The organism is Nocardia sp. NPDC050435 (assembly GCF_040655395.1).
In the GTDB taxonomy this organism is placed as follows: Bacteria; Actinomycetota; Actinomycetes; order Mycobacteriales; family Mycobacteriaceae; genus Nocardia.
On the sequence record NZ_JBFAJW010000019.1, the window covers coordinates 56,186 to 104,196 of the forward strand.

Here is a 48,011-nt window from a genome sequence, read left to right on the forward strand (position 1 = left end):
ACCGACCACATCGATGGTCACCGCGACTCCCAGCATGCCGGATCCTCACCGCGCCGCCGATCCCGACCGCGTGGGACATGCCGGTCGGTGCCAGACACAACTGTTTCTGGGATATTCGGTGATCCAGTGAAAACCACTCTGCCGCAACGTGAAACGGTCTTCTTCATAGCGGATCAGTTCCACCGTCACCGAATGTCCATCCAGTTCACCGTCGAACCGCAGCCGATTCGGGGCGGGACGCTCGACAACGAAGCTCGCCCACGGTGCGGCAGAGCCGGAAACGTTCCAAGAGTGCAGCATGAGCTGCGGCGCGGCAGCGTTGATTTCCGCCAGCGCGGGCTGGAACCGATCATCCATCGTCTGAATGTCCATCGTGTCGCGCCGATCGAATACCACTCGACGCCAACGTGTTTCATCGCCCAGCAGAGCCGGCACCGATTTCCCGTCCCGAATGAAAGAAGTGACCTCCCATATCCCGTACAACTCCGATCGAGGCGCACGCTGCTGCCATGCCGTGACACCGTTGACCACACCCGCCACCAGCAACCACACCAGTAGTGCCACTTGAATTCTTCCGAGGACCCGTTGTTTATCCGGGTTCCGGAAGGGGTTCGGTGCGGTCGACGGTCCCGTGGCCTTGCCCAGCAGCACCGCTGCAATGCGGCCCGTCTCCGGGGCAACCAGTACCAGCGCCATGAGCAACACATGGAAGGAAAGAATCTTCACCGGCACGTCGTAGGTCATATTCAGAACCCAGACCTGTGCCGCGCTCACCACGGTCAGCAGCGCCCCGGCCACTGCGGTGCGGGGCACCAGAAGTAGTACGCCACAGAGTATTTCCGCGAACCCGAGCAGGCTCTCATACACCGGCGACACCCCGACCTGGCTCCACAGCACGCCCATCCGCGGGAGATCGCCGAACGGCTCCAGCAACCGGGTCAGCGACGGCGACGGCATCTGCAACTGGAAAGCTTTGACGAACCCGTAGCTCAGCATCGTCCCTGCCAGGCATACCCGCAGGAACACCAACAGCCAGCCTGCCGCCGCGCGGTTTTCGGAGCGCCCGCCGTCCAGAACGCTCCACACCGCTGTCACGATTACGGCCGAGACGAGAACGCAGAACACCAACACCCAGTCATAAGCGGTATCGCCGCTGCCCGAGTCCCGGTATACGACGGCGGTATCGAACACCGCGCGCCCCACCCATTCGACCACCGGCTGCGGCCATTTCACGGCGACCGGCCCCCACCACGACCCCAATCCCGGAAATTCCAGGATGACCTGAGACAGCAATGCGAACAGGCCGAAATACACCACCCCGAATCGCACCAAAATCCTGGTGATCGGCCGCCACTCTTCCCCGGTTTCGCGGCCCGGCTCGACAGTTCGAACGCTCATCCCACCCCTGTCGATCCTCCAGGACATTGTTCTGTCCAGGCGAAAGCTTACCGAGCACCACCACTGGAAATGTGGAGACGTTGTGGAGATACTTGGCACGCTGAAATGCCTGTGCACCAGCCGATTCAGGGACTGAGGTATTCCGGCCTAGGCCGATTCGGTCTGTTCACCACACGGTTCAGTCGACTTGCTCCGCCAGCGCCGCCGTCGTCAGCGTGAGGTGCCGAGTCAATATGTCGGCGGCGGCATCGGGATCACGAGCCAACGCCGCCTCCTCCAATCGGCGATGCTCTTCTATTCCGTCACGCTCAGGGTTGCGGTGTGCCGACCAGCGACGGGCCAGCTCGCTCGCGACCCACAGCCGGTCGAAGGTTTCCAGCAAGACCGGGTTGCCGCATCCCTCCAAAAGGGTGCGATGGAATATCCGATGGGCCTCGGCCCATTCCTCGCTGTAGTAGACGCTGTCCGCCGGGGTGAACGGCGGTGTGCGCGCCAGGCGGTGATGAGCAGCGCGCACGTCACCTTCCCACTGGACGTCACCACGTTCGATCGACATCCGCAGCAGGACCGGCTCGACGGTTCGGCGGGCCTCCCCGATCTGTTGCCAGCGGTGAGCGGAAAAGGCCGGGACCGCGAAGCCGCGATTGGTGAGCCGTTCGGCCAGCCCCTCGCCGACCAACCGCACCAGCGCCTCGCGCACCACCGCCAGGCTCACACCGTGCTGCCTGGCCAGATCCTGTGGCTTGAGTGCGTCGCCGGGCGCGTACTCGCCCCGCATGATCGCGGTCCGCAGGTGCGCGTACACCTGCTCGGAAAGCATCTGCTTCGGCGGCTGGTCGGGGATTGTCCGGGTCATGCCCCGATCATAGACGATTTGACAAATCATCGATTATTTTTGCTATCGTCGATCCTGCACGTCCGAGACAACCCGAAAGGCGCGACACGATGAGCGCAAACGATCCCTTCGCCCGCCTCCCCGAGGCAGCCGCATTCACGGTCACCAGCACCACGGTCAGCGCCGGCGCCGCCTGGCCGCCGGCGCAGTGGTCCTCCGGCGCCCCGGGCGGCAAAGACGTTTCCCCGCAGTTGAATTGGAGCGGCGCTCCGGCGGGCACCAAGAGCTACGCCGTCACCGTGTACGACCCCGATGCCCCCACTGGTTCCGGGTTCTGGCACTGGGCCGTCGCCAACATCCCGGCCACGACCACGACCCTTCCCGAGGGCGCCGGAGACGACACGGGCAGCGCCTTGCCGCCCGGCTCCTTCCAATTGCCGAACGACGCGCGCCTGCCTCGATACATCGGCGCGGCACCGCCCGCCGGGCATGGTGCGCACCGCTATTTCGTCACCGTGCACGCCCTGGATGTGGCGGACATCGGCGTCGCCCCCGACTCGACGCCGGCCCTGCTCGGATTCACCATGGCCGGCCACATCCTGGGGCGCGCCACGCTCGTCGCCACAGCCGAGGCGACGCGGTGAATTCGGTTCGAATCGCCGATTCCGCCACCGAGGCCGGTTCCTGGTCGAGACCCGAATCCCTCCCCTGCGCTGTGGAGATCGTTCGTCACTCGCAGCGCGACGGTGACGCCGTCATCCGCTGGGCGGAGGTCATCGTGAACGGCATGCCGATGCCGGCCACCGGCGAACCGCGGGTCGTGCACACGCCTTCCGGCACGCACATCACGCTCGACCTGACCGCGACTTCGGTCAGCATCCGAAACGAGAACGGACTATGAGACTTCGAGGAAAACCATGAGCGAGATCGACCGTATGGACAACAGGACGGTGCTGATCACGGGCGCGACGGACGGGCTCGGCCGCGCACTCGCGATGCGGCTCGGCGCGGCCGGTGCCCGGCTGATCCTGCACGGCCGCAACCCCGATCGGGCCGCGGCGGTCGCCGACGAGGTCACAGCCGCGGGCGGACACGCGCCGCTGATCATCCTGGCCGACCTGTCGCGGCTGGCGGAAGTCGATCGGCTGGCCAACGAGATCATCTCCCGCACTTCGCGATTGGACGTGCTGGTCAACAATGCCGGTACCGGCGGCCGACCGGACGGACAACGCGAGCTCAGCCCCGACGGCAACGAATTACTGTGGGCGGTCAACCATCTGGCCCCCTACCGGCTGACTCGGCGATTGCTTCCGCTGCTACAGGCTTCGGCTCCCACGCGAGTGGTGAACGTAGCCTCTGCCGGGCAGCAGGAGATCGACCTCGACGATCCGACCCCCGAGCACAACTACACCCCCTATGCCGCCTACTGCCGGGCCAAGCTGGCGATGATCATGGCGACCATCGAGTACGCCGAGGAGCTCGACGGCACCGGTGTCACCGTAAACGCCCTGCACCCTGCCACTCTCATGGCGACGACCATGGTGGTCAGCTCCGGCGTTACGCCGATCAGCACCGTCGCCGAGGGAACCGACGCGACCCTCCGACTGATCTGCGACCCTGATCTTTCCCAGACAACAGGCCGGTATTTCAACGGCACCAGGCAGAGCCGTCCGCACCCGCAGGCCGATGATCCGAAGGCGCGCCGCCGCCTGCTCGAAATCAGCGACAGCGCCGCCCATTCCGCATTGGGCTGACAGGCCGCCAGGCTGGTGGCTGCCTTGCCAAGCGTTTCGATGAGAGCGGGCCAGCTCCAGCGTGTCGGTGGTCGAAGCTACCGGGCAGCTGGATCAGATTTTGGCGAGGATCTGCGCGGCTGACTCTCCATCGACTCCGGCACCCAACTATTCGCTGAGCCCCGTCCGATTGATCAGCGCGCGGGCGGGCCGAAGCCTACTTCGATGGCGTCAAGGGCCTGACCGACAACGTCACTCATGCGCTTGTCGACCACGGCCGGGCTCGCCCCCTCGAGAAGCCCTTCCTGGAGAAGATGATGGCGCAGAGCCAGTGCGCCGATCATCAGGGCCGCCCAGGGCATCGATCCAGTGGCACCGGCCAGCGGGACCAGCCACGACTGCAGGATCGAGGAGCGCCGGTTTCTGAGCGTCACCGACTCGGACTCGCACCGGGTCCAATCGCGCATGCCCTGCCACAAATCGGCGTCGACCCGAGCCCACGGGCATGGACCCGCGAGCAGAGGGCCCTCGAGGAGTAGCGGCCGAAGCGCCGCTGTCGCCGAGGCCGGTTCGGATCCCTGGATCGCGGCGGTGAGCGTCGCGAGGACGGCAGGCTCGGCGTCGAAGAACAGGTCTTCCTTCGCACCGAAGTAGTTGGTCACCGTCTTCACCGAAACGTCTGCCGCCGTGGCGATTTGAGCCAAGGTGACGCTCTCGAAACCGTCTCTCTCGAACAGCCGGGTCGCCGTGTCGGAGATGCGTTGCCGTGTCTGTGCCCGTTTGCGCTCCCGATGCGTCACTTCTACCATGATGGCAAATTTACCACGATGGCAAAATTAACGATGGGAGATGCCGCACTATGGAGCTCACCGAGGGTCGGTTCACCTCGACAGCGGTCGGCCGTGAAGTCGAATACCGGGTTCTGCTCCCCGCCGATCTCGAGGTGGGCGAAGATGTGCCACTCGTCCTGCACCTGCACGGCGCGATGTCGTCCTCGGCGTCGCTGGTTCTGGCCAGGCCGCTGTACGAGGAACTCGCCCGGCGCGGCCGGTTTCCTCGCGCTGTTATCGCTTGCCCGAGCACTCCCACCGCAGGAGGCTTCTATCTGAACTGGCCGGGTGGCGAGTCGTGGGAGACGTTGATCAGCAAGGAGTTTCCCGAGCATCTTGCCGCGAGCCATCACGGCCCGTTCACCGCAAATGCTCTCATCGGCGTGTCGATGGGCGGCTACGGCGCCCTGCTGGCGGCCTTCGCCGAGCCCGAACGCTTCGCTGCCGTCGCGGCGATATCGCCTGCGATCTTTCCCGGCGAGACACCACAGACGGTTGCCGAGGTGAACACGCCTTCCGTCCTGGGCGACCTGCACAGGTCGATGTCCTACGGCACCGGCGACGCCGGGACCTACGCCGAGAACTCCGTCTATGCCAGGGCGCGCCGCAACGCCGCCAGGATCCGCGGGGCCGCGCTCCCCGTGCTGGTGGACTGCGGTGCCGAAGACGAGTTCCGATTGCACGAGGGCGCGGGGTACCTGGGCGAGGTGCTCACCGAACTTCGCATCGGCCACGAGTTGCGCCTGGTCCAAGGTGCCGGCCACATCGGGCCCGAAGCCGAAGTCCGGACCCGGAACGCGATCGAGTTCGTCGGAGACGCACTCACACCGCGCGGCGCTGAGTCAGCGGCAAACCGCCGCAGTTGCCCTTGAACTTGCCAACTGGCGAGCGCGCTACGAGGCGGGCAGTATTGCGGCGGAGGGGGAAAGCATTGAGTGTGATCAGTAGGTGGAGTTGGTCGATCGCCGTATTCGTTGGCGCAGCACTGGTAAGCACACAAGCTGCACCGGCAAAGGCATATCCGTGGCCGACTTCGCCATTGGCGAGTCCGGTGTGGTTGTGCAAGCCGGGACTCGGCGACAACCCATGTAACCAGGACGCTGACGGAAACCCACAGGTTGGCGGACCGTTCACCGCACGTCTGCCGCAATCGAACCGTCTGGTGCCATTGGACACCACGGTGGTAGCGGCCGACGGGTCCACATCGGTAACGCCGGCGACCGTGCCGCGGTCACCGGAGGTCGACTGCTTCTACATCTATCCCACCGTGGATCAATTGCCGAATCCGCTGTTACAGACGGGCAATAGCCCACCGATGCCGACCGACGCCCAAACCGCCACCCTGCTGGTTCAGGCGGCACCGCTACTGAGCCGGTGCCGAATGTTCGCGCCCGTCTACCGACAGGTGCCATCGGTCGCGGCGATCGTTACGCCGCCGACCCTGGAGGGCGGCACCGTGGTGGGGCACCAGACCGGGATCGGTGACATCGAGCAAGCATGGGACGACTACTGGACTCACGACAACATCGACCCGGCGACCGGACAGCGGCGCGGTGTGCTGATCCTCGGCCATTCCCAGGGCGCCGGTATCGCAGCGGCGCTGATCCGCGCCCGGGTCGACACCGATCCCGATGTGCGGACCCATCTGATTGCCGCGATGATTCTCGGCGGGCACGTGACCCCGTCCAGCTTTCGCACAATCTCCGGATGCGCTCGAACCTCTGCCTCCGCACCGATACCGACTGGATGCGTGCTGGCATTCCACACCTTCCCAGCCGGTCAGAGCAGCCCCCTCGGTATCGGCGAGATCTGCACCAACCCGGCGGCGCTACTGGCCGGACGGCCCGAGGACACCGAACTCCCGCTGGACACCCAGTTCCAGGCGCGGGGTTTGGTTCGAAACGCCGCCGACTATCCGACCGGGTTCGTCCGCTACCCGACTCAAGTCACCGGCCACTGCGAGCAGGGCAAGCTGGTCGTCACCGGTGCACCGGAGATCCTGGGCACGAGCCAGCCCGAGATCGGCTTGCACGGAAAGGAATTCGGCATCGCGCAGGGCTCACTCATGATGTTCGCCGGTCAGCAAATCGATGCCTGGCTGGCGCACAACGCGTGAACGGTTCCCCCTGCCGGGGCCCCGCTTTCCGATGGTTTCGAGTGAGCGACGCTGCAGGTGGGCGGGTCTCGATCGAAATGTCCGGATTCGCAGCGGTTCACGCGGCATGATCGTGGTGGTCGTGCTCGGCGACGTCGAGGCCGTGGTGTTCGGCGCGGGGCGAGGTCACCGGGGCCGGCGTGTTGGCGTGTTTCCACAGCACGCCGACCCGGCCGCGGCCACCCGCCGCCGGTGATTGCAGACGACGGGTGGCAGTCTCAGGCGATCTTGCCGTCTTCTTGCCCAGCGGACACCCGGCGGTATGAACTGCCGGGTGCGCGGCCTTTCGGATCAGCCGATACCCGGGAAGCCGGGGATATCTGCGCTACCGGTCGACGGCTTGCCGCAGGTGGGGTTTTGGTCGACGTTGACAGTCTGGGTGAAGGTGGCATCACCAGTGGGTGATTCCTGCGCGTAGATCTTGTGCTGCCCCTTCGTGCCTGGCTTCCAGGTGGTGGTCGCCTTCCCGGAGTCGTCGACCGCCGGGGTATTCGGCTGGAAGGTGTCTCGGGTACCGAAGCCCTCGGCATCGGCATCGTAGAACGACACCGCGGTACCCGGCTGCGCGGTCGCGGTGATGGTGTACGAGCAGTCCGCGGCGTTCGGCACGATCTCGAGGTTGGTTACTGCGGCACCCGCCTGCGGCGCGCCGAGCACCACCGCGCAGGTTACGGCGCCGAGCGCCGCCAGCACGAGACCTGGCCGGTTTGTGACAGTCATAGTAAACGCTCTCTTCCGCAATGCTTTTCACGTCAAGGACAAATTGGGGTCGATCCAGGGGCGTCCGGTGCCGACCGGCTCGAACGCTCGCATGCGCGGACCTTGCGGCCAGCGCCTTCGCGTGTGAGATGAACCTCAGCGACAGACGGGGTTCGGGTGCGGCTCGGCGGCGCCCCAAGGGCCGCACATGATCAGCCGGAACAGACCTATTGTCGTGTCGAGGGCCGACGAGCCGGTGTCGCCGGGCTGGGCGACGGGGGCGACCGGAGCGGTCGGGACCTGCGGGGCCGCGATGGCCGGGGCGGCGCCCGCGAACATGATCGCGGCGGCTGCCGATGCGACAGCGAATCTTGTTGCACGACTGGTCATTTGATTTCCTCCAAGGGATAGGTTCCTGGGAAAATCGGCGAACAGAAGCGTTCGTTACTGACATTCGAACAATCTCGTCGATCTATAGCTGATCTTGAGGTTGCCGAAAAGTGTCCAACACAGAACAGGGACCCGAGGTGGTGAGACCGAGGGCCGGCCTCGGTCCAGCCTCGGGAGGTGCTGTATCCGCCCTTCGACCTACTTCGGGTCTAGCGCGGGTGGGTCACTTCCGGCGGCAGGGGCTGGCTCATCGTGAGCTTCGAGCCGTTCCAGGTGTAGGTGATCGTCGCCGGACCGCCCTGCGGTGCCGCGAACGGCTCGTCGCCGACCAGCCATTTGTACTGGACGGTGACCGCGTTTCCGCTGGCACCGACGACGCTGGTGAAGGCATAGGGATCCGACGTTGCGGTGCCCAGCCATTCGCCGTCGCCGAAAAAGAGCACGTGGACCGGGGCGGCCGCCGAGTTGCCGCCTACGGCCCGCACCCACAGCAGCTCGCCGCACTTACCCGGCTGGTCGGTCGAGGCCTGCGAGGCAACCCACCTGTCGCCCAGACGGCCGAGGGCGTTCTGCACACCGGTGGAGGCGGGATCAATGCAGCGTCCCGGTCCGCTGATGTCGTTGGCCGGTTGTGGTTTCGAGGTCACCGGCGGCGTGCCCGGTTCCGAAGGCATTCCGGGTGCCTCGGTGGCTTCAGGCGCTGCCGGGTCCCCACTGTCCGGTTGCTGGCCGCCCGCCGTCTCTTTCGGAGTCGTGGGTGCCGCGCTACTCGCCCGCGTGGTCGATGACGTTGTCGCCGAATCGTTTTCCGTACTGCAGCCCGCCACCGATGCCACGAAGACGGCTATCAGCGCACTCACTCGTACCGCGTCTTTCATGTCTCTCCGATCCGTATGCAACCGCGCTGATTCGCGTCTACTGCTGGGTCAATCGATGCCCGCGGGAAGTTTTGTTAGGCAACGTATGCAAATCGTGACCCTGGCTTGATGGGAGCCCCTCAGCGCTTGCGTCGATGCGGGTGCCGAAAATGACGGATTCCCGACACTGTCGGTGACTGAAGCAACCAGCTGCCGGCCGCCGGCAGTGCACGCTGATGCCCGACTGGGGCCAGCAGGTTCATCACTTGCCGGAGACGACACGATCACCTCGCAGTTGGAGGCTTCATGCCAGAGCACTCAGCCGTCGACAAGCTCACCTCGGGCGGGGAGCAGGACGCCCTGGGGCAGGGCTGTGATTCGCTGGAGACCAACAGCATCCGGCGTTTGATCGAGGTCGATGAAGACACCAAAAGGCTGTCGCCCGATCACCTTGCCCGTTACGGAGCTTCCGACTGGCAGCGGTTCACCATGGTCGACCAGGCACGGCGTGCTCGTTGCCCCCACCCGTCGTACTCAGGCCAGAAGTACTCATCCATCGCCCGATCATGACACTCCCCGAACTGCCGCTGTTGCGGCACGTATGGGAATGTGAGAACCCTCTGAGGCACATCCGCTAATGCCGAGTTGAGTACGTCGTTGTCGGCCTCGAGGTCACTCCTCGGGGCTATCGCAGTTGTCGTACGCGGATCGTAGGGTGTCGGCGTGGTCAACGCTTTCTACAATCTCGAATTTGCTCTGGACCTCACCGAAGTTCCGCCGAAGGCGCTCGACGAACTCCGGTGGCACCTCGGCTTGGAAAAACGCTCTCCCGCTGTCGTAACAGCCGACGTTGCAGGTGTACCAGTCCCTTTCGAGCACGGTCGCGGGTATTACCGCGACAGCGAGTGGTTGTTTGCCGAGATCACTCAGCCCGGAGAGCGAGGTTGGCGTATCGCGGGCAGGCAGGAGATCGACGCCGATGAGCTGGATTCGCTTGCCCGGTTCTTCGCCTGGCTGGCTCCCTGGATCGAGTCCTCTCAGTTCTACCCCGACGGGTCGATTACGGTCGCGCACTTCAAATTCTCTGACGAGCAGGTGTGGAAAGAGCTCGTCCTCGACAACGGCCGGTGGTTGTGGGATCGGCCATCGCGGCCATCGCAACCGAGACGAGCCAAGCCGGAGATCGGGTCGGGAGATCCTGATGCGGATGTGCGAGCCCTGCGGGAATCCTCGCTGAAGAAACAGGTGTGGTCGGCCTTGTCGAGCGAGTTCGAGGCGCTCGGGTTCACAGCCGGGCCTATTCCTGGTGAAGGCGAAGGGGGCTGGTTCACTCGGGACGTCGCCGGAGTGTCGACGCTGTCGGCGCGAGTGTTCGCCGGCATTCATCCCGGCCGATTCGGCGGCCTTTGTGTCTCCGGTGGGGCGGGAGTGATGTCTCCCGAAGCCAACGAGATCTTGCTACGGGTTCCGCTCGAATCTTTGTCACGCAGAGCCACACCCGAGTCGATTCGCAAGCAATCGCTGGATTCGACCGGGTTCAGCGACTTCAAGACGGCGCCGCAGCTGCGCAGTGAGGTAACGATTTTCGAGGCCGCCGATATCCCTGAGGCGGTCCGCTTGTTCCATGATCACGCCGTCGGACCGGTCAGCGAATGGTTTGCCCAGCACGATTCGCTCGACAAGTTGATCACCGTGGCCAAGACCCCGACCAGGTACGGGTTGGACAACATCAATCCGCGGCTGTTTCGAAACGTGGTCGCGCTGTGTGTGGCGAACGACCGCATGTCCGATGCCGCGGCGCTGATGAACTGGTACCGAGGCCGGGACAAGATCAACGCCTTGGACTCGTTCGAGCAGGCCGCTGCCTTCGATGCCGGTTTGGCCACGGCATTCCCCGCGTACTCCGCCGCGCGAGCGGGCGCGGACGCTACTGAACCCGTGGTGTAGCCAGACGCAAGCGACGAGGCTACCTCAATGAGTTCGCCAGGCTGGCTCTAGCAAACTCAAGTGCGCGCTCATGCCGCTTATCGCGCGGGTGGCCCCTCCTACGCCGACGCTCCACAACGCGCTGAGCCCCGTCCGATAGGACAGGGCTCAGAGTCTCAGCAGCGCACCGAAACAGCGCTGGCCAGCTACTTGTTCCTCGACAGCACGCCTACACGTTGAAGCGGAACTCGACGACATCGCCGTCGGTCATGACGTAGTCCTTACCCTCCATCCGCACCTTCCCCGCCGCCTTGGCGGCCGCCATGGAACCGGCGGCGACGAGGTCGTCGAAGGCGACGATTTCGGCTTTGATGAAGCCGCGTTCGAAGTCGGTGTGGATGACGCCGGCGGCTTTGGGGGCGGTGTCGCCCTGGTGGATGGTCCAGGCGCGGGCTTCTTTGGGGCCGGCGGTGAGGTAGGTCTGCAGGCCGAGGGTGTGGAAGCCGGCGCGGGCCAGGGCGTGCAGGCCGGGTTCGGTCTGGCCGATGGATTCCAGGAGTTCCAGGGCGGATTCGTCGTCGAGTTCGAGCAGTTCGGCTTCGACCTTGGCGTCGAGGAAGACGGCGTCGGCGGGGGCGACGGTGGCTTTGAGCTCGGCGACCTTGGCCTCGTCGGTGAGCACGGACTCGTCGGCGTTGAAGACGTAGAGGAACGGCTTGATGGTGAGCAGCGACAGTTCCTTGAGCAGGTCGGTGTCGACCTTGTTGCCGGCCGCGAACAACGTGGTGCCCGCGTTGAGGACCTCCTGGGCCGCCTTGGCGGCGTCGGCGATCGGCTTGCGGTCCTTCTTGATCTTTGCTTCCTTCTCGAAGCGCGGGACCGCCTTCTCCAGCGTCTGCAGGTCGGCGAGGATCAGCTCGGTCTCGATCACCTCGATATCGGAGGCCGGGTCCACCTTGCCGTCGACGTGGATCACGTCGTCGTCGGCGAACACGCGCACCACCTGGCAGATGGCGTCGGCCTCACGAATGTTGGCGAGGAACTTGTTGCCCAGGCCCGCGCCCTCGGAGGCGCCCTTGACGATGCCCGCGATGTCGACGAAGGACACCACGGCCGGGACGATCCGCTCCGAGCTGAAGATCTCGGCCAGCTTGTCCAGGCGCGGGTCCGGCAACGGCACCACCCCGACGTTCGGCTCGATGGTCGCGAACGGGTAGTTCGCGGCCAGCACGTCGTTCTTGGTCAACGCATTGAACAGCGTCGACTTTCCGACGTTGGGCAGGCCGACGATTCCGAGGGTGAGACTCACGAGTAGGAGAGTCTACGCGGTGCCGGATCAGGGAATGAGGACGACCTTGCCCAGGTTCGCGCGGGCCTCGATCAGGGCGTGCGCCTGCGCCGCCTCGGCGAGCGCGAACTCGGTGTGCACGGGCCGGACCTGACCGGAGGCGAAGTACTGCCAGAGCTCTTGGCGCCAGTGGTCGTAGAGCTCGGGCTGCTGCTGGGCGATGCGGCGGATCTGGAAACCGATCACCGACTTGGCGGCGGCCAGCAGGTCGAAGGCTTCGATGGTGCCGCCGCCGGAGCTGTAGGCGACGAGGCGGCCGCCGGGCGCCAGCGCGTCCAGGGCGGGTGTGAGCAGTTTGCCGCCGACCGCGTCGAGGGCGTAGTCGGCGGGGGCGCCCCAGGTGTCCTGGTCGTAGGTGACGACGTCGTCGGCGCCGAGTTCGCGCACGAACTCGGCCTTGGCGGGGTCGGAGACCGCGCCCACCACGCGGGCGGCCCCGCGCACTCGCGCGAGTTGCACGGCCAGGTGGCCGATACCGCTGGCGGCGGCGGTGATCAGCGCGGTTTCGCCGGCGACCGGGCGGGCGGCGTCGAGCGCGCCGAGAGCAACCAGACCGCTACGCACCAGGGCCACCGCGTCGACGGCGGAAGCGCCGTCCGGGATCGGAGAAGCCATGTCGGCGGCCAGGATCGCGTACTCGGCGTAGCCGTGGCCGAAACACAGGCCGACGACGCGGTAGCCGGGGGTGTAACCGGTCACGCCGTCACCGACCGCGACGATCTCACCTGCGATTTCCCCGCCGAGCGGGATCGGATCGGCGGATTCGCGCACCTTGCGGACGACGGGCAGCGTCACCCCGATCGCCTGCACCTTGACCAGGAGTTCGCCGGGCCCCGGCACCGGAACCTCCGCCGTCGACAGTTCGAGAACCTCGGGACCACCGCTGCGCTCGTACCCGACCCGTCGCATGACACCTCCTGAAAAACGTGAGAACGCGTAACGGTAACCGGGTAGCAACCGATATCTACCGCTCCTGCTGGTCCATGTGCGACATCTCACCGCCGCCCGCGCCCCGCTGTGCGCGGCCACCGCGGCACCAACCTGCGACGACGGCGTAGCGTGAGCGTCATGGAGCCGACCACGGAGGTGGTGACGGCCGCACCCGCGCCCGCCCTGGCGGGGTTCATCGATCACTACCTCGGCTATCGCATGACGGGCTATCGGCCGGGCCTGCACCGCGGGCTGCCCTCGCGCCATCTCACCTTCATCGTGGCCATCGGCCCCACTATCGATGTTGTCGCGCAGACGGACCCGCGCCAGCGGCCGGCGGATTACCGGTGCGTGCTCAGCGGGTTGCAGGCCACGCCCGCCGCCATCGCGCACGGCGGCGACCAGGAGGGCGTCGCGATCGCGCTGACCCCGCTCGGCTCCCGCACGCTGTTCGGGGTTCCGGCGGGCGAACTGTGGAATGTCAGCCTGGAATTCGCCGATCTGGCCGGCCCGGTCGGCGACGAACTGTGGGAGCGGTTGCAGGGTCCGGCCTCCTGGCCGCAGCGCTTCGCCGCCTGTGATCAGGTGCTGACCAGGCTCGCCTGCCCGGACCGCCTGGTCGTCCCCGAGTTGGCGTGGGCGTGGCGCGCCGTGGTGGACAGCGGCGGCACCACCGGTATCGGCGCGCTGTCGACCGAAATCGGCTGGAGCCGACAGCATTTGGCGCGCAAGTTCGGCGCGGAATTCGGTTTGAGTCCCAAGCTGGCCGCGCGCGTCACCCGGTTCGAGCGCGCCCGGCGCATGCTGGAGCGCACGCCGTCGTTCGTCACCATCGCCCAGGTCGCCGCCACCTGCGGCTACTACGACCAGGCGCACCTGAATCGCGACTTCGCCGAACTGGCCGGATGCAGCCCGACCACGTGGCTCTCCGAGGAGATTCCATCCGTCCAAGACGATCGAGGGGCTCCGGGCCGAACCTAGGTCCATGACGAATCCCACGAAAACCGGAACCACCTACCTCTGGCCCTGCCTGACCTTTGCCGACGCCCGCGGCACCGTCGCCTTCCTCGTCGAGACCTTCGGCTTCCAGGAGACCTCCCACTACGCCCGGGAGAACGACCCGTCGATCGTCGAGCACGGGGAACTGCGGTGGCCGCTGGGCGGCGGCATCATGTACAGCTCGATCGGCCGCGACGACTCCCCGTTCTGCAACCGCCCGGCCGGCATCGACAACGTCTATGTCGTCTGCGACAACCCCGACGAACTGTTCGACCGCGCGACCGCCGCGAACGCGGAGATCGTGCGCGGGCTGCGCGACGAGAGCTACGGCTCGCGCGGCTTCACCATCCGCGACCCCGAGGGCAACCTCTGGAGCTTCGGCACCTACCGCGGGGAGTAAGCCTCAGCGCCCGCCCATTCCCGACATGGCGATCCCCCGGACGAAGGCTCGCTGCGCGATCGCGTAGACCACGAGCAACGGCAGCAGAATGATCACGGCGGCGGCCATGAGGATCGGCCACTGCGTGTGATACTGGCCTTGCAGGCGCACCAAACCCAAAGTGGCGGTGGCGATCTCGTTGCGCTGGATCATGATGAGCGGCCACAGGAAGTCGTTCCAGACGGTGATCCAGGTGAGCACGGCCAGCACCATGAGGGCGGGGCGGGTGTGCGGCAGCAGCACCCGCCAGTAGACCTGCCAGGTGCTGCAGCCGTCGAGGATCGCCGCCTCCTCCAATTCCATCGGCAGGGTGCGGAAGAACTGCCGCATGAGGTAGGTGCCGAAGGCGCTGCCGAACAGTCCGGGCACGATCATGGCCCAGGGGGTGTCGACCCAGCCCAGCGCGCGCATGAGCAGGAACTGCGGAATCACCGTCACCGTCAACGGAACCATCAGCGTGGCCAGATAGGCGACGAACAGCACCTCGCGACCGCGAAAACGCAAGCGCGCGAACGCGTATCCGGCCAGCGAGCAGAAGAACACCTGCCCCGCGGTGACACAGACCGCGTAGACCATGGTGTTGGCCAGCATCCGCCCGAGTGGCATCAGGTCGAACACCTCGCCGTAGTTGGACCACCGCGGGCGCTCGGGCAGCAGTGCGGCCTCGGTGATCTCGCCGTCGCGCTTCAGCGAGCCGGACACCGCCCACAGGATCGGCAGCAGGGCGCACCACGCGATGCCGATCAGCGCCAGGTAGGCCAGCGCACCGGAAAGCATGCGGCGCGCGATCCGGTTCCGGGCCTTCACAATTCCACCTCCGAGCGCCGGGCGAAGCGCAGTTGCAGCAGGGTCAGCACCAGCAGGATCGCGAAGATCACCCACGCCAGCGCCGAGGCGTAGCCCACCTCGTAGAACCCGAAAGCGTGCTGGAACAACATGATTCCGAGCAGGTAGGTGCCGGTCTCCGGACCGCCGCCGCTGCCGGTCAGCGCGTAGGCCTGATCGAAGGCCTGCACCGAGTTGATCACCGTGATGACGAAGACGAACGAGAGCGGACCGCGGATCAGCGGCACCGTCACCGACCGGAACCGGCGCAGCGCACCGGCCCCGTCGATCTTCGCCGCCTCGTACAGCGTTTCCGGAACGCCCTGCAAGGCCGCGAGCAGAATGACCGTCGCGAACGGCACGCTCTTCCACACGGTCACGATGCTCAGCGAGACCAGCGCCCAGTTCGGGTCGGTCAGCCACGGCACGGGGCCCAGGCCGATCCCGCCGAGCAGCAGGTTCAGCAGGCCATCGTCGGTGGTGAACAGGAACCGCCACACCACCGCCATCGCCACCGTGGAGGCGACCAGCGGCAGGAACGCGATCGTCCGGAAGATCCCGATGCCGCGCAGTGTCCGGTTCAACGCCGCCGCGACGCCGAGCCCGATCGCCACCGTCGGCACCAGGGTGAGCACGGTGAAGAGCGCGGTGTTCCGCAGCGCGATGAGAAACAGCGGGTCCGACCCGAACAGCCGCCGGTAGTTGGCGATGCCCACGAAGCGCGGCGCGCTGAACAGATCCCACGAGTGGAAACTCAAGTACAGCGAGAACGCCAGCGGGAACACCAGGAACACCAGCACCGCGGCGAGATTCGGCGCGATGAAGCCCCACCCGGCCCGTTCCCGCCGCCGGGCCAGCGCGCCGGGCAGCGGGGAGCGTCGCGGCGTCCGGGTCTCCGGCGACTGCTCGTTCAAGGGTGGGTTCATCGGTTTTCCAGGAGGGCGTCGATGTCGGAGGTATAGGGACCGGCGAGTGAGTCCGCAGTGGCGGCGCCCCGGAGGACGCGGTTGCCGCCGCGCTCCAGCAGGGCCGACACCTTGCCCCAGGCCGGTGTCACGGGCAGCGGCCGGGAGGCGGCCGGTCCACCGGTCATCACCTCGAGATTGGCGATCGCCCGGTGCGCGGCGGCGAAGCCGGGAGCGGCCATCGCGGACCGCAGCACCGGAACGAACAGCCCCGACGCGGCCACGATCGCCTGCCCCACCGGCCCCGTCGCGAATTTCACGAATTCCCAGGCCTGCTCGACGCGCGGGCTGCCCGCCGCGATCGACAAGCCGGTGCAGCCGACGTCGGTGATCGCCCCGGGCCCGCCGTGCGGGCCGTGCGGCAGCACCGTGAGATCGATGTCGAGATCGTCCTGCCCCGCGAACTCCGAATACAGCCAGTGCCCGCCCATCGCCAGCGCCGCGCGACCGCGCCGGAACAGGTCGGGCGCGGACACCGACTGCTGATCGGCGACCCGCGGGGCCACCCGGTGCCGCACGGCGAGGTCCGCGTAGAACTGGAATCCGGCGGCGAACCGGGGATCGGCGAGGTTGGTCCGGGTCGGGTTCACCGGCGGGGTGAACCATTCCGTGCCGTTGTTCATCCCGAAGCAGGCCGCGGAGAAGTAGGGCACCCACGCGTCGGCGAAACCCCACTGGCCGGTCCGGTCACCCGTGCGGTGGGTGAGTTCCCGGGTGGCGGCCAGGAACTCGTCGAAGCTCCACGCCTCGGTCCAGCGGGCGGGCGGGGTGATCCCGGCCGCGGCGCACATCCGCCGGTTGTAGTAGAGGAACACGCCAGACCACTGCTCGGGCAGCGCGTACTGGCCGCCGCCGTAGGTGAAGGTGTCGTAGAGCGTCGGATAGCTGTCGCGCCGCAGTTCGTCGGCGTACGCGGGGTCGCGGTCCAGCAGCGTCCGCAGGTCCAGCAGGACGCCGCGCTCGGCGAGTCCGGCGTACAGCAACTCCCAGGCCATCATCACGTCCGGGCATTTGCCGCCCGCGCAGTAGGTGAGCATCTGCTGCAGCGGATCCGGGCCGGACATGATGGTGCGCACCTTGATGCCGGGATGCCGCTTGCGGAACTCCTCGATGATCCGCATCCGGACCCGGGCCTCCTCCGGGCGCGCCTGGAAGAAGAAGGTGAGCGCATCGTCGTCGGCGCCGCACCCGCCGGCCGCCAGCGGTGCGGCCAGCGCGGCCCCGAGCAGGGTCCGGCGGCGGACGGCGGTCACGCGCCGCGGGGTGTCGTCATGAGCTACCGTCCTCGAGCCTCGAGCGAAGTGGGGACTGTCACGAACTGCGCTGCAGCATACTTACGGCAAAATCGGACACGACCGCCGGTCGCGGCCCGGCGACCGTTCGTCGCGCCGAACCGACCGTTCACCCGATCGGAATGTTCAGACTTGCCTAAGGCTCCCCGAAGGATGTGGCGGAACGTGAGGTGGCGTGGCAGCATACGCACGGCTATAACGCAGGTGACGGCCGACACACTGAACAGAACTTAACCTCGAGCAACACCAGGCCGAAATCCACTCGGCGCGGATCCTCGATCAGTTACGTTTTTTCTGGTTTCTGCTGGATCCTGCGCTTTTTCAGGAGATGAGGGCTCGATGGCGACAATCGAATATCTGCGGACAGACCCAGATCTACCTCCGGTAGGTGTGGTCGACAAGACCCCGATCACGGCCAAGAAGAAAGCGATCTTCGCCGCGATCGCGATCCTCGGCGCCATCGCCTGGGCGGTCATCGCCATCGCGCGCGGCGAATCGGTCAACTCGGTGTGGATCGTCGTGGCGGCGGTGTGTACCTACATCACCGCGTACCGCTTCTACGCGAAGTTCATCGAGTGGAAGATCGCCAAGCCCCGCGACGACCTGGCTACCCCTGCCGAGATCCTGGAAAACGGCAAGGACTACATGCCGATGGACCGGCGGGTCCTCTACGGCCACCACTTCGCCGCCATCGCCGGCGCCGGCCCGCTGGTCGGCCCCGTGCTCGCCGCGCAGATGGGTTACCTGCCGGGCACCATCTGGATCGTGGTCGGCGTGGTCTTCGCCGGCGCGGTGCAGGACTACCTGGTGCTGTGGGCCTCCACCAAGCGGCGCGGCCGCAGCCTCGGGCAGATGGCCCGCGACGAACTCGGCGCGATCGGCGGCGTGGCCGCCATCATCGGCATTCTCGTCATCATGATGATCCTGCTGGCGGTGCTCGCGCTGGTCGTGGTCAACGCGCTGGCCGAGAGCCCGTGGGGTGTCTTCTCCATCGGCATGACCATTCCGATCGCCCTGTTCATGGGCGTGTACCTGCGATTCCTGCGCCCCGGCGCGGTCGGTGAGGTCTCCGCCATCGGCATCGTCCTGCTGCTGCTGGCCATCGTCTCCGGCGGCTGGGTCTCCGAAACCGCCTGGGGCGAGGACTGGTTCACCCTGTCCAAGGTCACCATCGCCTGGCTGCTGATCGCCTACGGCTTCTTCGCCTCGGTGCTGCCGGTGTGGCTGCTGCTGGCCCCGCGCGACTACCTGTCGACCTTCATGAAGATCGGCACCATCGGCCTGCTCGCCATCGGCATCCTGATCACCATGCCGGTGCTGAAGGCGCCCGCCGTGTCGGACTTCGCCTTCGACAAGACCGGCCCGGCCTTCGCCGGCAGCCTGTTCCCGTTCCTGTTCATCACCATCGCCTGTGGTGCGCTGTCCGGGTTCCACGCGCTGGTGTCCTCGGGTACCACCCCGAAGCTGCTGGCCAAGGAATCGCATGCCCGGATGATCGGCTACGGCGGCATGCTGATGGAGTCCTTCGTCGCGGTCATGGCCATCATCACCGCCACGATCATCGACCAGCACCTGTACTTCGGCATGAACGCGGCCGCCGGGCTCACCGGCGGCACCCCGGAAAAGGCGGCGGCGTACACGAATTCGCTCGGCCTGTCCGGTCCGCCCGCCACCCCGGAGACATTCAGCCAGGCGGCCTCGGATCTCGGTGAGAAGTCGATCATCTCGCGGACCGGCGGCGCGCCGACCCTCGCGGTCGGCATCTCGGAGGTGTTCTCCAAGTTCCTCGGCGGCGCGGGCATGAAGTCGTTCTGGTACCACTTCGCGATCATGTTCGAGGCGCTGTTCATCCTCACCACCATCGACGCCGGCACCCGTGTCGCGCGCTTCATGGTCTCGGACGCGCTGGGCAACTTCAGCGGCCCGCTGCGCAAGTTCAAGGATCCGTCGTGGCGGGTCGGCGCCTGGGTGTGCTCGCTGATCGTGGTCGCGGCCTGGGGTTCGATCCTGCTGATGGGCGTCAACGATCCGCTCGGCGGCATCAACGCGCTCTACCCGCTGTTCGGCATCGCCAACCAGCTGCTCGCCGCGATCGCGCTGACCGTGGTGATGACGATCATCGTGAAGAAGGGCTACGCGAAGTACGCCTGGATTCCGGGCATTCCGCTGGTCTGGGATCTGCTCGTCACGATGACCGCGTCCTGGCAGAAGATCTTCTCCGCCGATCCGAAGGTGGGCTACTGGAAGCAGCACAGTATCTGCGAACAGGCCCAGGCCGCCGGGAAGCTGTGCTTGACGGCGAAGACGCCCGCCGAGGTCGACATCGTCGTGCGCAACACCTTCATCCAGGGCACGCTGTCGATCGTGTTCGCCGCCATGGTGCTGATCGTGGCCGTCGTCGGCGCGCTGGTCTGCTACAAGGCCTGGCGCAAGGGCGGTTCGGAGACCACCGAGACGCCCGAGGAGCCCTCGCGCATCTTCGAGCCGAGCGGGTTCTTCCCGACTCCGGCGGAGAAGGAAGTGCAGAAGGAGTGGGACGAGCTGGTGGCGGCGGGCAAGGTGCCCGCACGCGGCGGGCACGGCTCCGAATCCGATGTGAGTCTCGCCAAGTGACGAATCCCGTTGCACCGCAGGGCGGCCGGTCCACGCGACCGGCCGCCCTGCGGCGTCTGCTCGACGCGCCGCGCGACCTGCTGCGGTGGTACAACGCGATCATCGGCGGGCAGGACTACCAGCGGTACGTGGCGCATCTGCGGCGCGAGCATCCCGGGTGCGAGATCCCGAGCGAGCGGCAGTACTGGCGCGATCGGTACGACGAAGCCGAGCGCAAGCCGCAGAATCGCTGCTGCTGAACACGAAACGGCCCGGCCACCCGCGAAGGGTGGCCGGGCCGTCACGTAGGGGTCAGGACTCCGCGGAAAGACTGGCCGATCCCGCGCTCAGCGCCTCCAGGAGCAGCAGGAAAGGCGTGCACGGAACGGGGTTGCCACCGGGCCAGTTGCTGCACCACTTCGTCGCGACCGGCGCGGCGACCGCGGGGGCGGCTTGCGCGGCAGCCATCGGGGTCAGCAGTAGCGCGCCGGCGAGGGTGGCGGCGGCGAAGGATCGTTTCATCCGAATTCCTTTTGCTCGAGCACTATTCCGCCCTCGAGAATCCCTCGGAGCAGCGCGGACCACATTATGCGTCAGCATTGCCGCGCCGTAGCCCCGCATTCTCCTGCCCCCGATTCCGGGGGCGGACTGGGCGCGCACACCAGCGTCGCGCCCACGATTTGTGCGACTACACAGCCTCGGGGGCGATGTCCTTTTTCCGCTAGCACGCCGCCCGCATAGCTGACATTGTGGAATGCGTGACGATCATGGCGTTGGATTTCGAACGGTGTTATCGGGCGGTCTCGACGCGAGACTCCCGATTCGACGGGCAGTTCTTCACCGCGGTGCGGACCACCGGCATCTATTGCCGGCCCTCCTGCCCGGCGATCACACCGAAGCCGACGAACGTCAGCTTCCTGCCCACCGCGGCGGCGGCGCAGCAGGCCGGATACCGGGCCTGCCGCCGGTGCCTGCCGGACGCCGCGCCCGGGTCACCGCTGTGGAACACCCGCGCCGACCTGGCCGCGCGGGCGATGCGGCTGATCGGGGACGGTGTCATCGAGCGGGGCGGCGTGCCCGCGCTCGCGGCCACGCTCGGCTACTCGCAGCGGCAGCTCACGCGGGTACTCACCACCGAACTGGGCGCGGGCCCCCTGGCGCTGGCCCGGGCGCACCGCGCGCACACCGCGCGGCTGCTGATCCAGACCACCGAGATGCCGATGTCCGACATCGCGTTCGCGGCCGGTTTCGCCAGCATCCGCCAGTTCAACGACACGGTGCGCGAGGTGTTCGCGGTCAGCCCGACCGTGATGCGGACCGAGGCGCGACAGCGAGCCCGGCGTGATCCGGTCCCCACCACGAACGGGGCCCTGACGCTGCGGTTGCCGTTCCGGGAGCCGCTGGACCGCGCCTGGCTGGAATGGTTCCTCTCGGCGCACGTGACACCGGGCATGGAGCTGTGGGAGGACCGGGCCTACACCCGGGCCCTGCGCACCCCGCACGGGCACGCCGCCGCCCGCCTGAGCTTCCAGAGCGATCACGTGCGGGCCGAACTCGCGCTCACCGACATGCGCGACCTCGCGCCGACGGTGGCCCGGCTGCGGCACCTGCTGGATCTCGACGCCGACCCGGTGGGCATCGACGAGGTGCTCGGCGCCCGGCCGACCGAGACCACCCCGCCCGACCTCGCCGCCGACGGCCTGCCCGACGCCGGCGCCGCCCGCGCCCAGGAAACCGAGCCGCCGCCGCTCCAGCCCGTGCGCCCCCGGTTCACCCCGGGCATCCGCGTGCCCGGCTGCCTGGACGGCCCGGAACTGTTGCTGCGCACCATGATCGGGCAGCAGATCTCGGTCTCGGCGGCCGCCACGCACACCGCGCGCCTGGTGCACGCGCTCGGCACCCCGATCGACGGACTGCTGCCCCGGCTGTTCCCCACCCCCGAGGCGATCGCCGAGCACGGCGCCGAGGTGCTGACCGGGCCCGCCAAGCGGATCCGCTCCATCGTCGGCGCGGCGACCGCGCTGGCCAGCGGCGACCTGCAACTACACCAGGGCCGCACCGCCGCCGAGCTACGCCGCGACCTGCTGGCCCTCGACGGCGTCGGCCCGTGGACCGCCGACTACGTGACCATGCGCCTGCTGGCCGACCCCGACATCCTGCTCGGCACCGACCTGGTGGTCCGGCAGGGCGCGACCCTGCTCGGCCTCGACCTGACCGACACCGCCGGGTACGCCCCCTGGCGCTCCTATCTCTCCATGCACCTGTGGAAGGCGGCGCTGACCGATCGCGCCGCCGCCGCTGCCCGGAAAACCCCCGGCCCCAAGAAGAACGGACGAAACTCATGAGCACTGCCGACTTCACCGTCCTGGACACCCCCATCGGCCCCTTCACCGCCATCACCGCCGCCGACGGCGCCGTGCTGGCCTCCGGCTGGACCGCCGATGCCGAGAACCTGCGCCAGCTGATCCACACCGCGCTGCGGCCCACCGCACTGCGGCAACGGGATTCGCTCGGCCCGGTGAGCGAGGCCGTGATCGCCTACCACGCCGGTGAACTCACCGCGATCGATGCGATTCCGGTCCGCCAGCAGTCCGGGGAGTTCCTCAGCCACGCCTGGGACGTACTGCGCAAGATCCCGGCCGGAGAACCCGTCACCTACACCGAGTACGCGGCGCTGTCCGGCCGGCCCGCGGCCACCCGCGCCGCCGCCAACGCCTGCGCCCGCAACGCCGCCGCCCTGTTCGTGCCCTGCCATCGGGTGCTGCGCATCGGCGGGGCGCTGGGCGGGTTCCGCTGGGGGCTCGACGCCAAGCGGTGGTTGCTCGACCACGAAGCGTGAATCGGGCCGGCACGCCTCAGGCGACGATGGTGTGCAGGTGGGAGCCGGTAGGGGTGCGGCGGACGTGCAGGCGGCTGGGGATGCGCTGGCGCATCTCGTCGACGTGGCTGACGACGCCGACCACACGGCCGTTGGAACGGAGTTCGTCCAGGACGCCCATGACGGCGTCGAGGGTGTCGGCGTCCAAACCGCCGAACCCCTCATCGATGAACAAGGTGTCCAGGACGATGCCGCCGGATTCGGCGGCCACGGTGTCGGCCAGGCCGAGGGCCAGCGACAGGGAGGCCATGAAGGTCTCGCCGCCGGAGAGGGTCTTCGCCGGGCGGATGGCGCCGGTGTAGTCGTCGCGGATGTCGAGGCCGAGCCCGCCGCGGCGGCCACGCGGGCCGGCCTTGTCGGTGTGGACGAATTCGTAACGGCCGCTGGACATCCGGCGCAGGCGCACCGAACCGGCGAGGGCGACCTCCTCCAGGCGGGCGGCAAGCACATAGGAGCGCAACGACATCCGGCGGTTGTTCGCACCGCGCCCCGCGACGACTTCGGCCAGCCCGGCCAGCTCCTCATGGGACCGCTGCAGCGGAGCGATGCGATCGACTTCGGTCCACAGCTGCCCGCCGAGTTCCTCGAGCAACTTCACCCGGCGGCTCGCGTCGGCGTGCGCGGCAACCGCGGTGTTCAGCTGCTCCTGTGCCTGCCGCACCGCGCGTTCCAACTCGGCCAGATCGCCGGGTTCGGCAGCGGCGGCGGCGCGCACCTCGGGTTCGGCCAGGACCGTCTCCGCGTGCGCTCGCGCCCGGTCGGCCGCCACCAACTCCGCTTCGATCTCGCTCTGCCGCTGCGCGGTTCGCGAGGCGGCGGTGACGACCTTGGCGTAGGCGGTGAGCAGAGCCACGTCGTCCCGAGGTACACCGTTGCGCGACAACCGTTCTCGCGACGCCGAAGCGCGCGCCTCCGCATCTCGGTGTTCGCCTGTCGCCGTTCGGTCGCGCGCGGTGGCCGCCACCGCTGCACCACCTGGAGTGGTGTCCCCCGCCTCGACGCTGCCGGGTTCGACACTCGCTCCCCCGGACGCATCGATGACGAAACCGGCTGCCGTGGCGAGGCTTTCGACGCGGTCCGCGACCGCGGTGACGGCGTCGCGGGAAGCGGCGGCTCGAGCGCGGGCATCACGGTAGGTGGTGGCGAGGGCGACCAGGGTGTCCAGGCGGGCGCGGCGGCGGTCGATGGTTTCGTCGGACCCCGCCGCGGCGCGCAGCCGGCCGGTCAGTTCGACCAACCGCTCCGCGATGCCGCTGATCTGGGTGGTGATGGTCCCGCGGCGCGTATCGGCGGCGCGGAGGTCGTCGTGCAAGCGGGATTCGTCGGTGCGCAGCCGGGTCAGTTCGGCGGTGAGACCGGCGGTTAGCGTGGCGGTTTCGGCGGCGTCCTGGTATCGGTCGGTGGCGCTGCGCAGGGCCGTGGCGAGTTCGACGCGGTCGGTGTCGCCGCCCCGGGCGATCAGGCCCTCGATCTCGCGTTCCAGTTCGGTGCTGCGGGCCAGGACGCGGTCGCGATTGTCCTCGGCGGTGCGGGCGGCGGCTTCGGCCGCCAGCTCCGCCTCCTTGGACACCGCGTCCGAGGTCGGGCGCGCGGGGGCCGGGTGCTCGGCCGAGCCGCACACGGTGCAGGGTGCGCCGTCGGTCAGCTGACCGGCCAGTTCCGCGGCCATGCCCGCGAGGCGGCGCTCGCGCAGTTCGAGCACGCGCTCCTTGGCGTCATTGTGTGCGCCACGCGCGGATTCGAACTCCACGCGCGCGGCGTCGAGGGCCTGCCGATGCTTGGCCAGCTCGATCGCCGCACCGGCGGCGGTCTGCAATCGCTCGCACTCCGCGGTCAGCGCGGGCAGCAGCGCCGTGGCTTCGGTGGCCTCGCGCAAACGGGCTTCCACACCGCTGATCGATGCCGGGAGTTGCTCCCGCAACCGCACCAGCTTGTCGATCCGCCCTGCCGCAGTGGTGTCTTCCGCGCGCAGCCTGCGCACCTCACCGCTGAGCTTGTCCGCCGTCGCCGCGTCCGCCCCGACCTCCTCGAGCGCCCCGAGCTGAGTGCTCCACCGCCGGACGGCCGCATCGATGTCGGCGTCGAAGCGGATCGTCGGCGACCCGGTCCGATCGGCCGCACCGGTATCCGATTGCGTGGCCTGGTCGTCGACCGGCGCACCGGCGGCCTGGTCCGTGAGCAATTCCCGGCCGCCGACTTCGGCCGCCGCGGGCTCGAGCAGCGCCGCGACGAGATGCGCGGCAGCGTCCCGCATGTCGCTCTCGCTCCGGCGGCTCGCCATGACCGCCGACCGCGCCTCGTCGATCGCGTCGGCGACGGGCTGCGCCCGCCGTGCCGCCTCCAGCTCGGCCTGCAAGGCCGCACGATGGTCGGCGCCCGCGGTGTAGCCGGACAATTGTGCTCGCGCGGCGGACATGCGGCGGCGCAGTTCGTGCAGTCTGCGCTGTTCCTCGGCCAGCTTGCCCAGCTGTGCCGATTCCTGTTGGCAGCGGGCGGTTTCCGCGGTCGCGGCGGTGAGGTCGGCGCGGGCGGTGGCGAGCAGGTCCTGAGACCAGGCGACCGATTCCACGGTGCCCACGGACTCGGTGACGCTCAACCCGGCCGCGCCGCGGATCTGGGCGATCAGCCGCTCGATGCCCTGGCGGCGCTGTTCCAGATCGGCGGCCGAGGACCGGCGCTTGTCGGCGAGCCACTGCTCGGCGGTGCCGAAACGCTCGGTGTCGAAGAGCTTTTCGAGCAGCTTCTCGCGATCCTCGTTGTCCGCGCGCAGGAACCGCGCGAAATCGCCCTGGGGCAGCAGCACGACCTGGAAGAACTGGTCGGCGCTCATGCCGAGCAGCCGGACGATCTCCTCCCCGATATCGGGGATGCGCGACAGGTTCTCGCCGCGCCCGTCCAGCCACGCCAGCGTCGCCTTGGCCTGCTCGGTACGCATGCCGGTGCCGCGCAGCTTGGGCCGCTCGAACTCGGGAACCCTGGTCAGCCGCAGGCGCCGGCCGCCGAGCGTCGCCTCCAGCACCACCTGTGGCGGCGTCTGCTCCGGCGCGTGATCGGAGTGCAGCCGCTTGCTCTCGCCGCGCGCGCCGGGCACCCGCCCGTAGAGCGCGAACGCGATCGCGTCCAGCACGGTCGTCTTGCCCGCGCCGGTCTGCCCGTGCAGCAGGAACAATCCGTCGGCTCCGAGCGCGTCGAAATCCACCACGGTGGTCTCGGCGAAGGGGCCGAACGCTGTCATCTCCAGCCGATGCAGCCTCATGCAGACAGTTCCCCGAGCAGCGTCGGCCCGGCGGCGGGGCGCTCGGGTTCGGCGACCGCCGCGGCGAGCGCGCGCTCGAGCCACGTCATCTCACCGTCGGTGGGCACACCGCGGACATCGGAGAGGAAGCTGTGCGCTACTTCGGTGTCGCGGCGTCCGTGCACGCGCTCACGGTAGCGCAGTTCCGGATTCCCCTCCGGGCGTGACCATTCCACGTGCACGGCATGGGGAAAGCGCTCGCGCAGTTTGCGCAGCGGGTCGACGGGGCGGGCGTGATCGGTCAGCGTGGCCGAGACGTAGTGCTCGACCGCGTCGGAATACGCCGCGCCGGTGCACAATTCGTCCAGCGTGCCGGTGAGCCGGCTGAGCCCGCGCACCACCGGCAGCTCCCGGCGTTCGACCGCGTGCAGGCCCGCGGCGTCGAGCTCGACGATCCAGACCGCCTTGCGGTGAGAGTTCTCGGCGAACGAATACGGCAGCGGCGAGCCGGAGTACCGCACCGACTCCGCGAGGGTCTGCGGCGAGTGCAGGTGACCGAGCGCCACGTAGTCGATGCCGTCGAAGGCCGACATCGGCACCGTCTCCACGCCGCCGACGGAGATCGAGCGTTCCGATCCGGTGGCCTCGCCGCCGACCACGAAGGCGTGCGCGAGCACCACGGTGCGGGTGACGCCCCGGGCGGCGATGTCGGCCCGGATCCGGCCCATCGCGGCCGCGAGGATCTCGGCGTGCGAACGCGCCTGCGGCACGCCGAGTTCGGCGCGGGTGATCTCGGGCTCCAGATAGGGGATGCCGTAGAAGGCGACCTCGCCGTGCGCGTCGGACAGCAGTACCGGCTGGTCGGCCGCGGCGACCGTGGTGCGCAGGTGCAGCCCGCCCGCGGCGGCGAAGCTGGCGCCCGCGCCCAGCCGGGCGGGGGAATCGTGGTTGCCGGAGGTGGCGACGATCTGCGCGCCGGCGGCCCGGATGGCCTCGAAACCGCGGATGCAGACGGCGATGGCGTCGGCGCTGGGGATGGAGCGGTCGTAGACGTCGCCGGGCAGGACCACGACGTCCACCGACTCCGCGGCCACCAGCTCGGCGATGGCCCGCAGCGAACGCTCTTGATCGGCAAGCAGATCGACCCCGTGGAAGGTACGCCCGATGTGCCAGTCCGAGGTGTGCAGCATCCGCATGGCGAAAAACGTAGGCGCACCCACCGACACAATTCAATTGCCGCGACCGTCGTGTCGGATTTGCCGGGTTTCAACCCGGCGTTTCTCGCGTTCACGGCCATTGACAATCGGCGCGGCTCAGACGGTATACCGACACCGGCGCTGTGAAGTTGCCGGACGGGCGCGAGTTGTCGGTGGCGTGCGGCACTATCGGGTCCCATGACCGCACCGATGCTTTTCGCACTGTTGCTGGTATTCGCCGCCGGAGTCGGACTGGGCTGGCTGGGCCACACCGCCCACGCGGGTCAGCGGGCCGCGGCCGCCGAGGCCAGACTGGCCGCGGCCAACGACAACGAGCGCCTGCTGCGCCAATCCCTGACCGCCGCGAACGAGGATGCGGCGCGCAGGCATTCACACGCCATCGGCGCCATGGTGGAGCCGCTGCGGGAGGCGGTCGGCGCGCTCGATCAGCACATCCAGCAGGTCGAACACAACCGCATCAACGCCTATTCCGGCCTGCGCGAACAGGTCGCGGGCATGCAGCGCACCTCGCATCAGCTCACCAGCCAGACCAGCCAGCTGGTGGCGGCGCTGCGGGCGCCGCAGATCCGGGGCCGCTGGGGCGAGATCCAGCTGGAACGGGTGGTGGAGCTGGCCGGCATGACCAGGCACTGCGATTTCGACACCCAGGTCAGCCGCGCGGCCCGCGGCGACGGCAGCGCCGACCGCACCGGCACCGTGCGCCCGGATCTGGTGGTGCGGCTGGCGGGCGGCAGGCACATCGTGGTCGACGCCAAGGTGCCCTGCAACGCCTACCTCGACGCCAGCATGGTCGACGACCCGGACGAGCGCGCCGACCATCTGCAACGGCACGCCAAACACCTGCGGGCGCACGTCGATCAGCTGGCCGACAAGGCCTACTGGGCCGCCTTCGATCCGTCGCCGGAGTTCGTGGTGCTGTTCGTCCCGGGCGATCCGTTCCTGGACGCCGCGCTCACCACCGACTCGGGCTTGCTGGAATACGCGTTCGGCCGCAATGTCATCCTGGCAACTCCGACGACGCTGATCGCGCTGCTGCGCACGGTGGCCTTCAGCTGGCGGCAAGAGGCGCTGTCCCGAGATATGGCAAAGATTCAGCAATTGGGTCGCGAGCTCTACGCCCGGCTCGGAATGACCGGCCGGCACCTGGACCGGCTCGGCTCCCAGCTGTCGAAAGCCGTGGATGCCTTCAACTACACGGTCGCCTCGGTCGAGTCGAGGGTGATGGTGACGGCGCGCAAACTGCACGACCTGGAGATAGCCGAGCAGGAGGTGCCCGCCATCGCCCGGGTGGATTCCTGGCCGCGCGCGGTCGGCTTCGCCGATGCTGACGATTAGCCCGTAACCGGTGTCGCGCCGTGCCATAACACCGTACGGCGCGCCGACGGTTAGGGTTCATCTTGTGGCTGCTTCCCAACGTGCGCGTTCCCGGGTGCCCGCGCCGCAACGTTCGATCCTGCCGTCGGTACCGGGTATCCCGGCCGGCGCAGCCGTCCTGATTGCGGTTGCCTGCGCGTTCCTCGGGTTCCTGATCGATGCCAACGGCGATATGAGCGAACTGACGGGCACGTTCGCCACGCTCTACGTCATCGGCTGCGTCATCGCCGTGCTCGTCGTTCGCTACCGCGGACTGTTCAGCACGATGGTGCTGCCGCCGCTGCTGATGTTCGTCGCGGTGCCGCTGGCGTATCAGCAGCTGTCCGGGAGCACCTCCGCCGGCCTCAAGGATCTGCTGCTCAACCTCGCCGTTCCGCTGATCTACCGCTTCCCGACGATGCTGCTGGCCACCGCGCTGGTGCTACTGATCGGCGGCGCGCGCATCTATCTGTTCCGGCGCGAGCAGAACGCCGAGAACGCCGCGGAGGCCCGGCGCGGTTCCAGCTGGGGACGCACCGCCACCACCGGCCGAACGCGCACCCGCGACGGGCTCTCCGACAGCGCCAAGCGCCGGTCCAGGCGCGGCGCTTCGGACCTGGACGACGACCTGGACATGGATCTCACCGACCAGAAGACCGACAAGTACCCGCCGCCCCGCGTGGGCGGCGGCAAGCGCGCGCCCCGCGACGGCGCGGACGCGCCGCGCGCGGGCAAGTCGGGCCGCACCCGCGAGGGGCGCTCGGGCCGCACCGGCCGCTCGGCCACCCCGCGCAGCGACAATCCCTCGCTGCCCCGGCCGAATGTCCGCTACCGCGAGCGCGATACGGGCCGCACCGAGCGACGGAAGCCGGAGAACCTCTAGCGGTTCAGTTGCGCGCGGCGCGCAGTTCGCGGGGCAACGAGAAGACCAGCGTCTCGTTGGCGGTGGTCACCGGCTGCACCTCGCCGAAGCCGTGCTCGGCCAGCAGCTCCAGCACACCCTGCACCAGGATCTCCGGCACCGAGGCACCCGAGGTGATGCCGATGGTGCCGACGCCCGCGAGCCAGGCCGGATCCACCTCCTTGGCGTAATCCACCAGGTAGGAGGCCTTCGCGCCGGCGTTGAGCGCGACCTCGACCAGACGCACCGAGTTCGAGGAGTTGCGCGAGCCGACCACGATCACCAGATCGCACTCCGGCGCCATCGCCTTCACCGCGACCTGACGGTTCTGGGTGGCGTAGCAGATGTCGTCGCTCGGCGGATCCTGCAATCCGGGGAAACGCTCGCGCAGCCGCTTCACCGTCTCCATGGTCTCGTCGACGCTGAGCGTGGTCTGGGAGAGCCAGATGACCTTGGACTCGTCCCGCACGGTGACCTTGTCGACCGCGTCGGGGCCGTCCACCAGCTGCACGTGCTCGGGGGCCTCGCCGGCGGTACCCTCGACCTCCTCGTGGCCCTCGTGGCCGATGAGCAGGATGTCGTAATCGTCGCGCGCGAAGCGCTTGGCCTCCTGGTGCACCTTCGTCACCAGCGGGCAGGTGGCGTCGATGGTGTGCAGGCTGCGCTCGGCGGCCGTCTGGTGCACCATCGGCGAGACGCCGTGCGCGGAGAACACGACGACCTGGCCCTCGGGCACCTCGTCGGTCTCGTCGACGAAGACGACGCCGCGATCCCGCAGGGTCTCCACCACGTGGCGGTTGTGCACGATCTCCTTGCGTACATAGATGGGGGCGCCGTGCTTTTCGAGCGCCTTCTCCACCGTCTCGACGGCCCGGTCCACACCCGCGCAGTAGCCGCGCGGCTCCGCGAGTAGGACACGCTTTCCCCCCTCGGCATCGGCTGATCCGGCACCCGCCGAGCGGGCGATTCCGAGGTTCAAAGGTATGGCCGAAGACATGCCCCACAGCTTACTGGCGTAGACCGACTGCTACCCGGTCGGATGAGCGGGCATGACGTGGGTCACCCCGGGGATGGCAGCGTAGCGGGGCGGGTAAAAATAGTGTCTGTGACAGTAAGTCTTTGCATCACCGACCGGATCGGGCAGGCTAGAACTATGTTCCGACCTCCATTCCTGGCCCGGGTAGCCGCCGGCGCCGCCGTATACGCCCTCGAAGAAACCCGTCGGTTACCCACGACGGCAATGAATTTCCCGATCACCGCGATCAGCCAGCTGCTGCAGACCACCATGCATCTGCAGCAGTTCGTGACCAGCCTCGCCCTCAAGGGCGACGCCGTGTTCGACCGGCTGGGCAACGGTGCCGTGGAGCAGCCGGAGTGGGCCACCTTCGACGAAGATCTGCCCGTCGAGCAATTCCCCGGCAGCACGCCGCCGGTGGCCGGCCGGACCAGCAGCTTCGATCTCTACACCGACGGCGAGCCGGCGGAATCCGCGACCAACGGCCGGGTCACCGCGGTGACGACCATCACGGTGCCCGAATCCGACCGCTCGGAGCCGGAATCCGAGCCGGAACCGGCGCCCGTCACCGAGGCCGAGCCGGAGCCCGCGGAGGTCGCCGAACCCGAGGTCGCCACCCGCTACGACTACGCCGGCATGACGCTGGCCCAGCTGCGCGCCCGCCTGCGCATGCTGACCCTCGACGATCTCTCCGCCCTGCTGGACTACGAGCAGCGGACTCGCGCCCGCGCGCCCTTCGTCACCATGCTGACGAACCGGATCGCCACCGTTCAGGCTCAGTGACGCAGCCTTCGCCGAGGGTTGGCCGGTAGCGCTGTCTCGCTACGGGACCGGCCAACCCCCGCCTCCGGTTTCTGTCCGGGGCGACGCGTATACCTGTCTGCATGACCGAAGCCACCCCGGCCGCCGCCCCCGCGAATTCCGCCGAGGCGCCCATGCCGGTGCGCTCGGTGTCGATGAAGGTCTCGCAGTGGATCGATCGGCTCGGCAGCATCTGGGTCGAAGGCCAGATCACCCAGATCAATCTGCGCCCCGGCACCCGCACCGCGTTCCTGGTGCTGCGTGACCCGTCGGTCGACATGTCGCTCTCGGTGACCTGCGATCCCGACCTGATCCGCAAATCCGCCGTGCCGCTGCAGGAGGGCACGCGCGTCGTCGTCTACGGCAAGCTGTCCTTCTTCACCGGCCGCGGCACGATCTCGTTGCGGGTGCTCGAGATTCGGCCGGTCGGCGTGGGCGATCTGCTGGCGCGCATCGAGCGGTTGAAGGCGCTGCTCGCCGCCGAGGGCCTGTTCGATCCGCGCCTCAAGCGCCCGCTGCCGTTCCTGCCCAGGACCGTCGGCCTGATCACCGGCCGGGCCAGCGCCGCCGAGCGCGATGTCCTGTCGGTGGCCCAGAACCGCTGGCCCGCAGTGCATTTCGAGGTCCGCAACGCCGCGACCCAGGGGCCGCTGGCGGTGCCGCAGATCCTCGAGGCACTGCGCGAGCTGGACCGCGACCCGGCGGTCGAGGTGATCGTGCTGGCGCGCGGCGGGGGCAGCGTCGAGGATCTGCTGGCCTTCTCCGACGAAACCCTGTGCCGCGCCATCGTGGCCGCCACCACCCCGATCGTCAGCGCGATCGGGCACGAGCCGGACAACCCGCTCAGCGATTTCGTCGCCGACGTGCGCGCCGCCACCCCGACCGACGCCGCCAAACGCGTAGTCCCCGACGCCGCGGCGGAATTGGCGGGCGTGCGGGATATGCGTGCCCGCTCGGCCGCCGCCCTGCGCGGCTGGGTGGAGCGCGAGACGCGTGCGCTGACGCAGCTGCGGTCGCGGCCGGTACTGGCCGATCCCCTGCGCGAAATCGACCGGCGCACCGAGGAGGTCGAACGGCTGCGCGCGGCCGCGCGCCGATGCGTGGAGCAGTTGATCCGCACCGAGTCCACCGCCGCGCGGCACCTGCGCGAGAAGCTGACCGCCGTGGGCCCCGCCGCGACCCTGTCGCGTGGCTACGCTGTCGTGCAACGGGTGTCCGGGACCGAGCGGCACGTCGTGCGCAGCATCGAGGACGCGCCCGCGGGCAGTCAGCTGCGCGTCCGCGTCGCCGATGGCGCGATCTCCGCCGCCGCGCTGGGCACCCAGGCCCTGGGCGCCCGCACCACCACCGCTACCGAGAGGGAATGACCGTGGCCGAACCCGACACCGCCACCGAGGCCGCCGAGATCGCGTCCTTCGGCTACGAACGCGCCCGCGACGAACTGGTGAACGTCGTGAAGATGCTGGAGCAGGGCGGAATGGACCTGGACGAGTCGCTGGCCCTGTGGGAGCGCGGGGAGGCGCTGGCGAACCGCTGCGAGGAGCACCTCGCCGGGGCGCGCCAGCGCGTGGAGAACGCGATCTCGCGTTCCGAGGCCGCCGAAGAGGCCTAGCGGGCGACTCGTCAGAGCGTGCAGTTGGGCTGCGCGGAACTGTCCACCGAGCCGCCCTTCAGCATCTTCAGCAGCAGGCACAGCGCGTTCGCGGCAGCCGAGCCGGACGCGGAGCCGCTGTCGGCGACGGCCGCCGGCGTCGGCGCGGCTCCGGCCGCGGCCGCGGGGATGAGCAGAGCCGCACAGGTGGCGGTAACAGCGACGAGCTTTTTCATACGGCGTTCCTCTGATCGAAAACCCCACCCCGAAAGCAGTATTCGGCGGTCGATCGAGGCACGCACGACCCGATATGTCGGGGCGCTGGAACTACCGGCCCGGCAGCGGCTGCGCGGCGGTGACGGCCTGCGCCAGGGTCTTGAAGGCGCCCTCGTTGCCCGCGCCCTTGACCAGCACCCGGGACTTGCCCAGGTCGGCGATCCAGGCGGTTTCCTCGGTGGGCTCGGCGTAGACCGTCCACTGCTGGTCGCCGACCTGCTGGGTGCCGCTGGCGTAGCGCGAACCGAGCACGAACCGGGCCAGCGCCTCCTCGGTGGCGTCGGTCTGGGTCAGCTGCATGTAGGTGCCCTGATGCGTGATGTAACCCACAGTGCTGACCGCGCCGCCGCCCGCGCCGCTGATGTCGGCGCGGCTGCCGGAATTGGGGGTCCAGTCCGCCGGGACGCTCGGATTCCGGATCGGGAAGGACAGGGTCCGGGCGTCGGAGGTGAGGGCGGCCTTGACGTCGAAATGCGGGATCTCACCTTGGGTCGGGCCGTTGGCGGCGAAGCTGCACTGGCTGGCCGCGCCGGCGAAGACCACCACGATCAGCACCAACGGGATCAGGGAGAGGAACAGATCCTTGTAGTTGAGCAGAATGCGTGGCTTTTGGTAGGACACGGACCCAGTATCCACTCCGGCGGGCCCCGCCCGGACCAGGGGTGGCACGAGGGCTGCCCACGGAATGAGACAATCGTCCGGTACGCACAACCGAGGGAGGCACCCCGCCATGACGGCATCTTCGCCCACTAGCCGCCGCGAGGCACCGGACCGCAACCTTGCGCTCGAGCTGGTCCGCGTGACCGAGGCCGGGGCGATGGCCGCGGGCCGCTGGGTCGGCCGCGGTGACAAGGAGGGTGGCGACGGCGCCGCCGTCGACGCCATGCGGCAGCTGGTCGCGACCGTGTCCATGCGTGGCATCGTGGTGATCGGCGAGGGCGAGAAGGACGAAGCGCCCATGCTGTACAACGGCGAACTGGTGGGCGACGGCACCGGCCCCGAGCTGGACTTCGCGGTCGATCCGATCGACGGCACCACCCTGATGTCCAAGGGTTCGCCGGGCGCGATCGCCGTGCTCGCGGTCGCCGAGCGGGGCGCCATGTTCGACCCGTCGGCCGTGTTCTACATGGAGAAGATCGCCGTCGGCCCCGACGCCGCCGATGTCATCGACCTGAGCGCGCCGATCGCGGAGAACCTGCGCCGGGTCGCCAAGGCCAAGAACTCCTCGGTCTCCGACCTGACGGTGTGCATCCTGGACCGGCCGCGGCACGAGCGCCACATCAACGAGGTGCGCGCCGCGGGCGCCCGCATCCGCCTGATCTCCGACGGTGACGTGGCCGGCGCCATCGCCACCGCACGCCCGGACTCCGGCGTCGACATGCTGATCGGCATCGGCGGCACCCCCGAGGGCATCATCGCCGCGGCCGCCATGCGCTGCATGGGCGGCGCACTGCAGGCCCGCCTGGCGCCCACCGACGACGCCGAGCGCGACAAGGCGATCGCCGCGGGCCACGATCTGGACCGCATCCTGTCCACCGAGGACCTGGTCTCGGGTGAGAACGTCTTCTTCTGCGCCACCGGCGTCACCGACGGCGACCTGCTGCGCGGTGTGCGCTACTTCGGCGGCGGCGCCTCGACGCAGTCCATCGTGATGCGTTCGAAGTCCGGCACCGTCCGCCTGATCGACTCCTACCACCGTCTGACCAAGCTGCGCGAGTACAGCTCGGTCGATTTCGACGGCGACGAGGACGCGAACCCGCCGCTACCCTGACCGCTCCCGGTCCACTCGCCCGAAGACGCGCAGGCTCGATGCCTGCGCGTCTTCCGCGTTTCCGGCCGAAAATCGCTGGCCCTCCCCCGCAACCGCGCGATACGTTTCGCCGCGGCACAACGAAGGAGGACCAATGACGCTGAATCGCAAGGGTTCCCGGCTCATCACGATCGACGGCACCGATTACCGCTGGGCGGTGCGCCGCAAGCCCACCTACGACCAGGCGCTCGGCGGACCGATGCGGTTCGCCGTCGAACTCGCGGATCGGCCCGGTCCGGTGCTGGTGGTGACGACGGACCGCCCGCGCCCGGACAACTGGATGAATCTGCCGACCGAGCCGATCCGGGCGGGTGAGGTCGAGGCGGGCGTGCGCAAGGCCCTCGCCGCGGGGTTCGACTTCACGGCTCAGCCGGATCGACGGGCACGCGGGGCACGGCGGGCAAGCTGACGCTGAACCCGGCTTGTGCGCGGCGCACATCAGGCAAGCCACAATCGAATCGCCCAGCGCGCCGCGTCCCGCAGGCTGACGCCAAGGTCCGCGCGCGGGCACTGTGCCACCAGGCGGGCTGACACCGAATCGCCCCGCACCGGGCCTCTGTCGGGCAAGCTGACACCGAATCGCCTCGCAAAGGGCCTCTGTCGGGCAGCTGACATCGAATCGCCTCGCAACGGGCCTCTGTCGGGCAGCTGACATCGAATCGGCCCACACCGGCCTCTGTCGGGCAAGCTGACACCGAATCGCCTCGCACCGGTCCTCTGTCGGGCAAGCTGATCGGGCGGGCACGCGCAACGTTTGCCCCGCGGGCACGTCGCCGATGCTCGGGCTGATCGGATCGGCAAGGCGGGGCGCGTGGGCCCACCGCGGACAAACCAGGAGAACTCGTGCCCCTGGAGCTCGAATTATGTGCGGCACTGGAGCTTTCGTGCCGAGAGGCAGGTGCGGCCGGGCAGCCGGAGATCCTCGCCGATCGCAGCGATGCGGCGGTGGTGCGCGTCGGCGGTTTCGTTGCGAAAGCTCATCCACTCGACACGGACGAGGCGGCTTTGCGGGCACGGCTCCAGCTCGCTTGCCATCCGTTGCTGCGCGATATCCTCGCCGAGCCGCACACCGGGCAGGTAGTCCTCCATCGCGCGAATCGACTGATCACGGTGTGGCCGTTCGGCGAAACCGTCGATCCGGACGACCCCGACGGCGCGCCGTGGGAGGCGGCCGCGACACTGCTGGCCCAGCTGCACGGGCTGCCACTCACGTCGCACGCGAACCAGGCTGCGCGACCGGCGAATTCGTCACGCACCGCGAATCGTCGACGTACCGTGCCAGGATCGATCACACATCAGCAGCCCGGCAGCGAGAGAGCGCGCACGACAGCCCGGACACACGAGCCGGGAACGACAGGCACATCGGGCGCGTCGACCGTGAAGCACGCAGCGGATTCTGGTGCCAAGAGGCCGGGAGCTGATCCGCCACAACTGATCACGCGGACCGATACAGCAGGCGCTGAAACAGACGTGATCGACGCCGGGACGGAACGGAAGCCATTCGACGCCCATGCCGCTTCCGTTCCAGTCGCGGCGCTGCCCGCAGCGGGCGGCCCCGCGCGAGTACGGCGTGCGATGCGGCGGCTGGCCCGGGCGACCGACATGGAAGGCGCTGCCGCAGAGGCGATCGATACGACCGCCGCGGCCGTGGTGCGCCGGGCATTCGCGGGTCTCCCGGCATCCGTGACCGAAGGAACCTTCGAGACCGGCAGGCAGCCTGCTGCGGAAGTCCCCCATCCACGTCTGAATCATCTCGTACACGGCGACTTTCATCTCGGCCAGTTGGTCCGACTGCCGATGGCGCACGAAAATCCTTGGCGGCTGGTCGATATCGATGATCTCGGGTACGGCGATCCGGCTTGGGATCTGGCGCGCCCGGCCGCCTTCTATCTGGCCGGTGTGCTCGATCCCTCGGCGTGGGAGCGCTTCCTGAACGCCTACCGGCACGCGGGCGGCCCGGCGGTCCCGGAGCACGGAGATCCCTGGGCCGCCTTGGAGATTCCCGCGCGCGCCGTGGTCATCCAAGCGGCGGCACTGGCGGTCGCCGCCGCCGCGCTCGCCGGACGAGCCCTCGACGACATCGATCGCGCGCTGGTGGACACCTGTCACCGGATCGCCGGCATCTCCTGATCGCCGCCCTGGACGGTCCGGTAAGGCGTACCGTCGGCTTATGCAGTGTCCGAAATGTCATGGCGTGATGCAGACCTACAACCGCAGTGGGGTGCACATCGAGCAGTGCGGCAACTGCCGGGGGATCTTCCTGGATTACGGCGAGCTGGAAAATCTGACCCGGCTGGAATCGGGCTACGGCACGCCGCCGCCGCCCGCGAGCGCCCCGCCGGTGTGGGGCGCGCCGCAGCAGCAGCACTACGGTCACGGCCACGGGTACGGCCACCACGGCAAGCACAAGGGCTTCGGGAAGATGCTGTTCTCCTCCTGACGGGTATTCCCGCCGCCGGATGTGCGAATGACCTCAGGCGTGGCAGCCCCAAGGGTCCCGCCGCGGGCATAGGGTCGATTCCATGACCGAGGAATCGCAGCAGTTCCGTGTCGAGCACGACACCATGGGGGAAGTCCAGGTCCCGGTGCACGCCCTGTGGCGGGCGCAGACCCAGCGCGCCGTGGACAACTTCCCGATCAGCGGCCGCGGCCTGGAACGCGCCCAGATCCGTGCGCTCGGACTGCTGAAGGCCGCGTGCGCCACGGTGAACCGCGATCTGGGGCTGCTCGACAAGGACAAGGCCGACGCCATCGTCGCGGCCGCCGCGGAGATCGCCGCGGGCGCGCACGACGACCAGTTCCCGATCGATGTGTTCCAGACCGGCTCCGGCACCAGCTCGAACATGAACACGAACGAGGTGATCGCCTCGCTCGCGAAGGCCGCCGGCGTGGCGGTGCACCCGAACGACGACGTGAACATGTCGCAGTCCTCCAACGACACCTTCCCCACCGCGACGCATCTGGCCGCGACCGAGGCCGTGATCACCGATCTGGTGCCGGCGCTGGAGCATCTGCGGCTGGCGCTGCTGGACAAGTCCCAGCAGTGGCGCACCGTGGTGAAATCCGGCCGCACCCACCTGATGGACGCGGTGCCGGTCACCCTGGGCCAGGAGTTCGGCGGCTACACCCGCCAGATCGCGGCGGGCATGGAGCGCGCCATGGCGACGCTGCCCCGCCTCGGCGAGCTCCCGATCGGCGGCACCGCGGTCGGCACCGGGCTCAACGCCCCGGCCGGTTTCGGCGCGAAAGTCGTTGCGGAACTGGTGAAGTCGACCGGGATCGACGCCCTCACCGAGGCACAGGACCATTTCGAGGCGCAGGCCGCGCGCGACGGCCTGGTGGAGCTCTCCGGCGCGCTGCGCACCATCGCGGTCAGCCTCACCAAGATCGCCAACGACATCCGCTGGATGGGTTCGGGCCCGCTCACCGGCCTGGGCGAATTGCAGCTGCCGGATCTGCAGCCGGGCAGCTCGATCATGCCGGGCAAGGTGAATCCGGTCCTGCCCGAGGCGGTGACGCAGGTGGCCGCGCAGGTGATCGGCAACGACGCGGCGGTCGCGTTCGCGGGCGCCGGCGGCGCGTTCGAGCTCAACGTCTACATCCCGGTGATGGCGCGCAATGTGCTGGAGTCGATCCGGCTGCTGGCCAACGTCTCGCGGCTGTTCGCCGACAAGTGCGTGGCCGGGCTGGTCGCGAACGAGGAGCGGTTGCGCACGCTGGCCGAGTCCTCCCCGTCCATCGTGACGCCGCTGAATTCGGCGATCGGTTACGAGGAGGCCGCCGCGGTGGCCAAGCAGGCGCTGAAGGAGCAGAAGACGATCCGGCAGACGGTCATCGATCGCGGGCTGATCGGCGAGAAGCTGTCCGAGGAAGAGCTGGATCGCCGGCTGGACGTGCTCTCGATGGCGAAGGTCGAGGACGAATAGCGTTGCGCACACGAATTCCCCCGTCGGTGTCAACCTTCGGGGGAATTCGTTTATCCGGGGTTTATCAGACGCCCCAGAAGTCCCGGAACCAGCCGAAAACGTCGACGCCCTTGTCCAGGAACCAGCTAAAGATATCGAGCACCATGGTCTTCACCTTTCTTGCGTCGCCGCGGAATGCAGCGTTATTCAGCTAATCGGCGGCAACTTATGCCGCGTTTCACAAATCCGCAAGAAAGGTGAAAAAGGCGTTTCAGGCGTGCGCCGGATCCCGCAGGTGCGCCAATTCGGCCCGGGCCTGCTCGCCCGCCTCGCCCAGATCGCTCCGGTCGAAGACGTTCCACTGCCGCAGCAGCGGCCCGAAGACGAGTTCCGGCTCGCGCGCCGGATCGTAGATCCCGGCCTCGGCCAGCACCTCGTCACTGCTGCGCCCGTCCGGCAGCGCGACCGAGGGCACCGCGAATCCGGCCACCCGGTCGGCGATGGCGCGCATCGCCTGGTCCGGCGCGTGCTCGAACGCCGCGCCGACGAGATGGGCGAAGAACGCCGCCTGCAATTCGTCGTCGACCGCGATCCGCTCGGCCATCGCGGTGACCATCGGATTCTCCTGCAGTGCCGCGATATTGCGATGCCGCACGGCCGACGCCGCTTCTTCGAACGCACAATTCGCGAGCACGTCCAGCAAATGCAGCGCGGGACGGCGGAACCCATTCGTCATATGCGCCATACGCAGCCGTTCCAATTCGATCGGATCGACCGCGCGCGTCACCATCAAGTAATTGCGCAGCATGATTTCGTGCCGATTCTCCTCGGCGGTCCACCGGCCCACCCAGCGCCACCACGGCCCGATGCGCAGGTACTTGCCGATCTCCCGGTGATACGAGGGGAGGTTGTCGGCGATCAGCACGCTCACCGTCAGGGCCAGCTTGGCGACCTCACCGAGCTCGGATTGCTCCGGCTCCCAGTCGATTCCGCCGAGGAAACCGAAATTGCGGCCGTCGTCGAACGGCACGTAGTCGTGGGGCTGCCAGCCGTCGGCGCGCTCGATGTGCCGGTGGAGTTCGAGCTCCACCTCGCCGGAGAGGGCTTCGAGCAGCTCGCGGTCGGTCAAGTGATTCTGCACCAGCACAACCTAGTCGGTGCGCAAGGCGTATGGGGAGCCGAGCGCGAGAAAGCGCCCGGGACCGTGCGATCCCGGGCGCTCGCTACTACTTGGGCGTGACGGTGATCTGCCCGTCCTTCCAGGTGATGGTGCCGCCGGTGAAGGTGGATTCCTTGCCGCCGGGGATGTCCTGCTCGTCGCTCGTCGGGTAGCCCAGCTTGCCGTTGGCGCCGCCGTTGGCCTCCCAGGCCTTGCGGATCTCACCCCAGACGATGTGCGGGTCGCCGTCCTCGGCGGAGTAGATGGTGCCGCCGGCGAAGTCCTGGTACTTGCCGCCGTTCGGGCCGTTCTCCTCCGGCTCCAGCGGCAGGCCGAGCGGACTGGCCGAACCGCCGATCTCGACGTACTTCTCGTAGATGTCACCGGAGATGGTGACCTCCTGGCCGCCCTGGGTGGCGATCCTGGTCTGCTCGGCCTCGGCCGTGGCGGTGGCGCTGCCGGAGGGCGAAGCGGCGGTCGACGAGGGGTTGTCCAGCACGGAGGTCACCGCCCCCTTGGCCTTGTCGACATTCTCTTTTGCCTCGTCTTTGCTGCAGCCGGCGGCCAGCAGCAGGGCCGCGGCGGCGAGCACCGCCGCGTATGGAGCCGTTCGTCGAGCGAAGTGGTTCATGTCCATCCTCTCGAAAGGGCAACCGGGGGTTCAGCAATGATCCGGCGAACCCCGGAAAGGGCCACCGGATCATGCCGAACAGCTATTGCCGCGGGATATTACCCGCTCGATGTGAGATGAAACACACTCTGCTCGATTGCTGCTACCGGGCTACGCGCTCGGGCCGTACTCCTCCAGCATCTCGGTGACCAGCGCGGCGATCGGCGACCGCTCGCTGCGCGTGAGGGTGATGTGCGCGAACAGCGGATGCCCCTTCAGCTTCTCGATCACGGCCGCGACACCGTCGTGCCGGCCGACTCGCAGGTTGTCGCGCTGCGCGACGTCGTGGGTGAGCACCACCCGCGAGCCCGTGCCCAGCCGGCTGAGCACCGTGAGCAGCACATTGCGCTCCAGGGACTGCGCCTCGTCCACGATCACGAACGAATCGTGCAGCGAGCGGCCGCGGATGTGGGTGAGCGGAAGCACCTCGAGCATGTCGCGAGAGAGCACCTCCTCGAGCACCTCGCGGCTGGCCAGCCCGTCGAGCGTGTCGAAGACGGCCTGCGCCCAGGGCCCCATCTTCTCGCTCTCGGAACCGGGCAGGTAGCCGAGATCCTGGCCGCCGACCGCGTAGAGCGGACGGAAGACCACCACCTTGCGCTGCGTGCGGCGTTCCAGCACCGCCTCCAGACCGGCGGTCAGCGCGAGCGCCGATTTACCGGTGCCGGCCCGGCCGCCGAGCGAGACGATGCCGATGCTCTCGTCCAGCAGCAGATCCAGCGCGATCCGCTGTTCGGCGGAGCGCCCGTGCAGTCCGAAGGCCTCCCGTTCCCGGACCAGCTGCACCCGTTTGTCCGGGGTGACCCGGCCCAGCGCGCTCGAACTCGTGCCGAGCAGCCGGATGCCGGTGTGACACGGCAACTCCCGGGCCTCGTCCAAGTCGATCACGGAATCGGCGTAGAGCTGGTCGACCTGTTCTTTGGCCACATCGATTTCGACCATGCCGGCCCAGCCGGAGGTCACCACGTCCTGTGCGTGATATTCGTCGGCGTGCAAGCCCACCGCGCTGGCTTTGACGCGCAACGGAATGTCTTTCGACACCAGCACCACCGCACGGCCCTCGGCCGCGAGATTGAGCGCACAGGCGAGGATGCGGGAATCGTTGGTGTCGGTGCGGAATCCGACGGGCAGGACCGCGGGGTCGGTGTGGTTGAGTTCCACCTGCAGCGTTCCGCCCTCGGTGCCGATCGGCACCTGCTCATCCAACCGGCCGTACTGCAGCCGGAGATCATCCAGGTTGCGCAGGGCTTCCCGCGCGAACCAGCCCAGTTCGTGATGGTGCCGTTTGCCTTCGAGTTCGCTGATGACGACCAGCGGGAGCACCACGTCGTTGTCGCCGAACCTGGTGAATGCCCAGGGATCCGACAGCAGGACCGAGGTGTCGATGACAAAGGTTTTCTGGGAGAGCGAAGGGCGAGCCCCCTTGGTGTCTGTAGGGACAGCGGCGGATTTCCCGGAGGATTTCGCCGAGGGAGCGGAAACGGAGCGTGCAGCAGTCACGGTGGGCTCCTTTGTGTCCGTGCGGCACCCGCGCGCGGACGATCTCGCTGGACCGGCCGGTCCTGATGGCATTCGACTCGCGTCAACTGCCAAGAGGGCCGGGCGCCGGCCCTCTCGCACTGAATTTCTCAGTCACGGTCAGGACCTCCCGTACGAGCCACACCGACGCGGCTCGCACCATCGACGCTACCGCCGACCACCCGGTCTGCGCTCGGGGAAGCGAAGGCGTGTCCGTGAATCTTTCGTTAACCGATACGGGACTGGAAGCTAGAGTCGGTTTCATGGCCGGAAACGAGGATCTGGAGAACCTGTCGTCCAAGGAACTGCACGACGAGGCGGTGAAGCTGGCGGTACGCCACGGCGACGTGAAGTTCCTCTGGCAGCTGGTGAAGCGGATCCCGGCCGCCGAGGCCGAGACCGGCGACCAGGGCGAAGCCGAGGTGGATGTCAACAACACCGCCGCCCTGCTGCACGACTACGTGCACGCCGGCGAGGGCGAACTCGCCGAGCAGCTGCGGCCGTTCTACCTGGAGTACCTGCGCACGCATTCCTGATCCGCCGGTCGCCCCGCCCGGGCAGCTCCAGACCGCCGCCCGGGCGGCGGCGCGCCAGCACGCGAACAGCGACCGGCGGTCAGCGGCTGAGCAGCTTCGCGGACGCCGCGCGCCAGAGCCCGACCGCGACGCCGCGGAAGAAGTTCTCGAAACTGAAGTGATCGTGCCAGAGCACGATTCGGCCGTCGCGCAGCTCGAAGGTGCCCGTCACCCAGAACCCGACGGTCAGCGGGCCGGCGCGCAGGTAGTCGGTGCGGTCGGTGAGCACGATGTCGCCGTCGGCGGCGATGTGGTGGATCTCGACCCCGAACCCGAACGCCTCGCGATCCAGGCCGCGCAGCACGGCGCCGACCCGGCGCAGGCCGCGGACATCGGGCAGCGAGGTGTTCTTCCAGACGATGTCGGGATGCAGCAGTTCCAGCGCCTCGTCGACGGCGCTGAGCTCCAGCGCGGTGAAGAACTCCCGCACCGTAGTGATCGCGTCCTGGGTGAGTTCGAGTTCCTCGGCCATGCTGCGAGCCTAGGCCGCGGGCGGTGCGGCCGCTATCCCGTGCGCGCGGCGACGAGGACGGCCAAGCCGTCCAGGATGCGTTCGATGCCGAAGTGCAGGGCGTCGCCCGCGTTGTCGGCGAACGGCGACGCCCCGGTCGTGGCCGCCTCCTCGACGAACGCGGCGCGAACCTCGGGATAGCTGTCACCGGCGGCGGCCATCATGTCGGCGAATTGCTGGGCGACCTGCTCGGCCGGCTGCGCACCCGTCGCGGCGCGGGACTGCTGGGCGAGGCTGCGCACGTGCCCGTTGATCAGCACCACGGTGTCCAGGCGCTCGGGGCCGGTCAGCCCGGTGCCGGACAGGGCGGCCAAAGCCACCTCGAGCCAGGCCATCTCGTTCGGGCCCATCGGGCGCACGCCGACCGCCAGCTCCAGCGACCAGGGGTGCGCGCGATAGCGCCCGAAGATCGTCATCGCCCATTGCCGTAACGCCGCCTGCCACGAGGCGCGCTGCCCCGGTTCCGGTTCCGGCGGAGCGCCCAGGGCGGCGTCGAGCATGAGCGCGGTGAGCTGCTCCTTGCCCGGGACATAGCGGTACAGCGACATCTTGGTGTAGCCGAGGCGCTCGGCCAGGCGCTGCATGGACAGGCTGGCCAGCCCCTCGGCGTCGGCCAGCGCGATCGCCTCGTCGACGATTCCGGCCAGGGTGAGCGCTGGTTTGGGACCGCGCTTGGGCCGCTGCCGGGTGCCCCACAGCAGCTCGACGGTGGTCGGTGACGGCATCGGCCGATCCTCTCAGAATCCGCTTGACGATTAATTGTGTCTACCATACTCTAATTCGTGTCCACCGGAAACAGATTCCCTCGGACACAGATTTCGATCCAGGAGAAACCATGCGCAACCAGTCCGTTCTCATCTCCGGTGCGTCCGTCGCCGGCCCGGCCCTGGCCTACTGGCTGGACCGATACGGGTTCGACGTCACCGTCGTCGAGCGCGCCCCGGAACTGCGCCCCGGCGGCCAGGCCGTCGACTTCAAGGGCGCCACCCACCGCACCGTGCTGGAGCGGATGGGCATCTGGGCCGAGATCCAGGCGCACCGCACCGGCACCACCGACACCGTCTTCGTCGACGCGGAGGGCCGGCGGGTGGGGTTCATGTCCGGCGATTTCACCGGCGGCGACGTCGAGATCCTGCGCGGCGATCTGGCCCGGATCATGTACAAGAAGACCCTCGGCTCCTGCGAATATCGCTTCGGCGATTCGATCACCGCGCTCACCGAGACCGCCGCGGGCGTCCACGTCGAATTCGCGTCGGGCGCGGCGGGCACCTTCGATCTGGTCTTCGGCGCCGACGGAATCCACTCGCGGGTGCGGCGGCTGGCGTTCGGGCCGGAGGCGCAGTTCGTCGCGCACCTGGGCCACTACTACTGCGTCGCGGGCGCGAGCCCGTGGCAGGCCGAGCAGACCGGGCCGCGCGAGCGCGTCACCGCCTACGGCTTCAACGCGCCCGGTCGGCTGGCCGTCAGCGGCGGCGCGAAAGCACAGCAGCTGTACATGTTCGCCGCGCCCGAACTCGATTACGACCGCGACGACATCGCCGCGCAACGCCGGCTCGTCGCGGAGCGGTACGCCGGGCTGGGCTGGGAAGTGCCGCGAATGCTGACCGAGATGGCCGAATTCGACGACTTCTACCTGGATTCGCTGAGCCAGGTCCGGATGCGCGCGACCGGATACATCAGGGGCCGGGTGGCGCTGGTCGGCGACTCCGCCTACGGAAACACCCTGGGCGGCTTCGGCACCGGGCTCGCGGTGGTCGGCGCGTACGTGCTCGCCGGGGAACTGGCGCTGGCGGCCGGTGACCACCGGGCCGCGTTCGCGCGCTACGACGAGATCATGCGCCGCTACGCCAAGATCGCCGGGAACGCCAACGCGGGGAAATTCCTCGCGCCGCGGACCGCGCGCGGGATCAAGCTGCGCAACTGGTTCCTCGGCAGCCGGATGTGGGCGCTGATGGCGAAGTTCGGGGACAACGCCGCCAACGACATCGATCTCCTGGACTACCCGGCGCTGGTCCGGGGGCGGTGATCGTTCGCGCGCTCGCCAGCGTCCGCCGGTTGTGTTTCGATGGAACCGGAAGGCGGTGGGATGCGTCTATATGGTCGAACGGCTCACATCCGCCACCGGGCACCACCAGGGAGCGATCCATGAGACCTACCGACGGCAGGGCGATCACCAATCCTGAGAACGCGCAGAACTTTTCGCACGCCGAGATCAAACAGGCCGCCGACCAGATGAATCCGGCGGGGCTGGACGCGGCGTTCGCGGCCTGGTCGGCGATCGCGACCGCGGTGACCAGGGCGGGCGAGGAGTTCGAAACCGCGATCCAGAAGGCCGTCGATCAGCGCTGGGAGGGTGCCGCGGCGGCGGCGGCGGTGCGCGGCATCCGCGAGTACGCCACCCGGGTGGGCGAGCTCGGCGAGTCCCTGGCCCAGCAGTCCACGCCGCTCTCGGCGGCGGCGAGCGCGGCGACGAAGTTCAAGGCCGCGATCCCCGCGGTGTCCGACAGCTCCGCGAACTCCACCGAACCCGCCGCGCGCAACTCCCAGGAGGAGCAGGCCCGCGACGACATGTACACCTACTACATCCAGCCCTACGTCGCGACGGCCCCGGAGATTCCGACGCTGCCGGAGCCGGTGAGTCCCGCCACCGTGCCCGGTAACGGCGTCACACCGGTACCCGGCACCGGGGTCACGCCCGTGCCGAATTCCCCTGGCACGCAACCCGGTACCGAGAACGGCACGCCGAGCCCGGCCCAGCCCGCCGACACGGCGACCCCGGCCGAGGCGGGCACGCCCGCGCCGAGCACCCCGGCCGAGTCGCAGCAGCCCGAGGAGAACGGCCAACCGGCCGAACCGGGCGATCCGGCCGAGAACGGCGCGCCGGGAACCGAGCAGCCGGCGGCCAACGCACCGGCGAGCACAGCGCCGCAATCGCTTTCGCACAGTCCGGGTACGTCCACTTTCCCCTCCGGCGCGTTTACGCCACAGTCGTCCACGGCACCGCAGTCCGCGAGCCTGCCCGCCGCCGCGGCCCCCGCCGCTCCGGTCGCGACACCGCAGTCCGTGGTGGCGCCGAACGCCCCGGCCGCGAGCAATCCGGCCGCGAACCCGGCCAATCCATTACGGCCCGGCACGTCGGTGCCCGCGCAACCCGCGGCGCAGAACGCCCCGGTCGCGCCCGCTCCCGCCGGTAGCCGGGTCGCCGTGCCCGGCTCCGCCGGATACGCCGGGATGATGCCGCCGCGCGGTCACGCCCGCGGCGAGGAGGACGGCGAGCACAAGGCGGCCAAATACCTTCGCAGCAAAGAGAATTCGAAGAAATTGCTCGGCGAGACCGAGAAGACCGTCCCACCCGCGCTCGGAGCCGACTGATGCCGCAGCCCCCGCTCCCCCAGTGGACGCTCACCGCCGAACAGTTCGCCGCCGCCTGGTTCGGCACCGGGCTGGACCGGCTGCCGTTCCCGTTCCGGTTCACCAGCCGCTTTCCCGGATTGCACGAATACCAGGACTATCAGCGGCGTTTCCGGCGGGAGCTGGACGCCGACGAGCACCTGCATCTCAAGCGCGCACTGCGCGTGCTCGGCCAACCGGATTGGCGCATCGAACTGTCCGGGCTGGACCACCGCCGGCGCGGGGCCGTCACGGAGATGCGGGCCATCGGCTGCGCCAGCCGCAGCGGCACCGGCGTCATCGCCATGCAGAACCCGGGCCCGGACGGCGGCAAGGTGCGCCTGCGCCGCTGCCGCAGCGACCATCTCGCCACCGAACTCGTCCGGCTGCTGCCCGACCCGCCCGCGGGCACCGCGGCCGAAAGAAGCTACCTGCTGGGCGATCTCGAAGACGACCCGACCGACCCGTTCGGCCAGGATTCCGAAGCCCGCGCGGACTACCGCCGGTTCTGGCGCCAATCCTGCACTACCCGGGGCACATTGGCGGTGTTGCTCGGCCCGCGCAACGCGGAGCCGCTGCGTACCGGCAAACTGCGCTGGATCGATACCGCCGAGGGGCGCTACGCCGAGACACCGGCCAACCGCGCACTGATGATCCGGCCCGCCACCAGCGCGACCATCACCCGCTACCTGGACGAGGCGATCATCCGCGGCCGGGCCCGGGCGGGGGCGTAGGCGCGTACTCGGCGCGTACTCGGCGCGTCGGCCTTACTCCCTCGGCTCCTGAAAGCAAGCGTCCCCGCCCATTTCGCACATGGACGGGGACGAGGCAGGCGTTCGGAACTCAGCCGAGCAGGCGCCAGTCCTCCAGACCGTCGTACAACGGGACGCTCTGGGCGAGTTTGGTGACCCGGGCGCGCTGGGTCTCCACGTCGCCCCCGGCCAGGGTGGCGGCGATGATGTCGGCGACCTCGGTGAACTCGGCGTCGCCGAA

At 68.6% G+C, this 48,011-nt stretch carries 50 protein-coding genes and 1 pseudogene; 28 read left to right on the forward strand and 23 right to left on the reverse strand.

Going from position 1 to position 48,011, the window contains the following annotated elements:
- Window positions 1–45: 45 nt before the first annotated feature.
- The gene (locus tag AB0I43_RS39210; protein ID WP_356980474.1) at window positions 46–1,398 is read right to left on the reverse strand and encodes a DoxX family protein; all 1,353 of its coding nucleotides are present in this window, start codon (window positions 1,396–1,398) and stop codon (window positions 46–48) included.
- Window positions 1,399–1,576: 178 nt separating this feature from the next.
- Window positions 1,577–2,254: a GntR family transcriptional regulator gene (locus AB0I43_RS39215; protein ID WP_356980476.1), complete on the reverse strand. Its 678-nt coding sequence runs from the start codon at window positions 2,252–2,254 to the stop codon at window positions 1,577–1,579.
- 89 nt (window positions 2,255–2,343) lie between these two features.
- Between AB0I43_RS39215 and AB0I43_RS39220 the strand changes: the two genes are divergently transcribed.
- From AB0I43_RS39220 to AB0I43_RS39230, 3 genes are read left to right on the forward strand one after another with little or no spacing between them, the layout of a single operon-like run.
- Window positions 2,344–2,877 (forward strand): YbhB/YbcL family Raf kinase inhibitor-like protein, encoded by a 534-nt coding sequence (locus AB0I43_RS39220; protein WP_356980477.1) that lies wholly within the window; start codon window positions 2,344–2,346, stop codon window positions 2,875–2,877.
- Window positions 2,874–3,134, forward strand: coding sequence for a hypothetical protein (locus AB0I43_RS39225; protein WP_356980479.1), 261 nt, complete (start codon window positions 2,874–2,876; stop codon window positions 3,132–3,134). The genes AB0I43_RS39220 and AB0I43_RS39225 overlap by 4 nt, the downstream gene beginning before the upstream one ends.
- Window positions 3,135–3,150: 16 nt before the next feature.
- Complete coding sequence (locus AB0I43_RS39230; protein ID WP_356980481.1) at window positions 3,151–3,987, forward strand: SDR family NAD(P)-dependent oxidoreductase; 837 nt, start codon at window positions 3,151–3,153, stop codon at window positions 3,985–3,987.
- A 173-nt stretch (window positions 3,988–4,160) separates the two neighbouring features.
- Here AB0I43_RS39230 and AB0I43_RS39235 read toward each other — a convergent pair whose 3' ends face one another.
- Window positions 4,161–4,775, reverse strand: coding sequence for a TetR/AcrR family transcriptional regulator (locus tag AB0I43_RS39235; RefSeq protein WP_357433892.1), 615 nt, complete (start codon window positions 4,773–4,775; stop codon window positions 4,161–4,163).
- Window positions 4,776–4,825: 50 nt separating this feature from the next.
- Between AB0I43_RS39235 and AB0I43_RS39240 the strand changes: the two genes are divergently transcribed.
- The 3 genes from AB0I43_RS39240 (at window position 4,826) to AB0I43_RS39250 (ending at window position 7,147) form a co-directional block, all read left to right on the forward strand.
- Window positions 4,826–5,668, forward strand: coding sequence for an alpha/beta hydrolase-fold protein (locus tag AB0I43_RS39240; RefSeq protein ID WP_357433894.1), 843 nt, complete (start codon window positions 4,826–4,828; stop codon window positions 5,666–5,668).
- 296 nt (window positions 5,669–5,964) lie between these two features.
- Window positions 5,965–6,912, forward strand: a complete 948-nt coding sequence (locus AB0I43_RS39245) for a DUF3089 domain-containing protein (RefSeq protein ID WP_357433896.1) — start codon at window positions 5,965–5,967, stop codon at window positions 6,910–6,912.
- 106 nt (window positions 6,913–7,018) lie between these two features.
- The gene (locus AB0I43_RS39250) at window positions 7,019–7,147 is read left to right on the forward strand and encodes a hypothetical protein (RefSeq protein WP_356980489.1); all 129 of its coding nucleotides are present in this window, start codon (window positions 7,019–7,021) and stop codon (window positions 7,145–7,147) included.
- Window positions 7,148–7,242: 95 nt separating this feature from the next.
- On the opposite strand, the gene AB0I43_RS39255 is transcribed toward AB0I43_RS39250, so the two are convergent.
- The 3 genes from AB0I43_RS39255 to AB0I43_RS39265 form a co-directional block, all read right to left on the reverse strand.
- Entirely contained in the window at window positions 7,243–7,644 is a 402-nt protein-coding gene (locus tag AB0I43_RS39255) for a hypothetical protein (protein WP_356980491.1), read from the reverse strand.
- Window positions 7,645–7,806: 162 nt separating this feature from the next.
- The gene (locus AB0I43_RS39260; RefSeq protein ID WP_356980493.1) at window positions 7,807–8,040 is read right to left on the reverse strand and encodes a hypothetical protein; all 234 of its coding nucleotides are present in this window, start codon (window positions 8,038–8,040) and stop codon (window positions 7,807–7,809) included.
- A 209-nt stretch (window positions 8,041–8,249) separates the two neighbouring features.
- Complete coding sequence (locus AB0I43_RS39265; protein WP_356980494.1) at window positions 8,250–8,918, reverse strand: LppP/LprE family lipoprotein; 669 nt, start codon at window positions 8,916–8,918, stop codon at window positions 8,250–8,252.
- Window positions 8,919–9,203: 285 nt separating this feature from the next.
- Between AB0I43_RS39265 and AB0I43_RS39270 the strand changes: the two genes are divergently transcribed.
- Both AB0I43_RS39270 and AB0I43_RS39275 read left to right on the forward strand, forming a co-directional pair.
- Window positions 9,204–9,467, forward strand: coding sequence for a hypothetical protein (locus AB0I43_RS39270; RefSeq protein ID WP_356980495.1), 264 nt, complete (start codon window positions 9,204–9,206; stop codon window positions 9,465–9,467).
- 153 nt (window positions 9,468–9,620) lie between these two features.
- A complete protein-coding gene (locus AB0I43_RS39275; RefSeq protein ID WP_356980497.1) occupies window positions 9,621–10,844 on the forward strand; it encodes a hypothetical protein in 1,224 nt (407 codons plus the stop codon).
- Between the two features lie 208 nt (window positions 10,845–11,052).
- Here the strand turns inward: AB0I43_RS39275 and ychF are convergent, their stop codons facing one another.
- Both ychF and AB0I43_RS39285 read right to left on the reverse strand, forming a co-directional pair.
- On the reverse strand, window positions 11,053–12,132 hold the full coding sequence (gene ychF, locus AB0I43_RS39280; protein WP_356980499.1) for a redox-regulated ATPase YchF: 1,080 nt from the start codon (window positions 12,130–12,132) through the stop codon (window positions 11,053–11,055).
- 27 nt (window positions 12,133–12,159) lie between these two features.
- Window positions 12,160–13,080 (reverse strand): zinc-binding dehydrogenase, encoded by a 921-nt coding sequence (locus tag AB0I43_RS39285; protein WP_356980500.1) that lies wholly within the window; start codon window positions 13,078–13,080, stop codon window positions 12,160–12,162.
- 159 nt (window positions 13,081–13,239) lie between these two features.
- Here AB0I43_RS39285 and AB0I43_RS39290 point away from each other — a divergent pair, with 159 nt between their 5' ends.
- Window positions 13,240–14,082: a helix-turn-helix domain-containing protein gene (locus AB0I43_RS39290; protein WP_356980501.1), complete on the forward strand. Its 843-nt coding sequence runs from the start codon at window positions 13,240–13,242 to the stop codon at window positions 14,080–14,082.
- Window positions 14,083–14,086: 4 nt separating this feature from the next.
- Window positions 14,087–14,500, forward strand: a complete 414-nt coding sequence (locus AB0I43_RS39295) for a VOC family protein (protein WP_356980503.1) — start codon at window positions 14,087–14,089, stop codon at window positions 14,498–14,500.
- 3 nt (window positions 14,501–14,503) lie between these two features.
- On the opposite strand, the gene AB0I43_RS39300 is transcribed toward AB0I43_RS39295, so the two are convergent.
- The 3 genes from AB0I43_RS39300 to AB0I43_RS39310 are packed head-to-tail and all read right to left on the reverse strand — an operon-like array spanning window position 14,504 to window position 17,582.
- Window positions 14,504–15,316 carry a carbohydrate ABC transporter permease gene (locus AB0I43_RS39300; RefSeq protein ID WP_356980549.1) on the reverse strand — a complete coding sequence of 271 codons (813 nt, stop codon included), beginning with the start codon at window positions 15,314–15,316 and terminating at the stop codon, window positions 14,504–14,506.
- A gap of 26 nt (window positions 15,317–15,342) precedes the next feature.
- Window positions 15,343–16,290 (reverse strand): sugar ABC transporter permease, encoded by a 948-nt coding sequence (locus tag AB0I43_RS39305; protein ID WP_356980505.1) that lies wholly within the window; start codon window positions 16,288–16,290, stop codon window positions 15,343–15,345.
- Window positions 16,287–17,582, reverse strand: a complete 1,296-nt coding sequence (locus tag AB0I43_RS39310) for a sugar ABC transporter substrate-binding protein (protein ID WP_356980507.1) — start codon at window positions 17,580–17,582, stop codon at window positions 16,287–16,289. The genes AB0I43_RS39305 and AB0I43_RS39310 overlap by 4 nt, the downstream gene beginning before the upstream one ends.
- A 378-nt stretch (window positions 17,583–17,960) precedes the next feature.
- Here AB0I43_RS39310 and AB0I43_RS39315 point away from each other — a divergent pair, with 378 nt between their 5' ends.
- Window positions 17,961–20,234 (forward strand): carbon starvation CstA family protein, encoded by a 2,274-nt coding sequence (locus AB0I43_RS39315; RefSeq protein WP_356980509.1) that lies wholly within the window; start codon window positions 17,961–17,963, stop codon window positions 20,232–20,234.
- A gap of 47 nt (window positions 20,235–20,281) precedes the next feature.
- Entirely contained in the window at window positions 20,282–20,473 is a 192-nt protein-coding gene (locus tag AB0I43_RS39320; RefSeq protein WP_356980550.1) for a YbdD/YjiX family protein, read from the forward strand.
- Window positions 20,474–20,525: 52 nt separating this feature from the next.
- On the opposite strand, the gene AB0I43_RS39325 is transcribed toward AB0I43_RS39320, so the two are convergent.
- Entirely contained in the window at window positions 20,526–20,735 is a 210-nt protein-coding gene (locus AB0I43_RS39325; RefSeq protein WP_356980511.1) for a hypothetical protein, read from the reverse strand.
- Window positions 20,736–20,980: 245 nt separating this feature from the next.
- On the opposite strand from AB0I43_RS39325, the gene AB0I43_RS39330 reads away from it, so the two are divergent.
- Both AB0I43_RS39330 and AB0I43_RS39335 read left to right on the forward strand, forming a co-directional pair.
- Window positions 20,981–22,558, forward strand: coding sequence for an Ada metal-binding domain-containing protein (locus tag AB0I43_RS39330; RefSeq protein WP_356980551.1), 1,578 nt, complete (start codon window positions 20,981–20,983; stop codon window positions 22,556–22,558).
- Window positions 22,555–23,052 carry a methylated-DNA--[protein]-cysteine S-methyltransferase gene (locus AB0I43_RS39335; protein ID WP_356980513.1) on the forward strand — a complete coding sequence of 166 codons (498 nt, stop codon included), beginning with the start codon at window positions 22,555–22,557 and terminating at the stop codon, window positions 23,050–23,052. Before AB0I43_RS39330 ends, AB0I43_RS39335 begins: the two co-directional genes overlap by 4 nt.
- 16 nt (window positions 23,053–23,068) lie before the next feature.
- Here AB0I43_RS39335 and AB0I43_RS39340 read toward each other — a convergent pair whose 3' ends face one another.
- Together AB0I43_RS39340 and AB0I43_RS39345 are read right to left on the reverse strand one after the other, a co-directional pair.
- The gene (locus AB0I43_RS39340; protein ID WP_357433898.1) at window positions 23,069–26,347 is read right to left on the reverse strand and encodes an SMC family ATPase; all 3,279 of its coding nucleotides are present in this window, start codon (window positions 26,345–26,347) and stop codon (window positions 23,069–23,071) included.
- The gene (locus tag AB0I43_RS39345) at window positions 26,344–27,522 is read right to left on the reverse strand and encodes an exonuclease SbcCD subunit D (RefSeq protein ID WP_357433900.1); all 1,179 of its coding nucleotides are present in this window, start codon (window positions 27,520–27,522) and stop codon (window positions 26,344–26,346) included. The genes AB0I43_RS39340 and AB0I43_RS39345 overlap by 4 nt, the downstream gene beginning before the upstream one ends.
- Window positions 27,523–27,720: 198 nt before the next feature.
- Between AB0I43_RS39345 and AB0I43_RS39350 the strand changes: the two genes are divergently transcribed.
- Window positions 27,721–28,878 carry a DNA recombination protein RmuC gene (locus tag AB0I43_RS39350; protein WP_357433902.1) on the forward strand — a complete coding sequence of 386 codons (1,158 nt, stop codon included), beginning with the start codon at window positions 27,721–27,723 and terminating at the stop codon, window positions 28,876–28,878.
- A gap of 64 nt (window positions 28,879–28,942) precedes the next feature.
- Entirely contained in the window at window positions 28,943–29,779 is an 837-nt protein-coding gene (locus tag AB0I43_RS39355; RefSeq protein WP_357433904.1) for a DUF6542 domain-containing protein, read from the forward strand.
- Window positions 29,780–29,783: 4 nt separating this feature from the next.
- Here the strand turns inward: AB0I43_RS39355 and AB0I43_RS39360 are convergent, their stop codons facing one another.
- Window positions 29,784–30,794: a 4-hydroxy-3-methylbut-2-enyl diphosphate reductase gene (locus AB0I43_RS39360; RefSeq protein WP_356980522.1), complete on the reverse strand. Its 1,011-nt coding sequence runs from the start codon at window positions 30,792–30,794 to the stop codon at window positions 29,784–29,786.
- Between the two features lie 156 nt (window positions 30,795–30,950).
- Here AB0I43_RS39360 and AB0I43_RS39365 point away from each other — a divergent pair, with 156 nt between their 5' ends.
- The 3 genes from AB0I43_RS39365 to AB0I43_RS39375 all read left to right on the forward strand — a co-directional run bounded on the left by AB0I43_RS39365 (window position 30,951) and on the right by AB0I43_RS39375 (window position 33,225).
- A complete protein-coding gene (locus AB0I43_RS39365; RefSeq protein WP_357433906.1) occupies window positions 30,951–31,595 on the forward strand; it encodes a lipid droplet-associated protein in 645 nt (214 codons plus the stop codon).
- A 101-nt stretch (window positions 31,596–31,696) separates the two neighbouring features.
- Window positions 31,697–32,980 (forward strand): exodeoxyribonuclease VII large subunit, encoded by a 1,284-nt coding sequence (gene xseA / locus AB0I43_RS39370; protein ID WP_357433908.1) that lies wholly within the window; start codon window positions 31,697–31,699, stop codon window positions 32,978–32,980.
- A complete protein-coding gene (locus AB0I43_RS39375; RefSeq protein WP_357433910.1) occupies window positions 32,977–33,225 on the forward strand; it encodes an exodeoxyribonuclease VII small subunit in 249 nt (82 codons plus the stop codon). The genes xseA and AB0I43_RS39375 overlap by 4 nt, the downstream gene beginning before the upstream one ends.
- A gap of 11 nt (window positions 33,226–33,236) precedes the next feature.
- On the opposite strand, the gene AB0I43_RS39380 is transcribed toward AB0I43_RS39375, so the two are convergent.
- A complete protein-coding gene (locus AB0I43_RS39380; RefSeq protein ID WP_357433912.1) occupies window positions 33,237–33,440 on the reverse strand; it encodes a hypothetical protein in 204 nt (67 codons plus the stop codon).
- Between the two features lie 91 nt (window positions 33,441–33,531).
- Window positions 33,532–34,101, reverse strand: coding sequence for a DUF4245 domain-containing protein (locus AB0I43_RS39385; protein WP_356980528.1), 570 nt, complete (start codon window positions 34,099–34,101; stop codon window positions 33,532–33,534).
- Window positions 34,102–34,210: 109 nt separating this feature from the next.
- Between AB0I43_RS39385 and glpX the strand changes: the two genes are divergently transcribed.
- The 5 genes from glpX (at window position 34,211) to AB0I43_RS39410 (ending at window position 39,216) form a co-directional block, all read left to right on the forward strand.
- Window positions 34,211–35,251: a class II fructose-bisphosphatase gene (gene glpX / locus AB0I43_RS39390; protein WP_356980529.1), complete on the forward strand. Its 1,041-nt coding sequence runs from the start codon at window positions 34,211–34,213 to the stop codon at window positions 35,249–35,251.
- A gap of 133 nt (window positions 35,252–35,384) precedes the next feature.
- On the forward strand, window positions 35,385–35,699 hold the full coding sequence (locus AB0I43_RS39395; RefSeq protein WP_357433914.1) for a hypothetical protein: 315 nt from the start codon (window positions 35,385–35,387) through the stop codon (window positions 35,697–35,699).
- A 434-nt stretch (window positions 35,700–36,133) separates the two neighbouring features.
- Entirely contained in the window at window positions 36,134–37,420 is a 1,287-nt protein-coding gene (locus tag AB0I43_RS39400; protein WP_357433915.1) for a phosphotransferase, read from the forward strand.
- 40 nt (window positions 37,421–37,460) lie between these two features.
- A complete protein-coding gene (locus tag AB0I43_RS39405; RefSeq protein WP_357433918.1) occupies window positions 37,461–37,730 on the forward strand; it encodes a zf-TFIIB domain-containing protein in 270 nt (89 codons plus the stop codon).
- 82 nt (window positions 37,731–37,812) lie between these two features.
- Entirely contained in the window at window positions 37,813–39,216 is a 1,404-nt protein-coding gene (locus AB0I43_RS39410; RefSeq protein WP_357433920.1) for a class II fumarate hydratase, read from the forward strand.
- Between the two features lie 250 nt (window positions 39,217–39,466).
- Here AB0I43_RS39410 and AB0I43_RS39415 read toward each other — a convergent pair whose 3' ends face one another.
- The 3 genes from AB0I43_RS39415 to AB0I43_RS39425 all read right to left on the reverse strand — a co-directional run bounded on the left by AB0I43_RS39415 (window position 39,467) and on the right by AB0I43_RS39425 (window position 42,524).
- Window positions 39,467–40,336 (reverse strand): acyl-ACP desaturase, encoded by an 870-nt coding sequence (locus AB0I43_RS39415; protein ID WP_357433922.1) that lies wholly within the window; start codon window positions 40,334–40,336, stop codon window positions 39,467–39,469.
- Window positions 40,337–40,421: 85 nt separating this feature from the next.
- Window positions 40,422–40,985 carry an esterase gene (locus AB0I43_RS39420; protein ID WP_357433924.1) on the reverse strand — a complete coding sequence of 188 codons (564 nt, stop codon included), beginning with the start codon at window positions 40,983–40,985 and terminating at the stop codon, window positions 40,422–40,424.
- Between the two features lie 150 nt (window positions 40,986–41,135).
- Complete coding sequence (locus AB0I43_RS39425) at window positions 41,136–42,524, reverse strand: PhoH family protein (protein WP_356980536.1); 1,389 nt, start codon at window positions 42,522–42,524, stop codon at window positions 41,136–41,138.
- A 281-nt stretch (window positions 42,525–42,805) separates the two neighbouring features.
- On the opposite strand from AB0I43_RS39425, the gene AB0I43_RS39430 reads away from it, so the two are divergent.
- Entirely contained in the window at window positions 42,806–43,078 is a 273-nt protein-coding gene (locus tag AB0I43_RS39430) for a hypothetical protein (protein WP_357433926.1), read from the forward strand.
- 79 nt (window positions 43,079–43,157) lie between these two features.
- On the opposite strand, the gene AB0I43_RS39435 is transcribed toward AB0I43_RS39430, so the two are convergent.
- Window positions 43,158–43,589 carry a limonene-1,2-epoxide hydrolase family protein gene (locus tag AB0I43_RS39435; RefSeq protein ID WP_356980538.1) on the reverse strand — a complete coding sequence of 144 codons (432 nt, stop codon included), beginning with the start codon at window positions 43,587–43,589 and terminating at the stop codon, window positions 43,158–43,160.
- Between the two features lie 32 nt (window positions 43,590–43,621).
- The gene (locus AB0I43_RS39440; RefSeq protein ID WP_357433928.1) at window positions 43,622–44,353 is read right to left on the reverse strand and encodes a TetR/AcrR family transcriptional regulator; all 732 of its coding nucleotides are present in this window, start codon (window positions 44,351–44,353) and stop codon (window positions 43,622–43,624) included.
- 110 nt (window positions 44,354–44,463) lie between these two features.
- On the opposite strand from AB0I43_RS39440, the gene AB0I43_RS39445 reads away from it, so the two are divergent.
- The 3 genes from AB0I43_RS39445 to AB0I43_RS39455 all read left to right on the forward strand — a co-directional run bounded on the left by AB0I43_RS39445 (window position 44,464) and on the right by AB0I43_RS39455 (window position 47,752).
- Window positions 44,464–45,654, forward strand: a complete 1,191-nt coding sequence (locus AB0I43_RS39445; protein WP_357433930.1) for an FAD-dependent monooxygenase — start codon at window positions 44,464–44,466, stop codon at window positions 45,652–45,654.
- Window positions 45,655–45,773: 119 nt separating this feature from the next.
- Window positions 45,774–47,000 (forward strand): hypothetical protein, encoded by a 1,227-nt coding sequence (locus tag AB0I43_RS39450; RefSeq protein WP_357433932.1) that lies wholly within the window; start codon window positions 45,774–45,776, stop codon window positions 46,998–47,000.
- A complete protein-coding gene (locus AB0I43_RS39455; RefSeq protein WP_357433934.1) occupies window positions 47,000–47,752 on the forward strand; it encodes an ESX secretion-associated protein EspG in 753 nt (250 codons plus the stop codon). Before AB0I43_RS39450 ends, AB0I43_RS39455 begins: the two co-directional genes overlap by 1 nt.
- A 109-nt stretch (window positions 47,753–47,861) precedes the next feature.
- On the opposite strand, the pseudogene AB0I43_RS39460 reads toward AB0I43_RS39455, so the two are convergent.
- Window positions 47,862–48,011 (reverse strand): annotated as a pseudogene (locus AB0I43_RS39460) (serine hydroxymethyltransferase); the annotation flags it as partial.

What these genes read in the sequence shown, in the direction of transcription:
- AB0I43_RS39360 (WP_356980522.1), bottom strand. Translation starts at nt 30,794, where the DNA reads ATGTCTTCGGCCATACCTTTGAACCTCGGAATCGCCCGCTCGGCGGGT.
- AB0I43_RS39450 (WP_357433932.1), top strand. Translation starts at nt 45,774, where the DNA reads ATGAGACCTACCGACGGCAGGGCGATCACCAATCCTGAGAACGCGCAG.
- AB0I43_RS39305 (WP_356980505.1), bottom strand. Translation starts at nt 16,290, where the DNA reads ATGAACCCACCCTTGAACGAGCAGTCGCCGGAGACCCGGACGCCGCGA.
- AB0I43_RS39285 (WP_356980500.1), bottom strand. Translation starts at nt 13,080, where the DNA reads ATGCGACGGGTCGGGTACGAGCGCAGCGGTGGTCCCGAGGTTCTCGAA.
- AB0I43_RS39230 (WP_356980481.1), top strand. Translation starts at nt 3,151, where the DNA reads ATGAGCGAGATCGACCGTATGGACAACAGGACGGTGCTGATCACGGGC.
- AB0I43_RS39330 (WP_356980551.1), top strand. Translation starts at nt 20,981, where the DNA reads ATGGCGTTGGATTTCGAACGGTGTTATCGGGCGGTCTCGACGCGAGAC.
- AB0I43_RS39395 (WP_357433914.1), top strand. Translation starts at nt 35,385, where the DNA reads ATGACGCTGAATCGCAAGGGTTCCCGGCTCATCACGATCGACGGCACC.
- AB0I43_RS39435 (WP_356980538.1), bottom strand. Translation starts at nt 43,589, where the DNA reads ATGGCCGAGGAACTCGAACTCACCCAGGACGCGATCACTACGGTGCGG.
- AB0I43_RS39270 (WP_356980495.1), top strand. Translation starts at nt 9,204, where the DNA reads ATGCCAGAGCACTCAGCCGTCGACAAGCTCACCTCGGGCGGGGAGCAG.
- AB0I43_RS39410 (WP_357433920.1), top strand. Translation starts at nt 37,813, where the DNA reads ATGACCGAGGAATCGCAGCAGTTCCGTGTCGAGCACGACACCATGGGG.
- AB0I43_RS39295 (WP_356980503.1), top strand. Translation starts at nt 14,087, where the DNA reads ATGACGAATCCCACGAAAACCGGAACCACCTACCTCTGGCCCTGCCTG.
- AB0I43_RS39235 (WP_357433892.1), bottom strand. Translation starts at nt 4,775, where the DNA reads ATGGTAGAAGTGACGCATCGGGAGCGCAAACGGGCACAGACACGGCAA.
- AB0I43_RS39365 (WP_357433906.1), top strand. Translation starts at nt 30,951, where the DNA reads ATGTTCCGACCTCCATTCCTGGCCCGGGTAGCCGCCGGCGCCGCCGTA.
- AB0I43_RS39300 (WP_356980549.1), bottom strand. Translation starts at nt 15,316, where the DNA reads ATGCTTTCCGGTGCGCTGGCCTACCTGGCGCTGATCGGCATCGCGTGG.
- AB0I43_RS39380 (WP_357433912.1), bottom strand. Translation starts at nt 33,440, where the DNA reads ATGAAAAAGCTCGTCGCTGTTACCGCCACCTGTGCGGCTCTGCTCATC.
- AB0I43_RS39375 (WP_357433910.1), top strand. Translation starts at nt 32,977, where the DNA reads ATGACCGTGGCCGAACCCGACACCGCCACCGAGGCCGCCGAGATCGCG.
- xseA (WP_357433908.1), top strand. Translation starts at nt 31,697, where the DNA reads ATGACCGAAGCCACCCCGGCCGCCGCCCCCGCGAATTCCGCCGAGGCG.
- AB0I43_RS39455 (WP_357433934.1), top strand. Translation starts at nt 47,000, where the DNA reads ATGCCGCAGCCCCCGCTCCCCCAGTGGACGCTCACCGCCGAACAGTTC.
- AB0I43_RS39350 (WP_357433902.1), top strand. Translation starts at nt 27,721, where the DNA reads ATGACCGCACCGATGCTTTTCGCACTGTTGCTGGTATTCGCCGCCGGA.
- AB0I43_RS39325 (WP_356980511.1), bottom strand. Translation starts at nt 20,735, where the DNA reads ATGAAACGATCCTTCGCCGCCGCCACCCTCGCCGGCGCGCTACTGCTG.
- AB0I43_RS39290 (WP_356980501.1), top strand. Translation starts at nt 13,240, where the DNA reads ATGGAGCCGACCACGGAGGTGGTGACGGCCGCACCCGCGCCCGCCCTG.
- AB0I43_RS39420 (WP_357433924.1), bottom strand. Translation starts at nt 40,985, where the DNA reads ATGAACCACTTCGCTCGACGAACGGCTCCATACGCGGCGGTGCTCGCC.
- AB0I43_RS39345 (WP_357433900.1), bottom strand. Translation starts at nt 27,522, where the DNA reads ATGCGGATGCTGCACACCTCGGACTGGCACATCGGGCGTACCTTCCAC.
- AB0I43_RS39335 (WP_356980513.1), top strand. Translation starts at nt 22,555, where the DNA reads ATGAGCACTGCCGACTTCACCGTCCTGGACACCCCCATCGGCCCCTTC.
- AB0I43_RS39430 (WP_357433926.1), top strand. Translation starts at nt 42,806, where the DNA reads ATGGCCGGAAACGAGGATCTGGAGAACCTGTCGTCCAAGGAACTGCAC.
- AB0I43_RS39405 (WP_357433918.1), top strand. Translation starts at nt 37,461, where the DNA reads ATGCAGTGTCCGAAATGTCATGGCGTGATGCAGACCTACAACCGCAGT.
- AB0I43_RS39250 (WP_356980489.1), top strand. Translation starts at nt 7,019, where the DNA reads ATGATCGTGGTGGTCGTGCTCGGCGACGTCGAGGCCGTGGTGTTCGGC.
- AB0I43_RS39445 (WP_357433930.1), top strand. Translation starts at nt 44,464, where the DNA reads ATGCGCAACCAGTCCGTTCTCATCTCCGGTGCGTCCGTCGCCGGCCCG.
- AB0I43_RS39240 (WP_357433894.1), top strand. Translation starts at nt 4,826, where the DNA reads ATGGAGCTCACCGAGGGTCGGTTCACCTCGACAGCGGTCGGCCGTGAA.
- glpX (WP_356980529.1), top strand. Translation starts at nt 34,211, where the DNA reads ATGACGGCATCTTCGCCCACTAGCCGCCGCGAGGCACCGGACCGCAAC.
- AB0I43_RS39260 (WP_356980493.1), bottom strand. Translation starts at nt 8,040, where the DNA reads ATGACCAGTCGTGCAACAAGATTCGCTGTCGCATCGGCAGCCGCCGCG.
- AB0I43_RS39440 (WP_357433928.1), bottom strand. Translation starts at nt 44,353, where the DNA reads ATGCCGTCACCGACCACCGTCGAGCTGCTGTGGGGCACCCGGCAGCGG.
- AB0I43_RS39210 (WP_356980474.1), bottom strand. Translation starts at nt 1,398, where the DNA reads ATGAGCGTTCGAACTGTCGAGCCGGGCCGCGAAACCGGGGAAGAGTGG.
- AB0I43_RS39220 (WP_356980477.1), top strand. Translation starts at nt 2,344, where the DNA reads ATGAGCGCAAACGATCCCTTCGCCCGCCTCCCCGAGGCAGCCGCATTC.
- AB0I43_RS39215 (WP_356980476.1), bottom strand. Translation starts at nt 2,254, where the DNA reads ATGACCCGGACAATCCCCGACCAGCCGCCGAAGCAGATGCTTTCCGAG.
- AB0I43_RS39340 (WP_357433898.1), bottom strand. Translation starts at nt 26,347, where the DNA reads ATGAGGCTGCATCGGCTGGAGATGACAGCGTTCGGCCCCTTCGCCGAG.
- AB0I43_RS39315 (WP_356980509.1), top strand. Translation starts at nt 17,961, where the DNA reads ATGGCGACAATCGAATATCTGCGGACAGACCCAGATCTACCTCCGGTA.
- AB0I43_RS39265 (WP_356980494.1), bottom strand. Translation starts at nt 8,918, where the DNA reads ATGAAAGACGCGGTACGAGTGAGTGCGCTGATAGCCGTCTTCGTGGCA.